The sequence below is a fragment of the Vibrio sp. 2130-1 genome, assembly GCF_033339515.1.
Genome location: NZ_JAWOUT010000001.1, coordinates 418,146 through 475,816, shown reverse-complemented (window position 1 = coordinate 475,816; position 57,671 = coordinate 418,146). Strand labels below are relative to the sequence as shown.

Below are 57,671 nucleotides of genomic sequence, written 5' to 3'. Positions count from 1 at the left end.
GACTCTCTTGGATTTTTAGACCAAAGCGCACTTGTCCAACTTCTAAGTTCGCATTCTTATCATCCTGAACCTTGTAGCCAGCCGCCTGAAGCTTTTTAACGTCTTTCATCATGGCGTTTTCAGTCTCATACATTTGGAATACACGCTCACCGCTTGGGTCAACGGCATCGATCCAGTAGTTACCAAAACGCGCCAACGGAACATAGAAACCAAGGCGTGATTTTTCCATCATGTAACGATGGTAAGTGTTCTCACCTGCTCGTTTGTTACCAGCCATGGCAAGATCAGTAATGCGCTCTTCTAGCGCCTTATCCATTTCCTCGCGTTGGCTAATGTAGTGATCGCGCACATCGGTAAAGACTTTTTGAGCATCTGGCGAAAGCTGTAGGAACTTCTTGCGTAATGCCTTGTGTTTAAGTCTTAGTTTCGGCTCGTTCTTAATCTCACGCTCTAGCGCTTGGCGTTCTTGCCAAATTTCAGAACCGCGCTTAGTTTGCGAACCGCCGTACTCTTGGTAAAGCTTCGCTAGTGTTTTGAGTAGCGCTTTCTTCTCATCAGTTTGGTCAACATACTCTTTTGACGGGTCAACATCGGCCAACGTCGCATCGTGCAACAAACTAAAGGTAGCTTCGGCGTCTTGTGGCTTATCCTTACGGAACTTATTCAAGGCATCAGCTTGTTTGTGAACTTTCTCAATCAAGTCTGTTTTGCGTGTAGTAAACAAATCTTTGTTGTTTACATACGACTCAAGAATGTTGCCAACCTCACGGCTTACTCGTTTTCTACCTACTTCAGCCATTTGGCGTAGGTTTAACAACGCCCAACCACCATTTTTAAGCGCATCAAACTGCTTGCTAATAAATGGAACGTTGATCTTGCCAAGCATTTGCTTGTAGAAACTCTCATTCTTCGCTGCCAACGCATCAGCAATGCTCACAATTGGATCGCCTTGCTGCGCCAAATCCTCATCCATGCTTGAGATTGTTTGGCTAAAGCGCACAACGTTAGAAAGCGTGGTCATTCCGTTAGGTTTTCGAAGGTCGCTATCCACGTTGTTGATCATGTTGCGCACTTCTGAAAGCGTGATTTTCTCTGCACTCAAAATGCCAGAACGACGCAATGCACCAAGCACCCAAGACAACACTTTGTCTAAGATTCGTTGAGAAACGCTAGACTCTGTTTCTGCAATCTTAGCGATCACCTCTTCCGCTTTTACGTCTTCCGGTGCGGTTCGATATGATTTATCAACCTCGGCAAAGATGCCTTTCAAAGAGTTAACGTTTCGTAGGCTGTTGACCTTCTTGGTTAACTGCGCTTGTTGAGCAACGTCTAGGTTTGCGTATAGGCCATTGTGAGCAATAAACTCATGGCGCAAAGTGCGGCGAACGTCAGCAACGTTTTCCAAGTTTTCTGCCACCAGCACAACACGGTTATCACCGGACAACCATGCGCCTTTAACAATCGCATTGGATTCAGTTTCAACCAGTTCATGCAGATCGGCCATAGTTGGCACAACCATTACATTCGCACCTTTCAAACCGTCGTATTGGTTAATCCAATCTTGAGCGGCTTGAGTAACCTTTTCAGGCGATAGGCTGGTGGAAGGCTTTTTGTTGACTTCGCTGGCCTTGCTGAAACGAATATCGTCGTACTGATCGTTCGCTGGTTTTTCAATGACAATAATCTTTGTTGCTACGTTAGTAGGGTTCAAGCTGTTCTTGAATGCGCCAGCGTCTAGGTTGATCTCTTCTGCACCAACTTCATCTAGGTGACGACGGAAGTTTTTATTTGTTGTGTTGCCACGATTACCAGCCATTGAGCTAGTGATAGCAACCAACTTACCGCCATCTTTTAGCATCGTTAGCGCATGGTTGATGTGGTGAATATCTGCATCGTTACTAAATGGAGGATTCATAACAATGCGGTCATAGATTTCACCAGCGTTATATTCCAAGAAATCACCAGCAACAACGTTGTGCCCCTTCTCTTCAAGTAATTCGCTTAGAGTGAAAGCAAGTTCACCAACATCAAGATCTACGCCATTTAGAGCTGCAATTTGATCGGCAATGTGACCCATACCAGCACTTGGCTCTAGCACTTTCATACCTGGTTTAATATCGGCTAAATCAATGAGCTTTTTCACTTCTGCTTCAGGAGTTGGGAAGAAGTCATTAAACGCATTACGGTTACCGCGTACAGTTTCCTCAATCTTCTCTGTGAGTTTTTGTAAGCGTGTTTTTTCTTTCTGCGTTGACATTTTTCCGTTGTTCGCTTGCTCATATTCACGCAAGGCTTGGCGCAACGTGATATCGCCTTTAATACCCATGCGAATTAAGCGATCTTGCGACTTGAATAACTCGTTGATGTGCTCGACACGGTAAACAGTGTTTGATTTGCTACGCGCTAGCTGGCGCAATTTAGGAATAACTTTATCCCAACGCGCACCATTCAAGTTAACGCTCTCGTGCTCCTTCAAGCCTTTAATGTTTGCTCGAATAGATTTAGCCGTCATCTTGTAACCGTCTAGGTTTTCGATTTCTCGCGCAATGTATTCAAGTGACGCTGGCGTACTCTTCGGCGCTGGAAAACGAACGTAACGAGCAACCTGATTAAACTTAGTTTCTGGTTTTAAATGCCAGTTGCCTTGCTGATCTCGATACGCTAGTTTTTCTCGAACATCTTCAGGCATATCCCATTTAACACGGTTCATAACGCTTGTTAGTTCTTCAAGCTGGCTGATATCAGTCAAGTTGCCTAGCAGTAGGAACTCGCCAGATTCAACGCCATCGGCAATCTTACGCAAGATATTAGCTTGCGCCTCTTGCTTATCTGCTCGTGCCGCTGCGCTTGCTGCCATGGCTGCGCGACGAGAAGTATTAGTCAAACGCTGTGCGTTGTTTGACTCATCAGCTTTCGCCTGTAGTGATGCCGCTTTTTCGCGTAGAGCTTCAACTTGCTTCTCTTTTTTCGACTTCGTTTTCTCTTGATCGCGTTGTTTAACTCGTTCGCTTTGATCAACGTTCAAGCCGCCCATTACAGATAGGAAATCATCACGCGCTTGTTCAGATTTAAAGTCAAAACGAGCTGGCAAGTTTTTAGGTTTGTAAGCTCGTGCGTACCAACCGCCTAGCTGTTTCGCCTTGGCTCTCATATCGTTGAAAGTATCGCTATCAACTTCGCTAAACGCAGCGCCATAGCGTTGTTCACCTTTAGCTTCGTTGAGAACATCGACCTTGCTCAACTCGATAGTCCCGTCAGTTTCAACGGCCTTAACTTCAGCTTTTCGCTCTAGTTCGCGCTTTTCTTGCTCTGCTAGTTTGCTTAACTGATTTTCAGTGTATAGACGGTCAAACTCGGCTAGCTGCTGGTCATTGAAAGCATCAATAGTGCCGCCGTTAGCTCGTGCGTAGGCTTGGAAATCATCAAGTGTTTGAGGATTATCAAGAGCCTTTTTCTTGCGCTCGGCTTCCTGCTCACGCTCGATTGCTTGTTGTTTTCGTTTCTCAGCAAGCTTGTTGTAGTCAGCATCACTCATTTCAGAAAGAATGTTGCGCATAGCTGAAGGTGATTTAACTACAAACATTCCACCATCAGACTGAATAGCAGCAAACTGGTTGCCGATATCTTTAACCGCTCGCTTAACTAGATCGTCTTTACGCAAGCTTGTATCAATCCATTGGCCCATTTGAGCAAAGAAATTGCCGATAGCTGGCTTCGTGAATTGGCTAAATTCTTCCTCTAAAGCCGGAACATCATCAATGTAGTTATCGATCAGCTCAATAGCCTCTTCCTTGGTGTACTCGCCACTTTGAAGCGCGTTGATAGCTTTTAGATATTCACGCGCTCCACTTGGGCGAGAACGGCCTTTTTTAGCTTTAGACGCATCAGTTTCGTTGCTGGTGGCCTTGCTAGATTTTAGTTTGCTTCCTTTTGGTGGCGTTGGCTCTGGCTTCTCGTCACTCAGATAGCTTTTTGCCAAGTCGATTGCTTTTTGGCGATCTGATTGATATTGGCTAGTGATCCAATTGCTGAATGAATACAAGTCGTGCGTATCCGCGCCAGCTTCTTCCATTGCTTTAGATACTGCTTTCCAAGCTGGTTCTAACTCGTAGCTCTTGACGCGATAAGTTGGGTTTTCTGCGTACTTATCTGATACAGCTTGAAGAGTATCAATGAGCGAAGGCTCTTGCTTATCTGCTTTTGTATTGGTTTTGCGCTCTTCTAATTTGGCAATATCACCTTCTAGTCTATTGATTAGTAGGCGCATGGCTTCGCCGTTCTCACCATTAGCAATACGAGCTTTGTAGTGAGCGATCTCAGCTTGTTTGTAGTTGATTAGCGCATCCAGCTCTTCAACGGTTGGATTAGACAAATCTTTAAATGGAGGAACCTTGGCCGGAATCTCTGGAATTTCCACATCGGAATCCGCATCTTCACCAAAATCTAGGTTCAAATCTTCCCAAGAGTTGGCGTCTAGGTGGCCTTGGTTTTCGTTGATAAACTTATCCCAAACCGCTTCGTTACCGCCTTTCGCTCGGTACTCTTTCCAGACTTCACCAAGCTCGTTGTAAGCATCTTGTTCGGCTTTTTCTGCTGTTCTTAGTCGGCTTTGTGCTGCTTTAACTCGTGGATGTGCCATATCAACACCACTACGATCCGTAGAATGTTGCATTTCAACTTCATCTAAGTTCTCTTGAGCTGCTTCAACTTTCTTTTGAGCTGTCGAGATTTTAGAGAGTTTGCCCTTAGCTTTACGGCTGATTGTGGCCGGAATCGCTTTTAATTGTGTAGGTTTGTTCTCAGCTTTTTTCGCCGTAGAGTCGCGCTCTGACTTCACTCGTTCAGATAAGTGGCGATCAGCATAATCACGCAGATACTTATCAAACTCTTTATGCTGTGAAGAAGTTAGATCGGCACCCTTTTTAATTCCGTTTTCGTCTCGGAACTCCGCAATACGATGAGTGATCCAAGACATATAGCCAGCATTGCTATTGATAGCTTCAAGCTCTTCCGCTTCCAAAGTATCTAAGTACGCTTGATAACGTGGGTTATCTGCCTTACCTGTTTTTGCTTTAGCAAAGCGTTCTTTTGCAATTGTCTGATTTACGTCTTTAGCTTTCTCTGGAGTGGTAATGCCTCGACGCTCAGACTCAAGCTCTGAACGTAACCATTTAAGATCCTCAGTAGTGCCTTTGCCGTCTTTGATTTTGTTTAGACGACCTAAACGAGCGGTAGCGCGTTGGCGAGAAAGGTCACTGTCACTTGCTTGGTATGCCTTCTTAGCGTCGGAAATCTCGCGATCCAAACCTTCCAGCTCTTCATCACTAAGTAGTGCGTCATATTTTGATAAGCGAGTTTTCAGAACGTCACCAAAGCGGAGCAAATCACCTAGCTTGCCAGTAAAGTAAATCTTGCCTGCTGAATTGATATATTCCGCAGCATCTTGCAAAACATTCATTTGTTCAGGCGTAGGCATTTGACCGCGATCAAGGCGTTGCTCAACACTAGGCCAAATATCAACGGCTTTCGCTGTCTTTTCGCGTTCTTCGACTAAAAGTGATTGGTCAACAACACCTTTGCTTTGGGCTTTTTCTGCTTCGCTCTGAAGGTAAGATTCATTGCTTTTTACAATAAGGCTTACATATTTATCCGCTGCTTGATTAGCTTTTCCAATAGCATCCATCAAGCGCATATCGCTACCTTTGCCATAGTCAAAAGTAGTAACCGGTTCCTCTTGTTCCGCTAGTCGGATTTGTACCTGTTTAAGCTCTTTATCTTGAGTGACGTAAACCGATCTCTCGCCAATAGTTGCGTTCCACTTTTCGACTTTAGGCGTCAACGTTGTGGTATTACCGCTGCGCTTAACGTCCACTCCATCAATACCTTGACCTATTTTAAGGGTAGGTTTCTTGGCTTTTTTGCTATCAGCTTGAGCGTTTACTTCTTTGTCCAACCAGTTCAGATCATCTTTTGTACCCTTGCCTTCCAAGATGTTCTTGATGCGTTGTTCACGGTTAACTTTCTGACGGCCTTTGATTGCGATTTCAGCTTGAGCTTTACCAAGTTGACGGCCAAGCTCTGAACGTTTTGCAGCTTCACCAGATTGGTAAACATACTCGTCGCCAGTCTGTGGCAACTCTTCACTGTATGACTCAACCTCTTGAGACTCGTGCTTATCAAATTTCTTTTGAATACGAGCATTGCGATTAGGTTGGCGCTGTTCGACCTCTTGGATTGATGCGGAAATAGGCTCTTGAGCAACTATATAAGGCGCACGATAACGCTCCTGCTCTGTTTCTACAGGATTTAGGTCATATTCATTCGCTAGCTTGGTGAATCGCTCATCACGATTAACGTCTTTAGGATTAACGTCAGACCATCGATCAAACTCAACTTGTGGCGCGTCATAAACTCGTTGATTCTCGATACCCGTTGCTAACGGAGTAACGTCACGCTCACCGTTTGGTTGATGTCCACCAGCAAACGAGTTGGTTTGAGCTTGTTGTCTTATACCTTGAAGAACACGCGCCTGATTACGTTGAAACTCTGGCGTTTCCTCAACGTTTGGTTGATAGCCATTGGTTCGAATGCCGCGATTCTCAAGTTGCTGTTGAGCATTGCGCTCTTGAGCTTGCTGATCACGCAGAAAACTCTCTTCATCAGTTGGGCGTAACTGATCGACTTGTTTTAGCTCTTCGGAGTTAATGACACGCTGCAAAGCGCTGATCGCTTGCTCTTGGCTCATGCTTCCGTCACGACGCGCTTTTGCAATCTGAAGCACTGCTGCTGGCGAGATTTCCATGGCGCGTTGCAAGCCTTGTTTAAAGTTTTCGTCTTGCGCTGCAATTTCATCGACAAAACCAAGCTCACCACGTTGAATTGATTGGCTCAATTCAAACTTATCTCGTTGAGCATCTTGAGAATGGTATAGCTCTGAATCTGCCATTACTTCGCCAGTTTCAGGATCAAACATTTCTGCTTGAGCAACTTCATTATCAACTGGTGATTTTTGTTTCTGTCCAATAGCACTCAAGAACTCATTGTAAATTGAATTCATTGAACGCTGCGCCGCTTGACGTTCTTCAATGGATAGATCTGTATTAAGAGTTGCCAAGTAACGGCTCATGTCTTGACGCAATTGCTTCGCGTAATCATTGCCTCGGTCTTGTTTTTCCCAAGTTTTGATTGCGCTGACAGCTTGCTGGCCGTCACGGATTAGATCGGCATGATTGTCTGAAGAGAACAGATTAACAGGCGCTTGCTCTTGCTGTTTTGCAGCTTCAGAAATTGGTTGTTGTGGTTGCGCTTGCTGTGGCTGTACTGGTTCCGGCTGTTGTGGCTCAACACTTTGTTGTGCTTCCGCTTGATCTTCCGTTGCGTGACGCTCTGCTGCTGGTGGCACTTTACCCATTGCAGCACCTAACGCTTGATGTGCTAAAGCCGTAGATTCGTTAGCATCAAAGCCCATAGAAAGAGCGCGGTTCTCAATCTTCGGTCTTAGAAGAGCCTCAATCTCTTGATCTGTTTTACCAACCGAGCGCAATTGCGAAATCACTTCTGGATTGATCGCTTGTTCAATCTTGGTTTCAAAGTTACGACGACGGTAACGACTAGCCACACCACTAGGCGCACCAAAACCACCACCGATCAAACCACCGACTAAACCAGACTCAAGCGCAGCCGCGCCAACGCCTTCGGAGTTGTCGCCTTCAACGTCCATCTTTTCGTTGGTATGAACGTTAGAGCGGTATTGTTCAACGCCACCTTGTACGGCCTCAGTGCCACCTTCAGCAAGTACACCTTTACCAATAGCACCTTTGATTGTTTTGCCTAAACTACCTTTTAGCAGTTTAACCATTGCCTGATCACCTACCGTTTCACCGATCAGGTTGACCATGCCTAGAGTAAGGTCGGTTTTAATCGAATCTCCAACCTCTTGGGCCAATCGAGTACGAGCGTTGTTTAGCGCCTCTTCATCAGAGATATTCTTATCCGCTTCTTCGGCCACATAACGCTTGAACTGTGGAGAATCCATTAATTCGTGATAAGGAATGTTCTCTATTTCTCGTTGAACATTTAAGGCTTGACCACCGTTACCAGCCGCCAAGTTTAGAAGTGCGTTAGTACCAACGTTGGCACCTTGGGACACCGCAGCGCTTCGACCAGCCATTGACGCAGCTTTACCTGCTGCACCTGCTGGCAACATGGTTACAGCCATGCCACCAAGCACATTAGACGCTGTGCCTAACCATGTACGCCAATCTTTAGCACCTTCGCCAAAGCTCATATCATCATTGATGATATCTTTCGCCATGGCTTCGCGCATTTCAGGCGATAAAGTTTCGTATTGCTCATTAGCCCAATTCTCTAATGAGCTTGCTGCCTTTTCTGCACCAACGAAATTCGCAGCACCAGCCAAAGTTTGCAAAGCGCCTTGTTGAGCCATATCAACAACGTCACCAAACGTTGATGTGTTTTGATTGCGTTCCCTTTCCTCAACTAGACGCATCGCCTCTCTGAAATCCATCGGTATCCCCTCTTATTCTGCATAGGAAATAGACAGGGGAAGTATAACCCCAACCGCACCGATTGGGGATTTTTGTTTACGTTCGATGAATTAACGATTAGCCAAACCTAATGCCATGTAGCGTGCGGCTGGTGGCGCATTTTTACGCTGCTCTTCTACTCGTTGAGCCTGAGTTTTTAAGTTATCTCTGGCGTTACTTGTTAGCTTATCGGCTGCGCTATAAAAGCCACTATAGTTAAGCCAATCCATTGCCTGTTGTTGCTCTTCAGGACTCAAGTTCGCTGCCTTAATTGCTGCAAGCTTTTCTTGATAAGTTCCATCAGAGTTTAGGATTTCCTCTCGTAAAGCCTCTAACTCGCCTTGATTTGACGGTTCACCTTCTGTCTGTCCGGCGGCCTTCTTCTCGCCATTGGTGAACTCTTGAGACTCGCTTATCAGCGTTTCATTAGATGGCTTTTTCTTGATGATATCTTTACTTTTAATCATCTCTTGAATAGCCTTATTTACCTGATCAGGCGTCGCGGCTGGGTTTTCCATTAGATAAGACTGAAGTTGCGCTTTGCTGCCCGCTTGGAACTCATAATCAGGATATGACTCAACAAACGCTTGCGCTCGTTTTCTTGCCATACTTTGCGCTTGTTCCTTGGTTAAGTATTGAGGATCATAACCTGTTAGTGGCAAATACATCATCGTATGACGCTCTAGTGCCTTCTCCCTTTCTCGATTCAAGCGATCAATTTCAGCCTGATAATCTTGTTCCTTATCGAACATATTGCGGTCAAGTTTGACAATCTGTTCGTCATACTTACTATTAATTCCGTTTTGTTCAGATAGTTGTTGCTTCGCCAATTGAGCCATTGAAGAAGATGAACCACTAGAGCCAGATCGACTAGAACGGCCTGAGCGACCACCATATACAACATTGCCATTTTCATCGAAGTTCAGAGATCGACCTGTTTGAAGTTGACGCCAGTTGTTCAACTCTTCACGGTTCAAATGCTGACGAGTATCAATCATGGTTTTCATTCGGTTACTAAACTCCGACAATGGCACAACTAAGATATTGTCATCTGGTTTGCTTGTTCGGTTTTGAGTAACCGGAACTGTGACAGTTTTGCCATTATCAAGAGTTAGATCTTGCTCAATAACTGCCCCACCGCCTTGAGTGATTCGAACTGCCGAAACTTTTCTCTCAACTATTTGATGTTGCTTACCATCCTTATCCGTGTAGATCGTAGGTAAACCTTTTGCCTTGGTGATTTCAGGCATTAATGTTTCCACTGCATTGATCAACATTGGGTCATTTTCTGCTGGCATTTCACCTTGTGCCATTTTGTTGAACAAAGTCGCCGCCTCACCTAAAGCCTTGCCAGCATCACTACCAAGAATGTTGTTCACATCAAATTGAGGGTTTTTAGCTACATAATCTGCAAACTCCGGCGTCTCCATTAAGGAAAAATCGCCGCTGGCAATCGCCTTATCAATCGCTGGAAGGAAGATTGTTTGAAAACCTTCTTGGCGTTCCATAAGTGTTTTCTTATGGTTATATTCTTCCTGTTGCTGCTTAAATGTAAGCTCTGCTTTCGCCCACTGCTTTTCTTGTTGTCTTCGGCTTTTGGCTTGCCAATCTAAATCATCTTTACGCTGTAACTTTTGTTGTTCTCGATCTTCAAGCCCTTGCTGCCAACGAATATCTTCTCGCTGTTGCAAGATTTTCTTTCGTTCTCGGTCTTCGTTGTGTTCTTGTCTCCACAACTCACGATCTTGCTGGCGGTTGTGTAGGTCAATTAATCCTGCACCAACTCGAACGCCTTCATTAAAACTACCAATAACGTTTGCCATGAAAAAAACCTCTAAAAAAACGACGCAGCTAGACCACCAAGAACGGCACCAATTGCACCACCAGCAACAGTACCCACTACAGGCACAACACTACCAATTGTTGCACCTAGAGTTGCACCGGTGCCGATACCTGACGCAATACCTTGCTTGTATTGTTGTTTAAGCTGCTCGTTCACTTGTTTGCGCTGTTGCTCTTGGTTAGATAGATTTCTGTAAGTATCAAGCGAACTTCTCGCGTTGTTTCGACCAATATCAATTAGACCGTATCCCATATTAACCCCCTACACTCCACCAACTGAGTTAATTAAGTTTCTGCTTCCTGACGAAACACCCGTCATCAATCCGACTTGTAAATCGTTTATGGCTTGGCGAGTGTTGTTATTAGTTGAAGCTAGGGCAAGCGCGTTATTCATTTCCAAGTTTCGTTTTTGCTGATCAGTTCGAAGATCACCTAAACCATACTTTCTAGTTGCATTTGCAGCATTGATATTGGCTTGTTCTAAGTTCTTCGTGGCATTTGCGTTATTTCTATCTAACTGCTTATTTAACAAATTATCGGTCATAGCAAGATCGATAAGTTGATTCTCATATTGTTGGAAGCGCTTTAGATAATCTTCGTACTGCTTTCTCGTAAGATTCGCGTATATGTATTCAGGATTACCATAAGCGTTAACCATCATGTTTGAAAGATTATCGCTTTTAACACTGGCGGTTGGAGAGGTTGTGGCTGGCGCGGCTGAACGGCCAGTATTTGGATTGTAATAACCTAATTCACCCTCTTGAGGCATGATTATTTTCTCCTAACGTTTAACTTAAACCGTATGAACTAGCGCCGCCCATTGGCGCAAAGCCATCGTCTGATTTCATACTTTTGTAAGTATCTGGTTTGAAGTAATTACTTAATCCCTGTCCAGCGCTTGATAGCATCTCTTTGCCTGTATCGGTGCCAGTAAGTAAAGAGGCACCAGCGCCAGCAACCGCCGCCGGAATAGATACGGCGTTAGCTTCATCAATTGCAGCTTGGTTGGCCTTGCGCGCTGACGCCGCCGCAATATCGTTAAGCCCTGCCGTAGCTTGAGTCGCCTGACCTCGCCCCATTGCAACTACGTTTTGAAGATTGCCAGTAAAACGCTCGGTTACGTTGTGTTGGCCTTGCGCAGTAGTTTGTACCTCGTTGGCATTGGAGCCTGAGATTATGTCGTTTGAAGCGCTAGACGCCTTACCTGAACTTGGATTAAAGCCAGATGCCGACAATTGTTTTTGAGTCTGATTGACAGCCGAACTCGTTGCACTATTCGACGTTGTATTGGCCGCTCCTGCTATTTTCTCGTAGTTTGCCTCGTCCCCCATTTTTTCGGTGATACGCATATATTCGTTTTCAATTGGAACAAACACCTCTTGATATCTATTCCACTCTTTAGCCGCCACCTCTGCTGCTGCAATCTGATCGGCAGTTGGTTTTGCTTTTTCTGGCCCTTTACCCATTGTTTACCAGCCTTTTCTCAAACCTGATTAAACCTTGCTCATTGTACCCTACTTTTTTAAATCCGTGAGCGCGCCAAAGCCTGTACACACCTGCTCTTCGAGCCAATGAAACAATCTTTTCTGCTCCCACATCTTTAGCAAGTTGATAGTACGCATTGATGTAATCTGATATGCCATGTCCGTTATCAGACCATCCAAAAACCACATACATAACTATCTCGTTATCTTCGTGCGTCACCTCCAAAACTGCGCCACAACGTTCACCAACAAACAAGTGTGCATCACCACTATCCAACTTACTGATCACCTCTTTCGGCAAATCCGGCAAATCATCACGACCAGCCACGTAAACAAGCTTTCTCACAAGCATGTAGATATAATTGTTGTGATCAACTTTAGCGAACCGCACTTTTTACCCCTGAACGATCTAGAGCACCTTAACAAAATGGCGCAATTCCAAAAGCACTAAACCTAAGCTTTGTAGGTGAGCACTAATCCAGATGAGTTCCACACATGCCAAGAATTGTTTTCGTGGTTTCTTGCGCGCAAACTAACCTTATAAGCCTTACCAGCCGGAAGACTATGCCGCCAGATCGGTGAGTTTTGAGCGCTCATACCACCAACATCTTGACTATGAACAACCTCATCATTAATTAAAAAATCAAACCATGCACCGAACGTAGTCACATACACACTCCCCCAAACAACCTCACGATCCCAAGTAGCCATTGGAATATTTACTGAGTAGAGCGTCTGAATTAGTCCTGTAGTACTTTCTGTCTTCATAACCGTGTACGGATAAGGTTTTATTACATCACCAACGATCTGATTAACATTGAGACGACCTTGAATATCGCAAGAATCAGTAATCGTAACGTTCCTTAGCACACCAGAAGTCGCGGTAATTTTCCCCGAAACATCAGCATCAACCATTTTTGCCACACCAGCCGCGCTCACATAGAACTTGCTGTTCGGGTCATTAATCGTTGACGCTCGTAACGTTACGTTTGCGATCACTGTATTTGCTTGCACGCTTGTTGCCACTACATCGCCAGCAACCAGATCTCTAATGTCTGCAACCTTGATTGATGCAGTGTCGATTGCGAGTACATATTTTGGCGGAGCTGTACCAACTTGACCGCCGTTAACCCAATCCTGATAGGCTGGGTTTTTGATAGTGCCAAAAACCGGAACGATGCTGTTGCTACCTGTACCACCAGTATTCTTGTCGTAAGCGACTTTAAACCCTGCGTTCTTAACAACAAATTCTGCGTTTGCTGTGCTCGTATCAGTGGAAGACTTGGCTATAAGAGCAACACTAGCCGTCATTCCACCTATGCTTGTTTTAACGCCCCACAACGCAGAATAGCCATCATCAAGATCGGCCAATGCTTCACTAATCTGTGTGACTGAAGATGAAACGCCGTTAACCGTTGCATTAACTTTTCCAATCTCGGTACTAATCGCCTGATTGGTTTGCGTCTTTGTGTAGTAGTTCTTGGATAGATTCGAGCTAACACCGTCAATTGATGATTGCAGCGTCAAAGCAGATTTAGCAATGGCCTGATCGGTTTGCGCTTCAGTGTAATAGTTGTTGGCTAAGTTACTCTCAACCTCTCCAATTTTTGAAGACAACGAATTGGTTGCAATATTGATCGCCTTTTCAGTATCAACCCACGTTTTATAGTTGGTTGATAGATTGCTCTCAACTCCTTCAATTGACGCTGATAACGACGTATTTAATTGAGAAATTGCTGACGTTAGCTTGGCGTTCGTCGCGTAGTTTTGCTCAATGCTTGAAATCGAATCGCCTAACTGAGTTTCGAGATCTAACTTGGCTGTAGATATAGCCTTATCAAGCTCAACTTGAGTCGCAAACTCTTGGCCTACCTGCGCAAGAATTGACTCCCCATTAGACTGAATTTCTGACTTAACAGACTCTCTTAATGCCGATAACGCGCTATCAACTTCAACCTTCGTTGCGTACTCTCGTTTGATCTGAGCAAGAATTGATGTCTCGTTTTCCTCGATCTGAGAAGTAACCGACTCTCTTAAAACCGCCATTGCCTTATCGGTTTCAACTGCTGTGTAGTAGTTGGTTTCAATCTCGGCCCTTAATGTCCGGTTCTCTTCTCTGCGAAATGCGCTTTCCTTATCAACGGTTACAGCGTTTTGCATAGCTGCTTCCGCTAATAATACGTCGATATTCTCAATAGTTTCTGCGTCTGGAATGGATGAAAAATCAATGCCTTCTAATGCCTCCGGTAAAGGAATTAGTTCGGGATGTTCTTCCATCTCCTTAATGATCAGGTCAAGGTAATATTGAGGGTCAACAACGCTCTTTGCATGAGTACCATTAATTGAGTTAATCGCTGAACGTTCGCCTTTTAGGTTTACGAACTTGATCCAATAGTAATAATCACCCGTAGGCTCAATCGGCAATGACGCAACGCTAGACGGAGTTGTTTGCACCACAATAGCATTTGCAAATACGTTATCTCTTGCTTGATAAATTTCGGTGTAAGCATGGCCTTTATATGGCGCGGTATCCCACGAAAGCAGTGCGATACCAAAGCCAGATTTAACCACTAAGTTTTGTGGTGTAGTTGGCGTCTGAACTTCCTCACCAACAATCGGATCACCACTACCGCCGTCCGAACTTGGGATATTAATTGTGCTCTGTAATTTACCGTTTCTGTAGTCAGCAAAACCGAGCTTTTTCATATCTTCCCAAAGGACGGCTTTTTTGCCGCCCTCGCCACGCATACCGATCAACTGTTCCAAGTTGTCGGCAACTGCATCCATTACAGCGTCACTTCCTTTCTTGTGGGGAATAGATTGGAATTTACCCTTTAGCTTTTTGCCGCCTTGTAATGTACGAACTGCCATTTACCCGTAAACCTCTGCCATACTAGAAGCAATGATCACCTCTTCTAATATTCCAGTGCCATAAACTTCAAATTGCCATGAGTTGCCCCTTGCTGGTGGAATGCGTATAGGTCGATTAGTTAACGTACCTATCTCGTAATCTTTGATGACGACTCCATCAACGATAATTTTCATTCCAACCAATGCCGGATCTTCCGCTCGGATATACAGCGTACTAAGTGTTGGATACATGGCGTAATACTCTTTAGAACGCCAAACATACGCTTTAGGTTGGCCCTTGTTCCATTCAGCCAATTTTGTTCCATCTTCGCTTCGAACATAAAGCGTACCTGTCACTAAGTCAGTAAATCCAAGGTTTGAACCTAGAGAATGGAACGTAATGCCACCCGTTTTAGGGTCGAATATGAACGACTTATCAAGCGCCTTTCCGTAAAAAGCCAAATACTTTCCATCGTAGTAGTAAGCTTCAATGGTTTCTGGCTCCAATGCTTCCCACTGCTTAGAGTCAATAATATCTTTGGTAATTAGCTCAACGTCTTGACCAGTGAACGCACAAAGGCCATGAGGAGACGCATAGATAATTAGGTTGTCGATATTTCTCATAGAGCGCTTGGAAACACACGCTTGCATAGACTCAAGCTTTCGCCCACTGATCGCATCACTGGTGATACCTTGGAACACCCAAGGGTAACCTTTCGTGCCAACCAATAGCATATTGCTCACTGATTCCATTGCTACGATTTCGTGCTCTGTTGTAAGCTGATAATCTACAGGCCATGCGTGAAGCAAATACGGCTCACTAAAACAAACAGTTCGGTCATAGCCACCAGCCATAATTCCGTTAGGCATTAGGGTTAAAAACCGTAGCTTTTTGTTAGGCATTTCGTATTTTTCACTTTCCAGCGGGAACCCAAGATCATCGGCTGACTTATCATCCACAAACGTATTTTGTGAAATCGGAATTTCCCCAACCAGATAGAAGTCAGAAACACCACCCTCTGTTGACGTTCTATAGATTCGACGTTTAGTGATATTGCCGGATAAAACACCTTCACTTTGAAATGTCAGCGTAACCGTACTCTCAGGGAACTTAATTTCAGCTTGATTGCTGATCGGAGATTGCGCCCCTTCCTCTTCTTGTTCGCTAACAAGAGTGTAGATATAAAAACGAGTTTCGTCGTCGGTTGCCTCGTCTTCTTCGGGTAGAGGATCAGGAGCATTTACTTTTGCTGTCACGCCATGCTCTGGCGCTGGCACTCCTAATGGATAAGAGTCAACGGGAAGATCACCAACACCATTAAATATCTGGTTATTGGTAACACGAACTCCGGTATCACTTGTAAAATAAACACGGTTCCAAGGGTCACCAACAATTGGCGACACAACCACATCAACATCAGTTTTCCACTTGAACCACCAATCTAAAAACTTATAAACCGTTCTATGGCTTTCCGTTAAGCTTTCAGAGGTGTCCTTCAAGCCAAGGTAAGGCTGAAGGTTTCCAACCGGAAACTGACAATCTACCGCTTTTGTAGCATATTCATTTGGTAGGAGTCTCGGCGTCTGTTTTGGCCGTTCTCCAAAGAAAGTAGCGACGTTAATTCTAGGCATTATTTACCTGCTCTCTCTTTGTAATCAGCAACGGCTTTCAAGCCAGCAACATCGGCCTGTAGAGCGCTTATATCTTGGCGAATATCTTTTACATCAGTGCCAATGTTTTGTTGAGTCGTCTCGATACTGTTCAAGCGATAATTCATCACATAGCCAGTCCCAACTATCGAAGCACACAACATCACAACGCCTAGTGGATTGTTGTTTAGTAACTTCTCTAACATCTTTCGCCCCTTTCAATTCGGGGCACTTTCGCACCCCGTCATAAACTGCAATGCTTGACCAATAATAACTCGGAATAAAAACACTTTCTCGATTGAAAACAAAAATCACCAATCGATGACTTTAGATTTCTAAAAATTCGAATGGAGTTTGCATATCCCCTTCTGTCCAAGTGGCATATTGATTAAATAGCTTTTCCAATCGAATCGCATAAGCATCTTTAATTTGTTGGATTTGATTGTACGTCAGTCTTACAGGTTCATTATTTGCTGCAATCCAGACCGTCTCTTTATCCAGAAGATTATTTCGCTCTGCATACCATAGCGTTTCATCCATGTTGTTCCGGTCAACTTGGCGAACTTGGAACTCATATCCATGAATAAAGATGTTTGATAGTTTTATTTCATCTCGCAAAGCTTGCGCCTTGTTCCGATGAAACTCCGCGATCACATTGTCAGGCTTTCTCTCGACAACTGGCGTCTTGGTAACAGTAAACTCTTCATCATTGACCAAATAATCGTATTCACCATTATGAGTGTAATAATTAGCGTCGTATGACACTTCAATCACTTCATAAACGGCGCGGCGATTTTGCATATCGATCACTGGCCGCGCTGGTGGCAACGTGGCAACTTCTTCACCATCTTCGCCAATAGTGATTTCAGGAACAAAGTTCTCTACATCCACCAGCCATTGAAGATATTGATCGTGGTTTACTTGAAAATCTTCCCAAGCAATTGCTCGCTCAAGCTCTGGCTTAACAAGTTGCTCCCAAGACTTACCCTCCCAGCGTCTTTGGTTTGCATCCTGATAAGTAATTTCTTCAGGCTTATTAAGAACGATAACCGTGTATTGCTCAGTTATAGGGGAAGTTTCCTCCCCCTCTGCGTAGCCAATCACTCGTTCTCGAACATCTTCAGCATAATAATGCCGGATATTCTCATCAATATCGGTTAGAGCTGTGTAGTCGGTATCAATGATCATAAATCCACCCCACTAACTTGAGAACCAGCACGAGCTTTGTTCTTTGTGTAGCCGTATGGAATTGCCAGCTCATGCGTACCATATAGACATAAATCACCATTGAGATTCTTATATGTCCCAACCTCACTTACGATTCGCAGTTTTCCATCATCACCCCATAAGTCCGACTGTGAACCATATACGACCAAGAAAGGATCTCCCGTTGGAGCAGTGATATACACAAAGCCTTTTCCGTTCTCTAACCACACATCCCCCCAAGACGCAGTAAAAGACTTAACGCAGCGAAGCAACTTATTACCCAAAGCATTTGTAATACTTGGATCGGTTAAATAAAACTGACCAGCAACACCATCAGTCGCAGTGTTAGTGGACGTAATTTTGGTTACGTTCAACGACGAATAGCTACCAACCCAAATCAACTCATTGAATGATAGATTTAAATTGGCCTGTTGGTTATTTGAACTCTGACTCCACAACACTTTGATTGCTGAATCATCATAAGCTGGTTCACCTAGTGCAATACATTCATGCGTTGGCGAGAAATCAGGGTTACTAGCAAAATATCCATCAAGCAACGTACATTTGTTCAGCTTCACTACTTGGCTGTGTGGATGCTTCTGCGAGTAGCCACTAACAACTTTGTTTATAAAACTTTCCCGTAATAATCCACCACGAGTACGATCATTAAACATCGTTGCGTAAACATCACCGACGCCATTAGCGCCATTTAATATAGGCTTGATGTTTGCTGATTTAGTAAGTTTTGCGCTAGCAGTATAAGAATGTAATGCAACGCGAGTTGATGGGATTACAGAACCGTTATCACGCGCATTTAATGATGAAGAGAACGTATAAGTTCCGGTTTGCCAAGCTGCGTCACCGTCGCTCCAATACATTCGCATATCCTTGTCCACCGCAACGTGAGTCATCGGAAATTTATTTGCCACCAATGTATTGTTTGGAACAACCGGAATCCAGCCACCAAGCCAGCCATTTGCTAGATCAGTTTTAGCCAAAATACGCTCTGGTGAACCAAGCACATCAATCATATTAAAATTGCCAGACACTGGTATATTGGTAGGTGAAGTGACGACTAAGTTGTTACTGACAGACTTCCAATAAGATGAAATATCGCCGTACTTAGAATCGAAATACACATACTGCCCGTGTCCATCTGTGGCTGCGGTTACCACTGTGTAACCATTTACCTTGAAATCTCTAGGATTCCGAGAACCAATGAAGTCATCAATTCCCTCAATCCATATAGCAGTTTTACCACCATAAAAATAAGGCTCTGTACTTGTTCGAACGAACAAATCACAACGAGTAGCAAACTCCTTGCCACGATAAGTACCATTCTCTAGCTTTTGGAAAATCTTAGCCGCTTCATCTTTGCTCCCCATATCCCAAGCACTAAATCGGTAGTCGATCACACCGCCCCAACCAGAAGCGTAGATAGCATCATAGAAACGACCATCGGGACGACTTGAACCGTCGCGAGAACCAATAAAACCTGAGAACTCTTCGTTAGCACCAGCTTGAGTTAGGTCACTTGATGCTGTCTTGTAATCAAAACACTGACGAGTAGAACTAATTCCCGTCATTTGCCACCACTGAGCATTCCAACCTTTGCCAGATTGAACCCAACTCTTAGTACCTAATGGGTTAAAGCTTGGATGATAAGCACCTTTGTTTAATCGAGGAACTACACCGCAAACATAGAAATAACACTCACCGTTTACTGCGTAAGAACCATCTGAAGCATGAGAGAAACGAACTTTATACGCGCCCAAACTTTCATCTGGACGAATAGGCTCAACGTTGCCATCAAAAACGCCATACCCAAGAACATTATTAGGTTTACCAAATGAAGTGCCATTACCTCCGAGTACATCTTTAATGCCCTGTGGATTAACCACCGAACAGTTACTAAACACGCCGTAGAAATGTAAATAGTGTTGTGTTGCATCGACAGGGCTAAAGCCTTCCCAATCCCCATTACCTGCACCTGCAATAGTTCTCTGACGCACACGCCATTGAACAAGTCGTCCATCATCAAGTAAATAAATGTTGTGTTCAGGATTAGAAACTAAAGCTCTCTTCTGCTCATCCGTTGCAGCCCAAAAGTCAACGCCTTTACCTTTTGAGCCTGTATCACCATCAAAAGCGGCATAATAAGTTACAGGTCTATTAGAGCCTGTAGTAGCAATGCCTTCCATTGTGGAAGCAAGCGACTGAATACAACCATAAGGGTAAACAAATGGATTGGCCTTGCTGACTTCCTCTAAGAAGAACTCAAAACCAAACATATCAACACGCTCCGTTACTACCTCTTCGGTTACCTTTTGAACTGATAGGTATTTAAACGTACCCTTAAACAAAGCTCGTGCTTGGTAGTGCAACTGAAGCTTTGCGCCCGTCCAAGCGCTATTGAATGTAAAGTTAACCTCAAACGCTTGAAGTCCAGTGCCTGTTGTTGATTCAAATACGATACCGCCACCTGCATGATCACGAGTATATAGCCGCCAACCACTACCTATATTTTCAACATTAACTACACCTTTAATTCTGTATGTAGAGCCAGCCTCAAATGATGTGTAGTTATCGAAGTATGCTGATTCTCCCGTTTGTTGCCCGTTGACATACCCACCAGAACTGCCAAGAGAAAGGGAGTTGTTTACGTTGCTACCGCTAATACCCCAATTAGATGTACCGTTTCTAAAGTCGCCATTTTTACAATCTCCCTCAAATGCACGAGCAACTGCTTCATTACTATTAGCAGCAACATCCCCATACTTAGGATCAACTTCCTTAGACAAATCTAGATTTACTTTACCAGAACCACGACAGTTACCAGTGGAGTCATAAACAACTGCGCCGTTCGGAGCTTCAGGGAACTTAATCGAAGCCCTTGGTTCAAATGCATCGTTAATATTAATCAGTTGCGAAATAAAGCCAGCGATATGCGTAACGGCATGGTTAGTTTTTGACGTTCCTGAAGCATTGGTGACCTTACCTATTCTTAGGCTATTTGGTGAGTCTAACTGCGACCAAAGCCCCTCATTGACAGGAACATAGTTGCCAGAACTATAGTGACGACCAAAATCAACGAACCCACTAGCCGCAAACTGTTCACTAGCTAACATTCGTGCAGCTTTCATGTTTGCTTCGCTTTGGCAATAGATTTGCCAACCAACATAACTACCGGATTTAATCTCTTCTGCTACTTGCTTTGTTTCATTCGCTAAGGCTTCAGTTTGCGTTTTCAGGGTTTGAGCATCGGTTTTACTTTGTGCTGCGCTTGTAGCTGAAGCAGCCGCTTGAGTAGCCTTTTGTGTTGCCGTTGATGCAGCTTGTTCGGCGCTCTGTTTTAGTGAAGTCATTTCACTAATTGCTGCGGTTGATTGCTGCGAAATGGCTGCTTTTTCTGTGGTAGCTAGATCCGTGATTTCGGTTTTGCTTGCACTAACTAAGGTGTTAATTGCACCCTTGCTCGTATCGGTAAGTGACGTAATGCTATTAGTGCCACCAGCCACTAGATCTGAAATTTCACCCTTACTCGTTGTCGTAAGAGTCGTAATATCTTTCTTGCTCTGAGTAGCAAGAGCCGCAATGTCACTTTTGCTTTTGGTAGCTAGCGCCGTTATTTCACTTTGACTCGTAGAAGAAAGTGAAGAAATGCTGTCCGTTCCACCAGTAATAAGCTCGGCAATATCGCTCTTACCAGTAGTTACTTGCGCAGAAATCTGGCTCTTACTTGTCGTAACCAGTGTTGTGATTTCGCCCTTAACGGTAGTCGCTTGCGTATCAATAGCCGTACTAATAGCAGTAGCCTTGGCATCAATTTCAGTTTTTGATGTAGTGACAAACTGTTGAATGTCCGCCTTCGAAGTGCCTACGAACTGCTCAATATCAGTTTTGGTTTGCTGAACTTGAGAGGCTTTTAAATCCACATCGCTTTTTGCTTTGTTCACTAAAGCCAACGTGTCCGCCGCATCAGCCGCATAGCTCTTCGCTGAATACTTACCTGGTTCAACTTCGACACCTTGAGCCGCATTAGAGTATTGACGAACAAGGTCTAGAGCCGCCTGTGTATTATCTAGATCGTTTTTAATACTTTCAGACTGAGCGATCAGGTTTGTGATATCTGACACCAATGTTTGAAGTGGCACAACCTCAATAGTTGAGCCGTCATCAGTGTGAATAAGAACCTTGTCAGCCGTTGATGTGTAATAACCTCGAAGGTCATCAAGCAACACTTGTTTTGAGTTGATAGCCGCCGCGACCATTGCGGCCACACGAGTTGCAATAGTTACTGAAGTATTTCGAATGATCGCATACTCACCATTTGCTGGTGGAACGCCAGTAAATGGTCTGAACAGTGACAAATGTTCGTTATCGGTGATCGATTCGACCTCATAAATACTGCCAGCTATGAACATGATATCGCCAGCTAGCGGTTTATTTCCGGCATCAACCCATAACGTACCAACGCCTACAACCTCTTTTGAGCCGTCGGTTACAGTTACCGTACCTCTTCGATACCAGCTACTACTCATTGTGCTCTACTCCAATTAATTAGCGTGGTTGGTTTTTGATATCAGCGCTCTTTTGTTGAACGATGCTATCTGCTTGGCTCTTGTCGCCTAGCATTGTTCTAAAGGCGTTTAATGCTGTGGTTGCACGAGCGGCGTTAGCGGTAAACTCCGCATCCTCACTAAATGCGCGGTAGACAAGCCACTCAATGATTGCGTTGTCGTACATCGGGTTTAGCTCGCATTTGGTTTCAGAGTCGTAATCGCTTTCAGTTATTGGCGTAGGCACTTTTGCAAATACGCACTCAATGGTTGTTCCAGAAACAACCGGAGGATACATATAGAACGTGGTTGGATTTCGGTCATCGTAAAGCCACGCTTTGGCCGTGCTAGCAAGAGGCTCTGAACGCCATTCAGGGCGATAATCATCAAGCATCTTCAAATCCACATTGCCAGAAATGGCCGCGCCGCCTTTATTTCGCAGAACATCAACAACAAAACGAGCACCTACTGGAATTGTCTGAGTTGAACCCTCAACACAAACAAAGTCCTCATTGGCCGTTAGCGCATCAGATCGAATTGCTAGGATTGCTCGAACTGCCGAGTTGAACGCATCAACCCAAAACGCTTTATCCCAACGGATCATGTTTTTATCGACAACGAGACGAGCTGCCTCATCGATCAAGTGTTTGACCGGAGTGTTATTAGCAGACATACACACCTCTAGTAGAAATTGTGCTTGCGCACTTTGTTTTTGAATGAATTGAAGTTGTCTTTGCTTAGTCGGTAAGCGCAGCGATAACCCTCTATAAATTCACGCTCGTACATCAACGCGAGATCAGGGTTAAACCAATTTGTACCAACCTGTAGTCGGAGGCGGTAAGCAGCGCCAGCCGCTAGAGCTTCGCCGTAATTTTCAACTAGGTATGAATTAAGGTTGTTCTCATCGAAATTTAGCTTTGGTTTTAGTACCGCCGTAACGGTCACCACATCAAAGTGATTCGTGAATGTGAACTCGTTGGTTACAGGATCAAAAACGTAGTCGTCATTGACGTAAAGCGGAGAACCGCAATTACTCACTACGCTGTCAATTTTTAGAATTGCTGAATCGGTAGGAATGCCAGCAACCGGAATTTGCACACCAGACACAACGGCGGTCAATTTGACCTTTGTTTTTAGGAACTCTGATTTCTCGCAAAACTCGCGGTAAGAGTCGCGCAAGGCGTCATCCATCATGATATCGACAACGCCAGCGCAACGCTGGCGCACTAACCGATATAAATCAGATAGTGCGCTCATCATTAAGCCTCTGGAATACCGTGTTTAGCGTGTAGCTTGTCACGCACTGCCATGCGTAGAGCTGACGCATGTGTTTCGCCTTCTGGAACTTCCAACGCTAGCGGATCAATTGGAAGCTCTTCTGCTAGGATAACGGTTTCAAGTTTCGCCTTGGTGTATTTGGAAATGTTGACGACTTCACCATCAACCATAACGAGCCAAGTGTTTGCTTTCTCTTCTTCAGCTTTTAGTTGCGCCGCTCGTTCCGCTAGTTGCTGACGCTTTTGCTCTTCAGCTTGTAGGCTCTCGATTAGAGACTGAGCACTTTCAGGAGTAGCAAAACAAGATTTGATTTGCAGTAATCGGTGCGCCACTTGTTCCGGTACGCTGGTTGGTTCGCCACGGTTAAAGTAGTAGTCACGGCCAAGCGTGTTTACTTTTTTAATTGGCTTTTCACCGATCCAAACAATTTTCTTTTCTGCTGTCATAGTCAATACCCTTATGTGTATTCGATGTGTTGAGCTGCGGCCATTGCCACGGAACATATAAAAAAGGCCAGCCAATTTTCTGACTGGCCTGTTTTTCAACAGAGTGGACTATCTTAGATAGTGCCGACTGAAGTGGTGTAAATCGCTAGACGGATCTTGTCTGCTGGAACTTTGGCACCTGCGAAAGTAAGAACTAGACACTTATCTTTTTCAGCAACATCTTCTGACGGGAAGTAACCAGTCGCATCCGAAGACAATACGCCAGCCGGAACCGCCGTAGCCGTGCCGATCACATCTTCTAACTTGGTGCCAACTTGAGGCTCGTGAATACCATCACCTAACAAGGCTTCGTTCAGAGTAGCCTTAGCAGTTAAGCTTGCTACTGCTTCGCCGTTGGTAAGGATCTTCACTTCCACCAGCTTCACGCCAGCCTCTAGGCTTGCCGCGATAACTGAATCATTGATTTCTGCCGCCGGAACTTCAGCAAACATCACTGAAAGGTTACCGTGAGTACCGTTATAGACGTTTTGCTTAACGGCTGGTGATACTTTAACTGCCATTGCAATTCTCCTTTGATTCCGATGAATAAAGGCTGGCTCGATAGCCAGCCAGTCACTTATTACTTAGATAAACCGCCAACGGCTGTATCTAGCACCATTACGCCGTAGTCATTGATTCGGCCATTCTTCTCTTGGAAGCGAACTTTCTTAACGCCGCTCATCCAAGCGATAGACGTTTCACGACCGTTGCCATGGTCAACCTTCTCGGTGTGCATAGAGAACTGAGCACCGCTTGAAGATTTACCGTAAGCCACTGCTAGCGCTTGGCCGCCAAGTAGGATTGCGCGGTCAATTACGGTAGCGGCTGTAGCTTCAGTTTCAGTGCCGTTGCCGCTTGCTGCGCCAACTTTCACTTTAGAGCCAGCATTGAAACGTACTGGTTTGCGATATTGACGAACCAAGATATTGCGCCACATTAGGCGGTCACCTTGGAATAGTGGATGCTTAAAGCCTTGCGAACGGTTAACCGCATTCGCGATCAGCTCTTGCACTTTGCCAGCACCTTGAACGTCAGCCCATAGGTCGGCCCATTGGCGCGGAGTAACAAATAGAACGTAGAAAGGCGATTCACCGTAAAGCTCATCTGCTTCGAAGCGGATAGGCTTGATTGGATGTGCCATTTCTTCTAGGTAAAGCGCAATTTCATCGATCTTCGCTAGGGTTAGCGTGTCGGCTGCCACGATATCTGCAATACCTGTTGCGTCACCACCGAAGAAGTGGCGATCCGCTGTAGGAGCGGTAACAGGGTTAACCATGATTTCACCAAACATTGGATGATCCGCAGTTGGAACAATCATGTCGGAAGGCATGAAGTCACCACGCGCACCAGCTAGGTGATACGTTGCGATTTCATCTTGTAGATCGTTGAAGTAGTTACCAAGCATTGTACGAGCTACTTGAAGTAGGTTTTGCTTGGTGCGTTGTTGAGCCATCTTACCGCCTGAATCGACGTTATGACGGCCTTGGTTAATGACTAATTCAAACTCAACTTTTGATAGAGACTCGCCACGACCTTCGATTTTTTTATCGCCCATCGTTGGCATACCGCCCAAGTTGTGGAACAAATCCATTTCAACTGTGTCACCAGCCTGTTTTGTAAGGTCGGTGATCATTACAACTGGCGCACCAGCTTCAGTTTGAGTTTTGTTTCGGTTGCGGTCTGCTGGCACTGCCTTTGGAGCTTTACCAGTTAGCATGTTTACAAAAGTGTTTTGGCGGCGCGTATGAGTAAACAGCGCGGCACCAAACGCTTTAGCAGCTTGAGCTTTAGTGATAGTAGTCATTATGAAATCCTCGACTAATCTAGAGCTATCACCGCTTGAGCTAGGAACTCTTCAACCTTCTCTGGCGACATATTGGCAAGTGATTGCTCAAGCGCTAGTGCGTCTTGATTCAACAATGCCTGATTAGCTGCCGCCGTAGTGTCCAGTGAAGAACCACCTAGACTAGACGGTGAATTAGGTACAACGGTTTGTTTTTCTGCCGTTTGTTGAGGTTGCTGCTGGCCTTGCTCGGCTTGTTTCTGTGCCTTTTCAGCATCAATTGACGCTTGAACCGGATCACCGAAAGCGGCCTTCACTCGGCGTTGCACTTCTGCAAAGCGTTCTTTTAGTGGCATGGCTTGGAACGCTGGATCATTCTTGAGCTTGTTGTCGATAACTAGGGCCATATCCCAACGGTCACGGTCACTCGATTCCCAAGTGCGAAGTTCTGTTAGTTCGTCAGCGTTTAGCGCGTTAGTAACTTCGTTAACTCCGTCATTGGCTTCTTGTTGAGTGGTCGCTGCCTTACTTTGAAAACGCTTAACTAGCGCCGTTAGTAAATTTGCTGCCGTTTCTGGCAACTCATCACGCAGCGCATTGAGTGCATTTTCATCGTTCAGCAATTCTTCAGGTAGCTTTTCAGGCGTAATGCCAGCTTCTTCTAATTGCTTGGTGTATAGCTGTAGTTTTTCCTTGGCGGTTGTAGCTTCACTTAACTGTTGCTCTAGCTCCTGCATACGGCTTGACGCTTCGCTCGCCTGATTGCGAGCCTTTTCTAGAACTGCATAAGGAATCGTATGTTTACCGTCCTTACTTGCTACCGCTGCATTGTCTGGATCAACTTCAATGTAGAGCTTGCCGTCAATCTCTCGAACCCCAATGCTATCTTTGGCCGCATTCGTTTTAGGCTCTTGGCCCTGTTCTGATTTATCTAGGTTGGCGTCACCTTTTGGCTGAGTAGTGTCAATAACACTTGGTAGTGCCTCATCTTCCTCGCCTACGCCCATTTCGTTATCAGTCGAATGGTTGTCTTGGTCATTTTCACCGCTGAGAACGCCCAAATCGTCATCTAGGTCAATTTCATCTAGCAGTGCGTCAATGTCTTCGACGTTGCCAGTTAATAGTGCTTGGTCAAGTTCTATAGTCATAATCCCCTCATGTGCGCTTATCGCTGCGCTTACGTTTGGTTTGTGCTTATCGCCGCACTTGCGAACAAGAAAGCCAGCTAACGCAATCGCGCTAACTGGCTTTTTTATGTTCTCGTGTTGCGTTAGTTTTTCGCCGCACACTCAATTTGCTGATAAATGTACCACAAATTTACGAATACAAACTAAAAATTAACGTTCGATGATTATCTAGGCATAGCGAGTCTCACCTGATTTAGTAAACAACAGGATTGCATTCTCTGGTGCATCTTCTGGTAAGTTGAACACATCCAAGTGCAACCAGCTCACACCTTCTTCCATTCTCGTTAGATAAGGGAATCGGTCTTTGTGTTTAATAATCAAATCACGCAACTCTTGAGCCGTGTAATGATTACTAATTAAATCAATAGCTTGCCCTCTGCCATGCGCAGAGAATGGAGTGAAATGTTTGTCACTCGCAAGTCGCAAACCTGAGTAACCACGAGATCCACCAGCTTTCCAGTTGTTACAGATAAGCGCCGCTTTCTTCGGATCGATTTCACTAAGCAGCGTTCGCAGCTCATCAATGGTGATCAGCAATCGAGCATCCATACCAAGCATGGCCTTTTCACCACGCGCCTGATAAGCAGCTTTGCTCACAAGTTCCCAAGTCTTGAACCATTTAGGTCGATAGCTTCTTAGTCGTTTGTCATACATGGCTTTTCTCTCCAAACAATTACGTCTTATGCGCTCATCTTTCTGTAAGCTTCTAGCTTGTAGATCTCTTCGAATGTGTTGTTAAAACTCACTTGTCGGCCAATCTGGTCACGCCAGTTTTCAGGGTCGATACAAGTTGCTGGTTTACCAACAACAAAGCCGCCTTTCATCTTGATGCCGCAATACATGAATTTATTACCTGCAAGCGTGACGGTTTGAAAATCAATCTCTTCAATTCGATCAACAATGTCTTGAGGCTTTACACGTTTGCCAGTGCAACCTAGCTCTTCCATCATTTCTTGAATTTCAGTATTCGGCTTAAACTCGGCTGGTAATTTCATTTACTTACTTCCCCCACTTCATAAACTTCATTGGTTGCTTTGTTCGACCTAAGCCCTGCATCATCGTTGAGCCTAGCCAAAACACGATAGCCGTTGAGAACGCGCCCATTACCTGACCTGCGATCATGATAATTAGTTGCTCGTATGATTTTGGAACCGTCCACCAAAACAATGAGCAAAACATACCTGACACCATGACACACAAGATCAGAGTTAACGCTGAAGGCATCCAGTGATCGCCGTGTGCGTCTCTCGCGTCTTGTGTGTCTGTTAGCTGCATAGATAACTGGTTAAGCGCCATTTCTTGCAACTTAACTGCGTGTTGATTCTGAAAATCAATAATCTTTGTTAGAGCTTCAGGGTTTTCTATCAGCTCTTTGATAACGGCGTCCGGTGTATCTTTGACACCAAGAACGCCAGCGATCAGAGTACCTATTGTTTTACCAGTGGCACCGCCAAGTAATGAACCAACCAAAGGGGCGGATTCGCCCACGATGTTTTTAACTTGTTCCCACACTTCTAGTTACCTCTTACATTTAGATTTGAAGGTTTAGTAATTGCTGGTCGATGTTCGCTAATATTGCATTAACTGTGCTATCTGCTTGTGCTTTGACTTCTGCGACCTCCTGTAAAACTTTCGCAGTTTCGGCCTCAACCTTGTTGTCTTTAACGTCTTGGCTTTCTGCATCACGTTGTAGTTTGGCAATCTTGGCCTGTAGTTCTTCAACCTTGGCCGCGCCTAAAGCAACCTCGTTTTGTAGCTGCTGCATTTGAATTTCAGCCATTTCTTGCTGCTTGCGTTGTTCTTCCTGCATAGCTGCTTGTTCTTCTGGCGTCATATCTTCCGGCGCTTTTGGAATGTTTAGAGTTTGTCTGATACGGTTCAGGATCTCTTGCTTGTTAGGTACATCCATTAACTCGACAACCATATCTAGCGTTGCCATTTGAATTTGTGGTGGCAACTGAGCAACTAGCGCGGTTAGTTGTTGAGCCATTTGAGCGCGGAATGTGGCAGTTTGCTGGATTGGAGCTTGAGCGATATGACCTTTCCAACGCTTAACGTCGTTGGTCACTGTGCCGTCGTCATTGGTCACGTTTAGGTGAATGACTTTTCGCTTATGGGCGTCTTGCTTGTTGATAGTTACAGCGATATTGCTTTGCTTCGCTAGGTCTTCGATTAGATAGGCCATTAACAGATCAGCAACTCGTGTTCTCGAATAGTGATAGTTGTCATTGATCTCTGCTAGCGTAGTCGCGCCTTGTTCCACTAGAGAGTTAATAGCCACTCCGCTGGTGGCTGAAGAGTCTTGGCCCAACATTGCATTGTAGATACCAGCAACGTCTTGGATTTGCTTCATTGAGTCCTGCATAACAGTAAACTGCTGACTCGCAATATTGAAATCTTGCTGAATCTGGATAGCTTCACTGATTGATTTCTTGTTCTTGCGATCAGGGTTTAACTCAATGTAACCATCTGCGCGTTCGACCTCTTCGAGCAAGTCTTCGCGGCTCATATTGGTTGCGTCTTGGTCTGCAATGACACGTTTAGCTTGTAACAGCCATGTAAGCTTCATACGACGATAGTTGATCTCATCTTGAGCACTAATCATTCGGCTTACAACACCATAAGGTTGGCCGGATTTATCCATTCGATAACCGAAGAACGGAACAATTGGAAAGTATCCGCTCGGTGCAACTGATTTACGATCAATGATTCTATGAATACCAACAAACCACGCTTCGCGTACTGCTGACCATGTAGCAATTCGTGGTTTAAATGTACCCATTTTTACGCCAACGGCTTGAGCGATATTATTTGGATTGTATTCAACTGTTCGGCCATTCTTTAGGTCGATGACATAACCGCGTCTAAATGTACGGTAGTAGATAACCTGTAAGCAGATACGGCCACGCGCCTGATCTAACCATTCAGACGTATTTCGATCCCAACTCTCAAATTCATGGTAAGCAGCAAGCAAATCTTGGTCTTGCTCTTCGTAGCTTTCAAGGTTTGCAAAGTCTTCCCAATTATTCATTGCTTGGCGAATGATTTCGGCGTGTTCAGGGAAATGAGCAATAGCCTCGTCAACGTCTACCCAACGTTTACGCAGCAACCATCGAGCATCAGACAAGTCGGCCTCTTGAGCGTTCCAGTCCCACCACATTTCCTGACGGCGAACTGGCTTGATGTTGTAGCCACCACCATAGAAAGGATCGTCATTTCTGGTAACTTCTACCCAACCAATACCAGCTTTAATTTGTGAAGCGTAAGCGTCGGCATTAGCGCGATCAGCTCGTGCAAGTCGCCACGCATCTTTAAACTTCTCCTGAAGTGCATCGCGTAGCTCTTCGCCGTCATCGTCATCGGCTGTAAGTACAAGATCAGTTCGTGTTCTTGCTTCCATACCTAAAACGGCGTCAATAGCTGGCGCTATTAGGTTATTGATAATGATCGGTTGTCCACGTTCTTCGTAGACTTGTTTTACTTCCGGCGCTAGTTGGTTGCCGTCGTAGTAATCACAACACTTTTGCGCTGGGTCGCGCCAGTTTGGTTGTGCTTCCACGTTTGAGACTAATCGGCGTAATTGAGCAAGGTTAAAGCCCTTGCCGTCATGCTCCGCATGGTCTTCATTCCAAGCCATAAATTCTCCCCTCACTTAGTACGCCAATCGCTTGATCGCTTGGTGCGTGGCTGTAACTTGGTCATGGTTCTAGGCATTCGAACAACCATTTCTAGCGCAATCGCATAGCTCATCACTTGGTCATCAAATGCGCCTTCAATTGCGTTCATGCTTCCTTTGGAGTCATAAACGTAGGTATTCAGCTCTGTAACTGTCCCGATCCATCGAATGCCCGACGTATTATTGCGCAATTGCTCATTTAAGTTTGAAATAATTATCGGCTTGGATTTACGAGTGGTAAGCCAGCCTAATCGTCCTGTTTCTTCGTCCTCGTCTTCCTTGTCGTGGTGTTCTTCTTGGTAGATTCTGGATATTGGATAGATATCGCGTAGAACGTTTAAAACGGCGTGGCCGTGGTTGTTTCGTTCTGGCGCAGCGTAGGCCGCTCTACCGTTTTTACCTGCGTACATCTTGCCAATGATTGCGATAATCTTTGCAAACTGATCTGTGTCGATATGACCAAACCAATGAGCAACTTGATTGCCAGTTTCGTCCAGCACATCAATTGAACCTCTGTCCCCATGTTCCAGACCTTCCGCAACGTCAGCGCCAAGGGCGTAATCCTTTTCTGGATCAGGCAATTCCCAAATAAGCAAATAGCCCTGTAGTCCGTTCTGCATGTTCTCGCTTTTACCTTCACGGTTTACGCTATCTCGAACATCAAACATTGCGCCTGTCTCTGGATTAACGTCATAGACAAGCAACGGCTTGGAGCAAGCTGACTCCGCAGCCATACAGGAAGGAGCGCTAAATACACGACGGCCTGACGTTAAGAACGCCTCTTGTGGTGTACTTGGATACTCTTGTTTTGTGTACTCTTCGTAGTGGTTATAGGTTTCGACATACCACTGCTTTTGCTCATCCGATAACGGTCTACCCAAGTGACGGATCACGAATGGCTCAATCGACTTAAAGTATTCAATAAAGTATTTGGATAGCTTCAATCCGCCTAATGGCAATGGTGAGTAATATCTAGGATGAGTGAACCAAGGAATGAATCTAAAGTGAAAGTCTTTAGCACCCAACTTCACTCCGCTATGTGCTCGTTCCTCGGCTTTCTTACACAACTCAAAAAAGAGTCCTGCCGCGCCTTCTGCCGTCGATTCAATAAAGAGTTTGCAACCTTCGTGAACAGTAGGCATCGAACCTGTTTGGATCTCTTTGGCCTTTTGTGGGTAACCTGCACAAATACGGCCCAACTCTGAAATATGTAGAAACTGCAACGTACCGGAACGGAATGACGTTGCAACACGGATTCGTGAACCATTGGAAAAACTGAGTCGGCCACCGTTAGCGCCACCAGCTCGTTGAACTACACGAATGCGAGAACGCAAGTAATTAGGCAAATTGTTATATGGAAAGACAACCTTTGTCTGGAAGATAGCGCCAGCACTTTCCAAATCCTGCGCGATAATACCTGCGGCATAGTTCTTATTGAATAAACACGAGTCCAGCGCGTACAAGTCGATAAAGGTACTAAAGCCCAACTGACGCGCTTTAAGAATCAATTCAAAGGTATGGGCTGTTTCAAAGAGATCTCTCTGAGCGTCACGCATTCGAAACGTGACAACGCGACCTTTATCATTCTCTATCTTGTAAAGGTTGTTTAAGCGCCATTCCTTACAGGTCATATAGTTCCTGAAGTAACGGCGCTTCTCTGGCCGTGAAAGCGCTTTGAATTGCTGATCGGTAAGCGCTGGCATAACTAGGTTTATGCCACGGCCATTAATAGAATCCTTATACGGCTGAATACCATCATTCATCATCGTTCAACACTCCACCTTTATCTTTGAAGCGCTGAATGATTTCATCGTCATCCAAATCTTGAACTTCATCTAGCAACATACCTAGATCATCATCGTCGCCTAGACCTTCACGTTGTTTCTGGTCGAGATCATGACGAGCAAGCGCAGCTTGAGCCTTAGCCTTGTCAGTATTCGCTTCGGCCAACGCAATGCCTTTGCGTTTAAGGTTGGTATCAACTTCGACTTGTGTGGTTTGAGCGATAACCTTGCTTATTGCTCGATTGGTTAATTGACGGTTCGCCATTTGGCCCTCTAAATACTCAAGCTTTCCGGTGTGGTGGCAAACCATGCCAAAACTCGACTCGATTCGTTTCTCAAGTCGGTCAATAAACTCCTGCTCTAGTTCTGTAGGTTTATCGCCACGTTCTTCCAGCTCTTTGAGGAAGTCAGCTAATTCATCTTTGTATTGCGTGTAGCACTCAAGCGCCTGAAGAGCGGCAAGCTTATGCACTTCTAACTTAAATTCGTCATCGACTTGATGAGAGTATTTAACTAGGTTGCCAAATGCTTTAGTCATCAAGCCATGCACGAAAGCGTTGCTATTTCCCTTTGGAGCGCCAGCGCCAGCTCGACGGCCACCGTGTCCATTTTTGGCACTTGATTGATTCGCGGTTTTCTTGCGTTTGATTTTGGTTTTGGGCGGTGTAATCCCTTTGGGTTGTAATTTTTCGCCCTGAACTTCTTCGTTGTTCGCGTTCTGTTCGCTTGGTTTGTTCTCTTTTCTCTGTAACAGTTTGTTATTTAAGTATTTTCTTGCTGTGGAGTAGACTAAACCATTGCGAACACAAAACGTCTTAACGTCAACGCCAGTTTCTTCGTATTCGCTAAGGTATTGTTTTTTAATGCGTTCCCAATTAATTCTCGCCACTTCTCTAACTCCGAGTGTTCAATTGCATCAATATATTATCACTGTTCAGTGTTCATTGTTCTCGTTCGATGATCAAAGGCGCGTTCTAACCAGCCTCTAAGCTGGCCTAAGTTGTCCGATGCAATCTCAATAACAATCCAGCCTAAAAGCTGCGCTTCGTTCATCTTCTCTCTGTCGTTTGCAAAGCCAACACCGCGAGTGTGACGCCCATTTGAATGAGTACCGCCGTGAACCTCCAAGGCAATCTTTAAGTCGGGCCAAGCGTAATCCATTCGCCATTTGCGAGTCGGATGAAATAGAACTTCAGTTTGATATGGTGGCAAGCCGATAAGGTTGCGCTGAACACGCGCATGTAGCTTCTGGTAAGCCTTGCTAATGTCCCTTTGCTGTTTGGTCGGTGTTTTGGCTTGGCTTTCGATAAAAGCCTTTCCTAAGTGTCTGACGGGGATATAAACGGCCATATCCGTTTTCAACTGTGAACCTCATGACACGAATGATAACAAAAAAGCCAGCATTAAAGCTGGCTTGTTTAGTTTAAATATATGTTCGAGGATTATTTTTACCTTTAAATGCACCTCGTTTACGAGCGATGAATACACCCATAAAAAGAATGGCAAAGTATTCCACGGCTATTAAGATGCAATTGAACATTTCTTGAGTCATTGCTTCAGCGTTCATGCTAACAACCTCCCGAACAAATAATTACTCTACATCTACATGGTTCATGTGGAACTCAATCAGATATTCCTCATCTTCTTGGTAGAACTGCAAAGAGTAGTCTGAGCGTTCGATACATTTGAATTTGCTGTTCTCTTCCATATCCGGCGCGTAAAAGTCGTATTTCTTGTTTAGGAATGCTTTCACTCTTTCTTTGCTAGAGAAGTAATTAGTATGCGTTGATAGCGGTTCACCTCGCTTAGTAGAAACGCGCACCACTTCATAGATAGTAATGCCTTGGCGGTATTCTGGACGCTCACACTCAAACACTTCTAGGCGGTTTTGCTTCCAAGCAAGGGCTTTGATTGCGTTACCCTTAACGGCTTCCAATGCTTCACGCGCTTCGTTCTCTGAATACCAAGAACCACACCAGCAGTAAGCAATGTCTAAGCAATCTTGTTGGATTGGTGACGCTTCGTTGTAGAAATTACAAACGGCCTTTGCAGTTGCCTCAACGCCAGATTTAGAAAGATTCATTAGTAGATTGCCTGTTTGCGCCACCAGCTCTTTAAGATCAGCAATAGCAGCAGTAGCCAGTTTGATTTGTTTTTCTTTTAAGTTGGTCATTTTGGTCATCCTCGTGTCGAAAGGTGCAATTTTGTTTGCATGTAAAATATAGCTCCGTCATTTTCGTTTGCAAACAAAAAGACACGAACGAAAACAAACATTTTTTGAGGATGATCAAAAAAGGCCGCTATTGCGACCTTTAGGCATAAAAAAACCGCCTCGAAAGGCGGCTTTTAATCATCAGTTTTATAAGAACCGGATGCAGTAATCCACTAGGGTTTTCTGCAAATCTTGCTTATCACTAATCAAAACCATGGCGTAAACCGTATCTGTCGCATCGTCGTATTGATAGATAAGTTTGAACCCATCAAAACTAAACTGACGAAAGTGATACACCCCAAGCTGAGTTAGCTCATAACAAGCCGGATATATGGCCGGATTGCTCTCAACGTTCTGCTCGAACGTCTCAATCAAATTTTCAATTCTCTCTACTACGCTAGTGGAATCATTCCATTGTGAGTAGTAGTCAATACGTTCTTCTGCTGTGTTAGCGAACGTTTCCGTATAAACAACATTGGCCATCTTATGGTCACCTTATGATTTCTTGGCGGCCAACCTCTCCTTAAACGAACTCGATGACATTGTGCGACCTTGGGCTACGTCCTTGCTACTGATAGTAACAAGCTTCATCAAGGCTACTGCTTGATCGCGCTTTAGTCGTTCTTCGTATGATTCCACCACATAAATCGGCTTACCGTTTTGTGTGATCGTCATCGCTTCATCCAGTGGGAGATCGGCTGCATTTTTCTTTAAGTAGCTTACCGTCTCAGTGCGCATTTTTTTTCCTTCGGTATAAAGTGGGTATAAACAATTACAGACGACTATAAGTGTCATTTCATTTGTTTGCGGTACTAACTATACACCAAAACCGAGATTGGTCCAAATTTAAACTAAATTTAGATTACGCCCAACTCAAATTGATCGATTAAGTGCTCTTTATGCTTATTAACCATAAAACGGCTACTTGAAGGAGCTTTTGCAATAGGCATTGCAAACTCATTTATGCCCTATTGTTGGTTATCACTGAAGCGAATTAACTTCATTTGGATGAAGTCTCCCTTACCGACAGCTACCCAAGGTCGTCGAAGTAAGCTTTTTAAACTATCCGTCATTTTGCAATTTAATATCCATCATCTCTCATTAACCTATTGATTATCAATTGAACTGTAATTGGAAAGGTTGCATGATAGGAGTATGTAAAACGGCTAAAATCCGTATAGAAAGCATTAGCGATATAGGAGTATAGATGGAACAGTTTGCGAATTTAGTATCAATAGTCTCTGGCTTAATGACGATATTTGGTGTTACAGGAATCGTTAGCTGGAGTCTTACAAAGGAAGCGGGGCAGAGTTTATCGCAATCTTCGATGTCTATTTTTGCAAAGTCATTTAAGCTCGCATTGTGTGTAATGTCATTCCTGATATTTCTTGTTTTATTGCGAGAAGTTCACTTTTCGTTAGTTCTCAGCATCGGCAAAGGTTGGATGCCAATTAGCATAGAAAATCAAGAGTTTTGGTGGAGAGAATCAGACTGGTATGCGTACATTATCAGCTATTTCATTAATATGCTCATTGGTGTACCAGTATACTCCCTAATTGTCTCTTCAATCTATACTTGGTCTTTTAAACCATTTCGGGTTTTTTGGAAATATTTGAGAAATCGCTAACAAACGCCTTAAGACAGATTCGCAACGCTCGGCGGTTTTTGTTTGAATTGGCTTAAGTGTTTACGGTGCACAATAATTGAGTGCCGCGTTAGCGTTGTTCAGCCCTTAATGTGGCATTATGCAGCAGAGCAGAAATAATAACAAAGGTAGTAATAGTGAGTTATTTTTATGAAATTGCCTATGCGGCAGAATCAGATCGATTGTGTTTTTTTACAGGAACAGGTTTCTCCAAGGCAGTTACAGGAAATCGAGCACCGAGTTGGCAAGGGTTACTTGAAAGCTTGTGTGAGCTACTTACAACTAAGGATGAAATAAAGGCTTCACTCTTTCCTGAAGGAAAAGAAATGCCTTTAAGTTTAGAAGAAACAGCCCAAGTTATTGCGATTGAACTACAGAAAGCGGGTAAGGACATACACAAAGAAACGGCAGCTTTAATAAGTAAAGTAGCTCCTTCAGCTGATGGCAACGAGAGTATTATTGAGTTTTTTACTGAGCGGTCATTTCGTATAGTAACGACTAACTATGACAAGTTAGCTGAATCATTGTGTGGCGGTGATGTTCAATCTTTTGCACCCGGCCTTCCTATTCCCAGATCGAAATCCAAAGTGAAAGTTTATCATGTGCACGGCTCCGTAGATGCACCTGAAGATATGGTAATTACCTCAGAAGACTACTTCAGGTTTTTCCATGCAGAGTCTTACTTTTCACGCAAGTTGAGTACAGTCCTTCATGAAAATACAGTTGTTATTTTAGGTTACTCACTAGGAGATACGAACTTAAAATCAATCATGAATGACTATAAAAAATTCACGAGTGATCACGCTATTGGCTCCAGTGTTATATTTGTATCTCGCTCGCCAGTTTCCCAGTACTTGAAAGATTACTATTCCTACTGTTTCGGTATTCGTGTTATAGACAGCATGGAAACTAAAACATTTTTTGAACGACTAAATGATGAATTGCCAAAAGTTAAAGGTAAACATGAAGCAAGTCTTGATAACTTAAAAAATGTACTGTTTCGTAGACACTCCTTTACTAAAGAATATATTAGAATCGAAAACTCATTCTTTGAGATAATTGCTTCTATAAATGCATCGGGCTTATCGTTGGTAAATGAAAAGGTAATATCGCTGCTTGCTAACGTTATTAAGGTAAAAAGAGAGCTGACGGGTGAATCAGGAGCATGGGAGCAATACGAGCAACTTGCTAAGTGGCTAGTACATCTAGGCAGCATTCTGGATATCGGTGCAACGCCTTTGAGAGATATTTACTTAGAAACAGTATTGCGATCAATGCATACTATGCGAGAAGAACTTTATGTAGGGTACTCATGGCACGCCTACAAAGTTTGGCAACGTAGTTGGGCATCAATGACATCTCATAATCGAGCATTAGTTCGGGCGTATATTCTTGCAAATTCAAGTTGGCCAGATGCACACAAAGTCGTAAAAACCGCATAAAAAAGCACTTTAGAGTAATTTGCAACGCTTGGCAGTTTCGCTTCGCTCAAGTATAGCCAAGTGCCGCTCACACCTTAATTTGGCGTTATGATTCAGGAGTAAATATGGAAAAATCACCTAAAAATAAAGAATGGAAAGACTACGGGCATGCGGGAGTAAAAGCTACACTGAGTGTTATCCCTTTAGCTGGCGGCGCTTTGGCTACGTTATTTGAAACGGTCTTTTCAGCGCCAATAGATAAACGTAAAGAAGACTGGTTGATCCTATTAGCGAATACCGTTGATGAGATTTGTGAAAAAGTTGAAAATCTGACACCAGAAAAGCTATCTGAACACGATGCGTTTATATCTGCATATCTTCAAGCTTCAAATATCGCAGTCAGAACTCACCAAGAAGAAAAAATCAAAGCGTTAAATAATGCAGTAAAAAATACAGTATTAAATGAAGATATAGATGAAACCTTAAAGTTAATGTTCATTAGGTTTATTGATGAAATGACGCCACTTCATTTTCGAATTCTACACTTCTTGTCAACCCCCGAGCACTACATTCAGAAATTGAATACAAATCCTAATAGCTATACTCATTGGGGAGACTTGCGTAATGTGTGGAAAAAAACCTATACAGATATTGGCTCAAATGATCCTATTATCGATTTGATTATCTCTGATTTAAATAGATTTGGTATGGTACGGGTTAAACAGTTTCATGAAGCAAGCTTAGACTCTGTAGGTACTTCAATGGGTCAGAAGTTCATCGATTTTATCGAGCTTGAATCATAACAAACTGTTTAAGAGTGATTCGCAACGCGTGGCATTTTCGCTATGCGTTGCTCACACCTTAACAGGACGTTATAGCGCATTTAAAAGTTAAGAATAAGAGAAGGTTATGAAAAGTTCACCAACAAAGTTTGTCGACTTTACCGAAATAGGAAATGATTTTCGTTTCGAGAAGTTTTCTGAACATTTTCTAGAAAACTTAGGGTTAAACATTGATAGACCTCCTGCTGTTGGACCTGACCGAAAAAGGGATTTGGTTGCATCTGAACCAACAAGATTTTCGCGCAGAGGCTTTAGATGGCTAGTGAGTTGCAAATATTATGAGTATAGAATTGGTCAAAATGATGATAAGGCTGATGCGAATAAATTAGTCGAGCACGCTTGCGACGGCTTTATGTTTGTCTATTCGAACGAAATCACAAGTGGTTTATTAGATAGTGTGGAAGCGGTATGTAGCCAGAAAAATGGAGCGCCTTATCATTTTTTTTCAGCACTGGATATTGAGCGAGAGTTATTATCGGATCCAATACATACCAACTTATTCAATCAGTACTTTCCTGAATCTTTCAATAAGTATATTGGTTTTAACAATAATGCCAAATGTGAATGTGATTGGCATGACACATACTATCTTGGAGAGCCATTACACTTAATCGCATATCAAAAGAATAGACAATCAAAGATATTTTACAAAATGGTATGTGATAACTGCGTTAGAGATTTCTGTATAGATTTAGATGAGCAAAGATTTAGATATAGTGGGACAGTTTTAATAGATGAGTTTTTTCCTAGCAAATAAGTTTGCACTATAACAAACTGTTTAAGAGTTATTCGGCACGCGTTGCATTTTCACTATGCGTTGAATTTAGTGACTAAGGTAGTTTGCGGCAACATCGGTATCGCGTTGCTCAAACGTTAACACGGCGTGATATTATTGAAAGGCCGCGGTGGAACATCAATTTAAATTTCACATCGAAAGTCGCTTCACTTGATGCTCAGTATTGATGATTTCACGCAGTGAGGCCATCACCTTGAACCTTCAGGGATAAAATAGCGTACACACTAAATACAGTATGTACGCTTTACATGCCCACGTTATCATTCGCTCACACGAAAATAGACATGGTTTTCACTCTATACTTAATCTCGGCCGCTGGTATCACTATCGTTCCAACATGGAAAGTTTGTTTTCGATATCTTTGGCAATGACTTGCAGCTTGCTGGAAAGCCGTGATCGAATGATGCACATAAGAATCTGCTTATCTTTTTTGTACCAAGTGTAAAGCGTATTACGGCCTCGCCCCGACTCGTCCTCAAGGTCGGCAACTGTTAAACCAAACTGCTTTAAATACTCCGCTAGATCGTATCCCATAGGCTCAAACCGTCTTTAGATGCTCATTACACTCTTTAATAACGTCCACCAGCTTCTCTATCGTTAAAGAGCTGGCCGAACGCCCCTCAAATTCAGCAAATAACTCGTGCAATACCATGCACTTTGTTTGCTGCTTTAGAAACTTTGCTTCGTCTAGCATTCGGGTAAGGCGCTTGATTGCCTCTGCCTTGCGAATAACTAACTGAACCGCGCTTAACTTAGGCGCACTCAAATAACCGATCACGGCACCTAAATCGCGCTCTAATTGCTTAATCTCACTCACGCTCATCGGTTTTTGCCTCTTCTTCGATATATTCCGAAACAGTCTCGTTAAAGAACACCGTGAAATCCGCACGAAAATCACTAGGAACGTCGTAACCAAGCTCCATAACGTATTCGCAAGCTTCCGAGAACTTAGGGCAATCTGGATACATCAGAATGATTTTAGCCAGTTCAAAACACGTAATTTCTGCGTTTTTTTGACTGACGGCATGATTAACAAGCGATTGCCAAGCAATGTGATTCGTCACTGAGTAATTGCAAAACTGCGGCTTAGTTTGAATGGCCGCTTTAACTAGAGTCGGCAACGTTCCGGTGCGCTCTGCAATTACGTTCGCCAGAATGGTTTTCATTGAGTCGCAATTTAAGTCAAACCATAGGGCGTCAAGCTCCGCTTGGTCGCTGTAGGCTAGTTGGACGTAAGCGCTTGCAAATTCTGGATTATCAAAACCAAGTACGTCTTGAAAAACAATGGTCGCTGCGTCAATGGTATTCACTACTTTCTCCTTAGCTGTCTTGCTTACTAACTTCGCCTAGTTCGACCTCTTCCGGTGTAACTGCGTCGATAACAGTTATCTGGCCGTACTCTTCAAGCAACTTACTGAGTCGGGCCACTTCTTCTTGTAGTTCTTTGATTTGGCTTTCTTGTTGCTTGGTTCGGAGTAAGTAATAATTCGAGTTAGCGATACCAAAAGAAATGTTTTCCATAACGATGTTCGATACATCCTCATGGTCATGTAGAAGAGCCAAGGCTTTAGCCGCTGCTAAGGAACAAAGCTCACTAACGCTAACAGGTTGCAGCGTGTTGGCTTCCATCTGTTTAAGTAGTGATCTTGATTTCGAAAGAATCCCCTCTGCTAGTAGCTGTTCTTGCGTTGACAGTACAATCTCGCGTGTCATAGCTGGATATTTCCTCGTTGTTCTCGTAGATAGTGACAGACTTGTACGAACCGACTAGCTTGGCTAGCCGGATCATAAACTCATCAAGGTTTAAGCGTTTCGCATCAGTGAATACGATTTGACGAGCTTGAAGTAGTTCGGATCTTTTCTGCTCCGTCGTCTTTTGATTCGTCGCTTTCATTGTGGTGTTCAGAATCCTTGCATTGGCAATCTTCACAATCGCACTCTGTAAGTTTCACGCTGCTCAAATCCACACCTGCCATCTTTGCAAGAGCAATAGCTGTTACCTTTGGAAGAAGTTGAGGCATAAGCTCTTTGATCACCTCGTTCAAAGCACAACCGATGTGATCAGCGAGATTATTGTTAACCGTAGGAAACTGTTCGTGTTTAATGCCTAGACCTACTCTTTCATCATCCTGAATCTCTGGATTAATGGTTAAGGCGATTTTAAAACCGTCCCTTTGCACAAACTCTTCAAGAAAGTTCATTAGTTCTGGTCGTGTTTTGCTGTTTAGCACTTTTTGGTCGGTCATTTGTTCATACCTATTTGTTGAATTAGCCACAAAGGGCTTAGAAGAAAGCCGCTCGTCATAAGCAGCGTTCCAATCAAAAAAATTATGGTCGATGTCTTACTTGTTAACTTTCGATTCATAGAATCATAGAACGACAACACCGAAATCATAAAAAGAGCGTGACCAACAGAGAAGATCACGAATCCAAACAAAACAACAATCAAGCCTATTTTCCCCTGTGTTTTGTCTGGTAATACCTTGCGTCACTTTGTGTTGCGCCATTGTGCCATAGCAATAATTTCTTTTGTTGGCGCTAGCTGGTGGCGGCCAAATGGGATTTTGTTTTGTCGCATTATCTCGATGACTTTAGGAACTAAGTGGATACTTAGCCCTACTACTCGGTAATGCTCAATCTGTGGAATTGCTCGGCCTAGCTCGAACGCTAGGTACTCAACTGCATCTCGCTCTGAGCAATGTCTATGGATAGAAAGGAGACGAATAGCTGCGTTAAATCCTATTGCCGCGATTTCATCTCTCGGTGAAATTTTGTTTTTGGTCATGTCAGTCATACCTTGCAACATTCATTGAACAAAAATAATTGTATCCGTTCGATGATTATGCAAACAAACCTAAATATTGGAATTTATGTTTTCAAAAATGTTGCGTTGCTTCGCGTCCTCTCGCACCAACTCTTCAAAGCTCCATATTCCGGTAAGCTCTCCAATCTGATCGAGCGCTTCTAGTGGCAATTTAGACCACGCATATTCCACCAGCTCTAAATCTGTACCAACCTTGTTGAAGAATAATTGCTTGCGACTACCTAGCGGATCGTGTCGTACTGGTTCGCCTTCTGGTATTGGGTTGCCGCCAGTTGCGCCTCGATGGTGAACGGGACAAAGGCCATAACCAAAAAAGTGAGCTAGTGGCTTAACCGCACCTTTCTCACTCGAATGATGAAACTCAACGTATTCCAACGGTTCAGGCCAATCATTCGGGTGACCAAGCTTATCGCAAGCTATACAACCACAACGTTGAATCACGGCCTGTCCATAGATCTGTTCTGCCTTTGTCGGTTTGCGACCTTTCATTGCTCTTCTCCTGTTTTCTAGGCACAAAAAAAGCGCTGCATTCACTGAATGCAACGCTCTAACTCAAAAGCGATACTCTAAAGCGTCACTGTTAACGCCTCGGCTTGTTCTTTTAGATCTTCAATCATGGCTCTTGGATAGGAACCAAGCTCCTGAATGTTGATAGGCAGTAACGTATCTGCGTCAACTCCTAAGTGATCGGCTATAGCGGCCATTATTTTCTTAGTTGAGTAAGGCTTCATTCTCTGGCTCAAAGCAACTTGCTGATAGCCAGCTTGCGCAAACACGCCTTTTTTGTAGTAGTGATAAGTGATCAGGTAGTAGGTTAATACTTGGTTCGGATTACTCATCTAATGCGTTCCCCTAAATAACTGCTAATGTCTCTTGGTATTTTTTGAATAGTTCTAACACTCGCCCTTTGGCCGCAAATCGCCCTAACTGTCCACCAGCAAACCATAATCCGGTATCTGATAGTGAGATAAGTTGAATTTCTTTCTTGAGCGCGGCTTTAAAGTCCTCAATGAGCACCATCTTAGTGAGAACGGGGAACGTCCCACTATTCACTGTGATTGGTCTAGTTGGAACGTCATAAGCTTCCACTAGCTCTTTAGCCTTTTGATTGGATAGCCCGTAGTGAATACCCAAACCGGAAACAATTGCATATCCAGCCGGAATAAAATTGCGCTCTAACTCGTCAATTCGTCGATGAGCGTCGTTGGCCGTTTCAATGGCCTGTTTGGTCTGCTTCTCCTGTTCAACTAGAGCCTTTGCTTGCTCAAGTAACCATTCCGCGCTTGTTCGCGGCTGTTCGGCCAATGAATAGGAGCCATGCTTTCGAATGTTTGGTAACACTTCGTGAGTGATCCAACGCTGAAACGGCTTACCCTTTGGCGCTTGGCTGGAAAGAATCAAGTCATACATACCAGCCTCGTTTATTACCGTAAGCCGTTGATTTAACTCTAACGTCGAGCAGCTCGACGTTGGAAATTCGGCCATTAATTGCTTTAGCGGCTTCTTATCTTGTTCTGAAACATACCGATTAACCGCATCACGAGCGTTCACAAGGCCAAGCATTGCGCCGACCTCGTTCCCGATAAACCAAGGATCGTTATCCATATCAATGATGACGGTCAGATCCCCAAAAATAGGTTTGTTGAATTTGGTTATGTTCATCAACGTAATTCCTTAAAACATGGTTCTTTTGGTCATACCCTGCTTACACACGAACACGCACTATTGGCTTAACTTCAGTCATGCAATGAATATCAATAGAGTCGCCTTGCGGCGGCTCATAACACACGACTTTGAAATCATTCGGATCTACTGGCTTTTTAGGTCTAATGAATTGGCTATATCTCTTCCCGTTAAGCTTGAAATCGTACTGATAAGGCAAGTCTCGTAATTTCATGCCTACCTCACCAATTTGAGTGATTTCAATCTCGCAACGATTACGCCAGCTAGAAAGTAAATCATCACCGTAAATTCGATGCCGAACTTAGCCAGCATGTAGATCGCTAGTGCGCCGTGTATCGCTACTAGAACGGTTTCACTAAAACGCATAACTCACCTAGAAACGAAAACGATGCTTGATTTGTTGAATGTTGTGGAACACTGGCAAGTGAAGCTTCTTTGCGTAAGCAACTTCAGCGAATGCGCCAACGCTAGTTTTCCAGTTCGGCAAGCAATAAATCGCGTCAACTTCACGAATCATTGCCATTGCTATATCCATGTACCCTTGTTCGCTTAATCCTTCTGGCAACATCAGTGTGTGAACGGGAACGTGACCGATGCACTGAATCTTTAGGGCTGCGCGTTTAAATTGCGCTTCGCTATCAGGCACATCGGTAACGCCACCAGCGATATAAATCTTCATCCCTTAATGCTCTCCATTTCGCGTCTAAGGGCGTTGATTTTTAGCTCAATACGCTCAATTTCTTCGGTACTGGATTCTTTAGTGATTTGATGTTGCAGCTCCGAAATCTCGCGTGGGATCTCTCCTACCCGCCATAGATAAAAATCAAGCTTTTCGATTTTCTTATGTCGGATTGCTTCTAGCTGGTCTTTGTCTACGAGCTGGTAGATCTGCGCTAGCATGATTTCAACGTCAGCAATTTCTTCCATCACTTCAGTGATCGAGCCTTTGCCTTGTCGAAAGTGGTGGTACAGGGCAACGGCCAATTCATTTAGCTCTGAAATGGCTTGTTCAACTTGGCGTCTGCGCCCCATTGTTAACAATACTTGGCAAGCTTTTTGGTCTGGTAATTTGGTCATTGATTGTTACCTTGCGTTTTGTTTCGAAAACAAATATATGATCTAAATTTACGTTTGTAAATTTAACAGGCCGAAAATTTAGATTCTTCTTTTGCGCGGTGAAGAGCCTCTAAAGCAACATCAAACGCTTCAATTTCCATTCGCCCGTATGAGTTACACGTATTGCCGATCATGCTAGCCATGCCAGCTAGTGTTTTTAAGTCCTGTTCTAAGTTCTCACTCAATACTTTGAAGTCTCTTTGCTTCGCTAGCTTGTGAAGGCGAGATACGCTCAAGAATGCGTTGCTGGTGGCTTCTAGGTAATTCACTAGCGCTTTAGCAAACTCCTGATCCATTGCTGGCACATCGTTGTTGATTGCGATTTCTTCAAAGCCGTACTCGTGCATTTTGGCGATCAAAATCTTCATTTGCTGCTTGATATCGTTCATCGTTTCAGGGCCCTTAATTGGTCAATTCGATCAGAAAACTCGTGTCGTTCTCCTGAACGTCGATACTCTTCTCGAACCTTGTCACTTACCGAAACTCGACTGTGTACTGGTAGCGCTTTTAGCTCATCCTCTGCAAGTCTCAAGCGGCCAGCTCGTTCTTTAGCGTCTGCATCCCGTAGATACTTGATGAAAAGTTCTAACTCTCCACCAGCTCTAGCTCGTTTCAAATCCCAATCACAATTTTGTGCTACCCATTTCTCGGCTCTCCCCATTGGCGCACGATTCAAAAATCGGTCATAGGCTTCGCGGTATTCCGCTTCGGTTCGCTGGTTAATCTGAGTCATCAACTCACCAAGCGATGGAGGGAAGCGGTTGCCGTTGGATAGTCGGTCAAAGCAGATCGCTAGTATCCGGTTAAGTTGCAAATCATTCAGGGTCGAAAGGAAGTTTCCCCATGCCGTAGTAATCACTGCGCCATTCATCGTTACCCATGTCTTGCCGTACATTTCCGTTAGCGTGTCCCATAGGGCTGTTAGCTTGGGATTCAATCCATTGGCGCTGTTGTTGTACTCGTGCAAATTTGATTGCTGGCGATTGGTTTGGGTAAATCCGCAACCATTCAGGGAAGATTGACTGATCGGCATTCTCGCCATAACCGATTCCATTGATTTCAAATTTCTGTCCATTGTCGATACCTCTTAGATTCGTGTCGTTAAGCAATTCATCTGTCCAGCGTTCGTACTTGATGTAACGTTCTGGATGTAAGCGATCAAAACCTTGTTGCTGCGCTGCATTGCGTCGCTTTACGTCTTCAGCGAGCATTCGTGCAAACTCGTAAGGCTCGGCCTTTAGGCGCTTGATAGCTCGCTTAAACTCATTGAATGCTTGAATCTTCCCAACCTTTCTCATTCCGGCAGTCCAGAAAATTGCAAACGCATCAGAAAGCAATTGGTCTGAATCGTCAGATTCGGACGAAGTATTTAGATCAGTATTTAGTTTAAGATCAGTATTTAGTAGTGTCGTATTAGCCGGATCTGGCTTTTCCGTAATACGGCTTTCACGGATTAGGCTTTTTGGATAGTCACTCACTTCATACCAAGTTGAACCGTCAGCCTCTTTGTGGCGAAGGCAAAAGCCACGCTCAATAAGCTCTTTTAGTATTACGTAAACACCATCACGCCCCGTTTTCTTCATGGTTCCGGTGGTTACTTTCTCTAAGTGGGACACTTTAACTTCCCAATCATCAGGTTTTGACAACAAGTAACTAAGCAATCCCATCGCTTGAAAACTCAAACAATGGTCTGCATAAACCTCGTTGCAAATCATGGTGAAGTTGCGACTTGCACGTTTACGCTTGATCGTTGCGTTCTTATTTGGTTGTGCCATATAATTACCTCGTCACAGCACTAACATTTGGTGCAAACTTAAAGACCGCCGCCTCACACGGCGGTTTTTTTTACTTAAAATTCACTATTTGTTCGAATGTCTTTGTAGATAGAACTTGCGCGTTCAGCCTGTTCTTCTTCGTTGTATTCGTCTTTAGGTTCAGTCAAACCACACTTTTCAACTAACGCTTGTCTGAGTGATTCAAGTTTCTCGACTGGCACTCCCAATGCGTTGCTGAGTTCATCGACATCTTTCCACCAGTTGAAACTTGTCGCGCTCAAAACGCAGTAAGCTCCTAACTCTTCAAGCGTCAAACCACGCTTAAAAATCATCGTTGGAACGACAGCCATGTTGTTTAGAACGAAAAAGCGATTTTCAGGAATGTTCATGGTTACCTCTCAATGTGCTTTGGTTGAGCGTGGCGACACTGAGCTATTAGCGCCACAAGTGGGTGGCTGATAGGAAATAGCTCCCACGCTCACCAAAACACACTTTTAGGTTATCTACTGTTGAGTGTCGTCAACATTCGATGAATGCAATCATTGATCGTAAACAACAAAGTTGTCAAATAAAAAATTTTCGACCAATAATCGACCAAAAAAAAGAATTGGTTTATACTTGGTGTGTGAATTTCACATACATATACAAGCGTAATATTTAAACATCAAACAGGGGGCATTATGTCTATGTCTGTGCTTGCTCGGAACATTGAGCAGAGGAAACGGGATTTAAACATAACCAAAAGCATCGACTTGGCAAAGAGATCTGGTGTAAGTCGAGCGGTGTTAACCAACATCAAATTGAATCCAGAAAAAAGTATCATGCTTGATTCGGCTATCAGGCTAGCAGATGCCCTCGATTGCCGTCTTGAGTGGTTAGCTACTGGTGAAGGTTCGCCAACGGCTGATGAATACAAAGAGCTTTCTCGCATTGAACTAGGTGCTCCCCTAGTATCATTAAACTCGTTCGTTGACGTTGACCCAGATGAGTTTTTAAAAACGGGCGTTTCAGAGCGCACTCAACGATTCCCTTGCCCTAGTGGAAACTCAAAGAGTCAATTCGTTGTAAAGGTGAATGACCAAATCAAAAACTATCCTGCTGGTGGTTACTTGTACTTTGACATTGATAAATCACCTGTGTCTGGTCAATTGGTTGTAGCAAACACTGGTAACAACGTGGAGATCATGGAATACCAATCCGCACACGGTAGGCAGTTTTTGAAATCCATGAATGAAGAGTTACCTCTTGAATTGCGTCTTGTAGAAATCACTGGTCAGAAATTAATTGGCACTTTCGCTGCGTATGCGATATTCTAATTTTTGGTGATAGATATCACTCACAATCAGCTTTTAAAAGGATTTCCCTCGCTATGCGAGGGTTTTTTTTGTCTAAAATCCCAAATCAATCAAAAGCGAAAACAATAATTTCATTTTTTACCGTTTTCGATCACTTCCAATATTTTCATCGTTAAGTTAATCTTTGCATCGTTCGGAAACAAACAGACAAAAATAAAACCGCCCATTTCTGAGCGGCTTTATTCACAAGGTATGACCAGACCATTTAATGGTATGACCGTGTTGAAGCGGCGACCAAACCGCTGCAACGCCGTCATAGTATCACAAAAGATAAGTGAGTAAACATGACTATTGACGAAGCAAAAATGACTGGCGAAGGAACTGCCAAAAAAGACCCTCAAATGGAACGTGTGACTAACTTCCCTGAGTTTATCGAGCGTGTAGAGGCTGGCTCGATTGCCAACGTTCTTGGTTTAGCCACATCCAACGTGGCGCTAGCCGTATCTAACTCCGGTAAAGCTGGCGAGATCATCTTAAAGCTAAAACTTTCACCAGCATCTAAAACCGACCCGTCGATTATGAATGTAACCACAGCGATCACGGTTAAAGAACCGAAAGTAAATTACGGCTCGAAAGTCGAAGACTTCAAATATGAAACCGTGGCGTTTGCTGGCTTCGGTGGCAAGTTGAGTTATGACCGCCCAGCCGTTGGCGTCCACAACCAGCTAGAAATTCCGGCTGGCATTAGCAAACTAAGCGTTGGTAAATACTAAGGAGTAAAGAAGAATGTCATTTACTAAAGAATCAATTCAAGAACTTGTAAATAAGGGTAGCGTTCCTGAGTTTATTAAAGCTATTGAAGCTAAAAATACGCTTTCCCAACTGATTCTAGTGCCTGACAACTGTTCCCTAAAAGATTTGGAACAGTACCAAGAACACCGCAATAACTTGCGTGGCGAGTTTAACACAATCTCGATCACTGAGTTTGCGAAGTATGCAAAAGACCACCAGCTAGAAGGCTCAAAGACTTTTATTGATGCTGATTCAATGAAAGCTAAAACAATCTTTGACGTTGGTACTAACGACAAAGCTGGTCATCAACTTCACAAGGCTTCAGTATCACTAAAACGCACTGCACCATTTAAAGCGCTGCTAAACATCGACGGCGAACGCATGGAACAACGCGATATGGCTGAGTTCTTGGAAGATTGGAAAGACTACATTTCTGCGTTTGACTCAAACGGCGAACAAATTGAAATGTTCAAAGCGATTGCGGCTGTTCGTGAACTTGATTTTGAACACACTCGCGGCTCAAACCGACAAGTTAGTGATTTCTCTCAATCACAAAGCGAATACGAACGTATTGCGACTAAAACTCGTGAAGATCTTGTGCTACCTGCGGCATTTGTATTCACTTGCGAACCATACTCTGGTTTAGGTGATTTCCGCTTTGAGTTGCGCCTATCAATAATTCGAAATGAGCTTTTAACCCTACGCATTAAACGCATGGAAGAGATTCAAGAGAAAATGGCTGAGAAGTTCCTTGAAGTCGTTAAAGAAGAGTTCGCAAACCAATCGGTAGCAATGCCGACTTACATCGGTACTTACTAATGAGTAATGGTTCCCTCACTCACGAGGGAACCAAATCAGATAAGTTGTATTCACAAGGTAGACCAATGACCAACCAAACCCAACCTGTAGACGTTGCTGTTAATCACCTTCTAAACATGGTTCAAAACCAACTTGGTAACGTCCTTTCTCTTGTTGAAACCCAAGCACAATTAGTTTCTGAATCTCTAAACTACGAAACCGATCAGTACAACGAACTAATTGATCGAATTGAAAAGGCTGAGTCTGAACGCGACACGCTTGAACTGAAAGTTATTGAGCTGACCAAAGAGAACGAAGCAATTGAACTAGACCACCTAGACAAGCTCAACAAACTACGCAGCGAATTTAACTTACTAAAAGCAAGAACGGCTGATCTTCCTGCACTAAGAGAAGAAGTTAAGCGTTACCGTGAAATGAATCCAGACGCTTTAAAGCAACGCCTAGCTAAATCACGCGCAACTGCTGACGAGCGCTTAAACACAATCAACCGTTTAAAGAAAGAATCAAGCGACTACCGCAAAGAAAATATTCGCTTGAAAAAAGAAGTTACTCAACTAAGCGAAGCGGCATTAGAAGCAACGCACCTATGCGAAGAGTACAAAGCTCGATTGCATTTCATTGATGGTGACGTAGAAAAGCCATACGTTGGCAAAGACGGTTTAGAGCTATTTATCTACCGTTATGGCTACCCTCTTGCGTTCAAGCCATTGGTTAAAAATCTAAGCGTAATTCGTGACTTAAACTTCCATATTGAATTGCGTTCAAATTGGGCTGTTTGTTGTGTGGTAAGTGTTTCTGACTGGCTTATCCCATTAATCCCAACAGTTCACGAGTTTGAAGGCCGTATTCCTACAGAGCTATATACAGACCTTCAAGAAATTTACACAAACGCTGCTGAAGTTAGCCACCAGCATCTAATTGCGCGTGTGGAGCACTTTAAAGAAGTAACACTTGAATCTGTTTACGACGGTGTAATCACCGAACGAGAATTAAAGCTTCTGAACGATGCAAATTATTTCTCTGTTTACAGCGTAATGCACCCAACCGATGAACAACTAGCAAAATCAGTTAAGGGCATTAGCGAAGCAAGTGCGTCAAAAATCCGATCAGCAATTGACGAAAAGATCGTTCAACCTTGGGAACGCGAGAACTGGACGAAAGAACAAGTAAACGAGGTTCGTCGCAAGTGAAATACGATGTGATTTATGCCGATCCGCCTTGGCAATTCAGCTCAAAAAGAACTGGCGGTTCAATGAAAAGCGGCGCTTCACAAAAGTATCCAACAATGACGATAGACGACTTAAAGAAAATGCCAGTTGGTGAACTGGCATCTGATAACTGTTATTTGATCATGTGGTACGTGAACGCCATGCCTAAAGAGGCGTGTGAGCTTGCTGAAGCGTGGGGATTTACCGTTAAAAACATCAATGGATTGGTTTGGGGAAAAGAGACTGTTAACGGCTTACCTTTCTTTGGTCTTGGTTACCACACAAGAGCTGGAACAGAATCGGCACTAATCGCGGTTAAAGGTAAACCAAAACCAGCAAGTCGCTCCGTTCGCTCGTTCTTTACGGCACCCGTTGGCGAACATAGTGCCAAGCCACAAGAAGGCCGCGACAAAGTAGAAAAAATCGCAGGACGGTTCGCTAGAAAGCTTGAGCTTTTCCATCGAGGCGAACCAAGAAATGGTTGGGATGTATTCGGCAACCAATCGGCACCAAGTTTAATTTTAGATGAGGTTGGATTCAGAAAACCATACTTAGCGGAAATTCAGCTTCAATATGAGGAATTAGAAAAGTGGAAGAAAAACTAATTAGTATTGAACAATTGCTTGTTAGATATCGCCCTTTTGCAATGCGAGATGGTGAAAACTTCACAAAGCGCGGCTTATACAACTGGCGTAAAACAAAAGGCTTCCCTGAACCTGTTATATCTTCACCAAGACTCATTTGGAAAACTGAAGATGTGCTCAAATGGGAAAGTGATCAGGGTTACGACTTTTTGTAGGATATTGACTGATAGGCAGCATTCAAACCCAAATGCTGCCTTGGGCTTAATATATAACCATAAAATCAAGCATATAATTGATTATTATCCGCCCTTCCCATACCCTATGTTGCAAACTGTTTTGGTTGAATTACTAGGGTATGACGTCATGGACGATAAAGAGATTATAAATTGTATAAGACAAAAAAATCATGCGGAGCTTGCATTTTTAGAAGACCCAAGCTTGGTTTATGACAATGAATACCATCTTGGATATCGCTACTTCCTTTTAGAATCTAAACTAGAAGATACTAGCGAAGCACTAGACGAAATAATTTCAACCTTTAAAAGTGAATCTAATGCATTTGAATACCTTGGCCGTACCGCTGCAAAAATATTTAGTCATTTTGGAGAAGAGCATATCGCATCTTCATTTTTTAGACATTCTATAAATTTAGATAAAGATAATGAGAAAGCTTGGTGGGGACTTTACTCTAAAAATAGAGATGTCAATGCATTTCTAGAATCATTGAAAATTGACCATAAAAGCTATAATCTAAAGAACATAGAAAACAAACTAAATGATAATTATTTTTCATATTTTGAACATATTAATTACTCTCGTAAAGATTGGGAATTCATAGTTAATTTGATAGATAACTTAGGTATCAAGCTAGAAGAGAATGTTATCGATAAGTTGATTTTGGCTCATTACTACTTAGAAGAGTTTGAAAAAGGAGTGGAGATAATAAAATCACAGGATAAAGTACATGCAAATACTATATCCTTATATTTAAAATCTGGATGGATCGATATAGATACAGCATTGTCTAAGGTTTATATCTTTCAAATAGATAAAATTCTTGGTGATGATCATAAAAGGATTTACCAAGAGTATATAAAAGAATCAAAAAAAGGAAAGGAAAACCCTACTAAGCAAGTACTTATAGATAAGGCATTTAAAGCAAAAGCATACTCAGATGTAATCGCTCATTACAATAAAAATGATGACAATGACTCTTTGTTCTCTTTTGATATAAAACCCAAATTACATTATTTGTATTCATTGCTAATGCTAGACATTAATATAGATGATAATGTTTATAATCATATTTTAAAATACCAAGATCATAGAGACCATGAAGAAAAGGCACTACACGCAGCATTAGAACTATTAATAAATATAAAAAGCTTAGAAAAATCATTAGAAAATAAAGAATACATAGAATATCCAATATATGTAATATCAACATATAGAAAAGCAGAAAAAATGCTGGATGATTCTAATTTATTAAACCATCACTTATATGATGAGCTATATAATAATTTACATAAACTAGCTGCAAAATGGGATAAGTTATTTTTTGAAAATAAGTTAAATTCTATTTTAACTAATGAGTCAGAAGAAATTTTATATGATAAGTTTATTGAGCTATGCAATCTAGAAATTCGTAATGAAGATTATGACTCTGTGATAGAAAAGGTAAATAGTTATCATATTGACAATCCACCCAATCGGACAACTCTATATATTCTTGGCGTTTGCTTTGAGCGAAAAAAAATGTATGAAGATGCATGTAACCAATACAAGCTCGCAGTTCAGGAAATGGAAAAGCATAAAGAACTTAATCACATTATATTGGGTGATTACTTGGCATGCTTAAAATTATCAGGAACTAAAATTTCATCCGAAAGACATATTGAATTAAGAGATAAATTCAACATATCTTTGGTAGAGACACTGGAATGGAAGACTCCAAGGCATAGAAATACATTGTATAAATATTATCCATTTAACCTTAACACTTTAGATTCATTAATAAATGGTTACTTTTATCTACCTTGTAAATCTAAGTTAAATGACCCAATTGAAATGCCAGAAATAGATGGAATTGGAGACAAGGATTTAATAGACTCAAATTACAAAATTTGTTCATTCTCTAAAAATAAGAATTCAATGTTAATGTGGTCTCACTATACACAGAACCATTCAGGAATAATGGTAGAATATCAGTTTGGAGGAGAGCTACCTAGAGGGATTGGTATCGATTCCGTGAAATATACTGACTCAAGCAAAAGAAACAAAGAAAAAAACAAATATATTTTCAATCAGTTCCTATTAACAAAAAACAATGAATGGTCTTACGAGGAAGAAGTAAGGTTACTATCTTACGAAAAAGAAAAAGTTTATTACGAAAACTATGAAAGACCATTCATAGATCGAAACAAAATAAATGCACAGATTATAAGCATAACGTTAGGTTGCAAATTCCCAGAATCAAAGATGAACTTAATCGTTAATTTAGTGAAAAATATGAACGAAAAGCGTAAAGACCATGAACCCTTAGTAAAAATTAGAAAAGCTAAGATTTCTGACAACAGTATCTTTGGTTTAGAGTACGTAGACATAGCCAGTTAAGCGCCAAGACGTTGCTTCTTGGCGCATTTGAAGCGGTTTAATGACTTTCTTTGTAGCCAATAACGGCGTCATGATAAATTTTCATGGCGTCTAGTTGCTGACTCAAATACTGACCTTTATTGTAGGTTTTCATTTCACCAGCCATTTCATGGCCTAACATCTTTTCAGCGATATAAGGCTCAATTTTCAAATCTCCGAAGTGAGTTGCTAGCGTGTGTCTAAATACGTGTGGCGACCAGCTTGGCAACGCTAATGCCGCTTGCAGCGGTCTAAAACGACTTTGAAAGCCTTGCACTCCTAACTCCCTACCCCTGTTCGAGATTATCAAGTTCTCAGAGCTTGGATGAAGGTTGTATAAAAACTCAAAGTAACCAAACAAGAAATCTGGAATTGGACGAACAATTAAACGTCCGTTCTTGCTGTTTTCTGGTGGCACTTTCCAAGTTCTACCTTTCAGGTCGATGTTAACTTTCTTGGCCGTTCTCAGTTCTCCGCTACGCGCTCCGGTAAACATGAGAATCAAACAAGCTGCCGCAAACTCAAGAGGATATTCACCAGAACGGCAATAGTCGTAAATCTGCTTGAGTTCTTTGAATGATAAAACCCTATCCCTTGGCTTCGACGGTGCGCCAACAAAACGGCTTTGAATATTGATCAGTTTGTTCTCTTCAATAATGTCTACAGCCATTAGGTATTTGGCACACTGCTTTAATTCTGTCAGCAAGCGAACTGGAACAGTTTTACCTTCAATAGTCTTAATCACGTTGATCCAATCAACGGTTTTCATCTGCTCCCATTCATTAGAGCCAATCTTGCGAATTATGTGTGTATATAGCGCGTTGATAATTAGCTTTGGATATTTGCGTCTTGGGATCAATTCTTCATTAATCCAAAACTCAATACACTCTTGAACGGTTGAGATTTTCTTTTTGGCTTTGTTGTTTCGCGGATCTAAACCTTGCTCAAGCATCTTTTTAGCTTCTCGGTGAATATCCCTAGCCTCTTTTAAAGAAACTTGAGGATAAGTGCCGATTGTTAAGATTGCTTGTTTCCCCTGCCAGCGGAAGCGATAGCAAAAGCTAATTTTTCCGCTCTTATAGAAGCGCGCAAGTAGGCCGCCGCCGTCGGCTAAATCTTGGTGTGGTTTGTCTGTTGGAAAGTTATTTTTGGACTTTAAAGCCCGTTCGGTGATGGTCATAGTCTACCCTGTCATATACACAATATATACACACATTACGTTTCTTCAGACATTTTTCCCATGTCACACGAGGAAACACCATGAAGCTCGCAAGCCCCGTATTTATTGGCCTTACATGATAAACGATGTAGATTTTGGAAGCTATTAGAAAGCCGATGAAACTAAAACATATTCCCTTTGTATAATTCTGTTTTCATCTTGATTCTCAGGCTTTAAAAAGACAGGCAATACTAAGGAATTCGCTGCCAAGAGACAAGCGTTACCCCATACAAGCGTAGCAAAAACTTCCGCTGGTTCCCGGCCTCTTTGCTATCACTCACACCAAAGCGCCGTATTTCTGTCACGCGCCAAACATTTGATTACACAGCACTCACATCACAATTACATATCCCCAACATGTGTGGGGTCACAATCATTCATTTCGTTGTTCGCAGTGCGCATTTGTGCACATTAATATTGTGCAGTTCGTTCCAATTACACTTATAAATTTATGCGCTCAACTATCACTTTTAAGCTCTTACTGGCGTTAATTGCTGTCTTCAGCTGCGTTCTAGCTGCCTCTACGGCTTACCAATACCATCAACAAAAAACCTTAATCAATGATGTTCTTAGTGAACAACTCCATGATAAGGCTAGTAATTATTTCGATAGCCTAAATATGATGATGCTTACGGGCACCATGTCGCAAAAAGAAACCTTACGTCAAAAAGCCCTGGCCCAAGAAGGCATTGAAGCAGTTCGCGTGTTGCGAGCTGATACTGTGACCAAACTTTACGGACCTGGGCAACAAAACCAGCAGCCTGTCGATGATATTGATCAACGAGCGTTGAATGGTGAACTGGTGATTGAACCAATCTCAGCCGATTGGGGCAAAGGGTTAGTAGTCGCACTACCAATGAAATCGAGCGAAAATTACCGTGGCACCAACTGCGTTTCTTGCCACGTTGCACCAGCAGGAGAAGTGTTGGGCGCGATTCGCTTGGAATACAACATGAATCATGTCAATTCAATGATCAGTAAACAGGCAATGTTTGCGATGGGAATAATGGCCGTAATCGCATTTGTGGGCTTCATCATAACGATGAGTTTGATTCAGAAAATCATTGTACGACCAATTCAAAGAACGTCGAAATTCATGTCGAATGTGAGCCATAGCAAAGATCTATCTCAACGACTTATGCATCACCAACAGGATGAAGTGGGCCAACTTTCTACTGCAATCAATTCATTCATGGATACGGTCTCCGAAAGCTTAGAACGTGTGCAAGACACCTCTCACTCACTTGCCGACTCCGCGAGTAAACTAACTGCTGTCGCGCAGTCCACAGATAAAGCGGCCAATAACCAACAGCTAGAGACCAACGAAGTACAAAGTAATATCACCGATATGTTGCAGCAACAAACTGCGGTTGAGGACTCGACTAACAACGCTACTGTTTTGGTCAATCACACCGTTGATGTCGCCACTCATAGTGCAAGTCAAGCACACAACGTCAGTGAAGACATCAAACAACTAGTAAGTAACATTGATACTGTACGGGAAAAAATCAGCTCTCTAAATCAAAGAACCGAAGAAGTGTCGTCCATTCTTGTGGTTATTAAGGGTATTGCAGAACAAACCAATCTGCTCGCGTTGAATGCTGCTATTGAAGCCGCCCGAGCCGGAGAGCAAGGGCGCGGTTTTGCGGTCGTCGCGGAAGAAGTGCGTAACCTGGCTTCTAGGACGGCTGAAGCCACTGGTAATATTGAACATATCATTTCTCAATTCCAGCAAGGAAGTGAAGAGTCATTAACTTCTGTTGATACCGTCTGCCAGTTTGCTCATCAACGCTCTGTCGATGTCGAGGCACTATCAGCCACAATGCATAACGTTGTTGACGAAATGCGCCAAGTGCTCAGACATGCAGAAGATATCCAAAACCAGACGCAAACCACATCTGATGTAAGTCAGCATATTCAATCTAAAATAGATGTGATCACACTGCATGCTAACGACACATCGCAATCAGCATCGCACACGCGTGATATTAGTGTTGATTTAGAGCATCTATCCGAACGTTTAGAGCAATTACTAAACCAATTCACACTTTCAGAGCACAAAAGAGTGAATAAATAGAGAGATTCTCCCCATCAAAACGAATATAAAGGTTGATGCGAGCGAATTGACAGGTAATATGTCTCGTTGAATCTGTAAAATGCTACCCAACTCAGCGCTTAGCTTGTTTTTTGAACAAAAATGTTATTAGACAAGTACTTTAAGTAAGCGTTGAGTTGAATTTTTACCTCAATGGAGAATATTGAAAACATGACTTACGCGCCTGTATCAGACGTATTGAAAGGTCAGCTAGCAGTAGACAGCGAAGTGACTGTTCGTGGCTGGATCCGTTCACGTCGTGATTCCAAAGCTGGAATCTCTTTCCTTGCCATATATGACGGCTCTTGTTTCGACCCGATTCAGGCCGTGGTCCCAAATAATCTTAATAATTACGAAGACGAAGTATTAAAGCTAACGACTGGC

At 43.2% G+C, this 57,671-nt stretch carries 59 protein-coding genes (2 of these 59 cut by a window edge); 13 read left to right on the top strand and 46 right to left on the bottom strand.

The window, feature by feature from the left end; genetic code table 11:
• From R7Q09_RS02245 to R7Q09_RS02110, 28 genes are all read right to left on the bottom strand, one after another.
• A protein-coding gene (locus R7Q09_RS02245) for a PLxRFG domain-containing protein (RefSeq protein ID WP_318071021.1) crosses the window boundary here: on the bottom strand, window positions 1-8,527 show its 5' portion. Its footprint begins 1,931 nt before the window's first position; only the first 8,527 of its 10,458 coding nucleotides appear in the window; the start codon lies at window positions 8,525-8,527; its stop codon lies beyond the left edge, outside the window.
• A gap of 90 nt (window positions 8,528-8,617) precedes the next feature.
• Entirely contained in the window at window positions 8,618-10,369 is a 1,752-nt protein-coding gene (locus R7Q09_RS02240) for a hypothetical protein (protein WP_318071022.1), read from the bottom strand.
• 11 nt (window positions 10,370-10,380) lie between these two features.
• Entirely contained in the window at window positions 10,381-10,641 is a 261-nt protein-coding gene (locus R7Q09_RS02235) for a hypothetical protein (protein ID WP_021454663.1), read from the bottom strand.
• Window positions 10,642-10,650: 9 nt separating this feature from the next.
• Window positions 10,651-11,157 carry a hypothetical protein gene (locus R7Q09_RS02230; protein WP_021454673.1) on the bottom strand — a complete coding sequence of 169 codons (507 nt, stop codon included), beginning with the start codon at window positions 11,155-11,157 and terminating at the stop codon, window positions 10,651-10,653.
• 19 nt (window positions 11,158-11,176) lie between these two features.
• Window positions 11,177-11,854 carry a hypothetical protein gene (locus R7Q09_RS02225; RefSeq protein ID WP_021454682.1) on the bottom strand — a complete coding sequence of 226 codons (678 nt, stop codon included), beginning with the start codon at window positions 11,852-11,854 and terminating at the stop codon, window positions 11,177-11,179.
• The gene (locus R7Q09_RS02220) at window positions 11,847-12,263 is read right to left on the bottom strand and encodes a hypothetical protein (protein WP_025507223.1); all 417 of its coding nucleotides are present in this window, start codon (window positions 12,261-12,263) and stop codon (window positions 11,847-11,849) included. Before R7Q09_RS02220 ends, R7Q09_RS02225 begins: the two co-directional genes overlap by 8 nt.
• Before the next feature lie 62 nt (window positions 12,264-12,325).
• The gene (locus R7Q09_RS02215) at window positions 12,326-14,743 is read right to left on the bottom strand and encodes a phage tail tip protein (protein WP_079879343.1); all 2,418 of its coding nucleotides are present in this window, start codon (window positions 14,741-14,743) and stop codon (window positions 12,326-12,328) included.
• Window positions 14,744-16,354 carry a hypothetical protein gene (locus tag R7Q09_RS02210; RefSeq protein WP_140328583.1) on the bottom strand — a complete coding sequence of 537 codons (1,611 nt, stop codon included), beginning with the start codon at window positions 16,352-16,354 and terminating at the stop codon, window positions 14,744-14,746.
• Window positions 16,354-16,578: a hypothetical protein gene (locus tag R7Q09_RS02205; RefSeq protein ID WP_020840883.1), complete on the bottom strand. Its 225-nt coding sequence runs from the start codon at window positions 16,576-16,578 to the stop codon at window positions 16,354-16,356. The genes R7Q09_RS02210 and R7Q09_RS02205 overlap by 1 nt, the downstream gene beginning before the upstream one ends.
• A gap of 121 nt (window positions 16,579-16,699) precedes the next feature.
• A complete protein-coding gene (locus R7Q09_RS02200; protein WP_318071023.1) occupies window positions 16,700-17,560 on the bottom strand; it encodes a hypothetical protein in 861 nt (286 codons plus the stop codon).
• Complete coding sequence (locus R7Q09_RS02195) at window positions 17,557-22,119, bottom strand: hypothetical protein (protein WP_140306016.1); 4,563 nt, start codon at window positions 22,117-22,119, stop codon at window positions 17,557-17,559. The genes R7Q09_RS02200 and R7Q09_RS02195 overlap by 4 nt, the downstream gene beginning before the upstream one ends.
• A gap of 19 nt (window positions 22,120-22,138) precedes the next feature.
• Window positions 22,139-22,810, bottom strand: coding sequence for a DUF6682 family protein (locus tag R7Q09_RS02190; protein WP_031856814.1), 672 nt, complete (start codon window positions 22,808-22,810; stop codon window positions 22,139-22,141).
• Window positions 22,811-22,818: 8 nt separating this feature from the next.
• Window positions 22,819-23,397 (bottom strand): hypothetical protein, encoded by a 579-nt coding sequence (locus R7Q09_RS02185; RefSeq protein ID WP_064490279.1) that lies wholly within the window; start codon window positions 23,395-23,397, stop codon window positions 22,819-22,821.
• Complete coding sequence (locus R7Q09_RS02180; RefSeq protein WP_020840888.1) at window positions 23,397-23,861, bottom strand: hypothetical protein; 465 nt, start codon at window positions 23,859-23,861, stop codon at window positions 23,397-23,399. Before R7Q09_RS02180 ends, R7Q09_RS02185 begins: the two co-directional genes overlap by 1 nt.
• 113 nt (window positions 23,862-23,974) lie before the next feature.
• Window positions 23,975-24,421 (bottom strand): hypothetical protein, encoded by a 447-nt coding sequence (locus tag R7Q09_RS02175; RefSeq protein WP_318071025.1) that lies wholly within the window; start codon window positions 24,419-24,421, stop codon window positions 23,975-23,977.
• 59 nt (window positions 24,422-24,480) lie between these two features.
• A complete protein-coding gene (locus tag R7Q09_RS02170) occupies window positions 24,481-25,704 on the bottom strand; it encodes a N4-gp56 family major capsid protein (RefSeq protein WP_021453721.1) in 1,224 nt (407 codons plus the stop codon).
• 14 nt (window positions 25,705-25,718) lie between these two features.
• Window positions 25,719-26,831 carry a hypothetical protein gene (locus tag R7Q09_RS02165; RefSeq protein ID WP_127891399.1) on the bottom strand — a complete coding sequence of 371 codons (1,113 nt, stop codon included), beginning with the start codon at window positions 26,829-26,831 and terminating at the stop codon, window positions 25,719-25,721.
• Between the two features lie 207 nt (window positions 26,832-27,038).
• A complete protein-coding gene (locus R7Q09_RS02160) occupies window positions 27,039-27,524 on the bottom strand; it encodes a hypothetical protein (protein WP_203511910.1) in 486 nt (161 codons plus the stop codon).
• A 26-nt stretch (window positions 27,525-27,550) separates the two neighbouring features.
• The gene (locus R7Q09_RS02155; protein WP_318071026.1) at window positions 27,551-27,865 is read right to left on the bottom strand and encodes a Gp49 family protein; all 315 of its coding nucleotides are present in this window, start codon (window positions 27,863-27,865) and stop codon (window positions 27,551-27,553) included.
• A 4-nt stretch (window positions 27,866-27,869) separates the two neighbouring features.
• Complete coding sequence (locus R7Q09_RS02150) at window positions 27,870-28,382, bottom strand: hypothetical protein (RefSeq protein ID WP_318071027.1); 513 nt, start codon at window positions 28,380-28,382, stop codon at window positions 27,870-27,872.
• Between the two features lie 19 nt (window positions 28,383-28,401).
• Complete coding sequence (locus tag R7Q09_RS02145) at window positions 28,402-30,507, bottom strand: phage portal protein (RefSeq protein ID WP_021822480.1); 2,106 nt, start codon at window positions 30,505-30,507, stop codon at window positions 28,402-28,404.
• Window positions 30,508-30,518: 11 nt separating this feature from the next.
• A complete protein-coding gene (locus R7Q09_RS02140; protein ID WP_025562160.1) occupies window positions 30,519-32,312 on the bottom strand; it encodes a terminase in 1,794 nt (597 codons plus the stop codon).
• Entirely contained in the window at window positions 32,302-33,219 is a 918-nt protein-coding gene (locus R7Q09_RS02135) for a hypothetical protein (RefSeq protein WP_318071028.1), read from the bottom strand. The genes R7Q09_RS02140 and R7Q09_RS02135 overlap by 11 nt, the downstream gene beginning before the upstream one ends.
• A 38-nt stretch (window positions 33,220-33,257) precedes the next feature.
• Window positions 33,258-33,680 carry a hypothetical protein gene (locus R7Q09_RS02130; RefSeq protein WP_318071029.1) on the bottom strand — a complete coding sequence of 141 codons (423 nt, stop codon included), beginning with the start codon at window positions 33,678-33,680 and terminating at the stop codon, window positions 33,258-33,260.
• A gap of 73 nt (window positions 33,681-33,753) precedes the next feature.
• Entirely contained in the window at window positions 33,754-33,897 is a 144-nt protein-coding gene (locus tag R7Q09_RS02125) for a hypothetical protein (protein ID WP_318071030.1), read from the bottom strand.
• Between the two features lie 24 nt (window positions 33,898-33,921).
• The gene (locus R7Q09_RS02120; protein ID WP_318071031.1) at window positions 33,922-34,503 is read right to left on the bottom strand and encodes a hypothetical protein; all 582 of its coding nucleotides are present in this window, start codon (window positions 34,501-34,503) and stop codon (window positions 33,922-33,924) included.
• A gap of 186 nt (window positions 34,504-34,689) precedes the next feature.
• On the bottom strand, window positions 34,690-35,025 hold the full coding sequence (locus tag R7Q09_RS02115; protein ID WP_029792604.1) for a type II toxin-antitoxin system RelE/ParE family toxin: 336 nt from the start codon (window positions 35,023-35,025) through the stop codon (window positions 34,690-34,692).
• Window positions 35,026-35,037: 12 nt separating this feature from the next.
• Window positions 35,038-35,280: a type II toxin-antitoxin system Phd/YefM family antitoxin gene (locus R7Q09_RS02110; protein WP_020840902.1), complete on the bottom strand. Its 243-nt coding sequence runs from the start codon at window positions 35,278-35,280 to the stop codon at window positions 35,038-35,040.
• A 469-nt stretch (window positions 35,281-35,749) separates the two neighbouring features.
• Here R7Q09_RS02110 and R7Q09_RS02105 point away from each other — a divergent pair, with 469 nt between their 5' ends.
• The 4 genes from R7Q09_RS02105 (at window position 35,750) to R7Q09_RS02090 (ending at window position 39,207) form a co-directional block, all read left to right on the top strand.
• On the top strand, window positions 35,750-36,169 hold the full coding sequence (locus R7Q09_RS02105) for a hypothetical protein (protein WP_140327675.1): 420 nt from the start codon (window positions 35,750-35,752) through the stop codon (window positions 36,167-36,169).
• A gap of 155 nt (window positions 36,170-36,324) precedes the next feature.
• On the top strand, window positions 36,325-37,629 hold the full coding sequence (locus tag R7Q09_RS02100; RefSeq protein WP_140326826.1) for an SIR2 family NAD-dependent protein deacylase: 1,305 nt from the start codon (window positions 36,325-36,327) through the stop codon (window positions 37,627-37,629).
• Between the two features lie 104 nt (window positions 37,630-37,733).
• On the top strand, window positions 37,734-38,411 hold the full coding sequence (locus R7Q09_RS02095) for a hypothetical protein (protein WP_140326827.1): 678 nt from the start codon (window positions 37,734-37,736) through the stop codon (window positions 38,409-38,411).
• Window positions 38,412-38,517: 106 nt separating this feature from the next.
• Window positions 38,518-39,207, top strand: coding sequence for a hypothetical protein (locus tag R7Q09_RS02090; protein WP_318071032.1), 690 nt, complete (start codon window positions 38,518-38,520; stop codon window positions 39,205-39,207).
• A gap of 363 nt (window positions 39,208-39,570) precedes the next feature.
• Here R7Q09_RS02090 and R7Q09_RS02085 read toward each other — a convergent pair whose 3' ends face one another.
• The 17 genes from R7Q09_RS02085 to R7Q09_RS02005 form a co-directional block, all read right to left on the bottom strand.
• On the bottom strand, window positions 39,571-39,780 hold the full coding sequence (locus R7Q09_RS02085; protein WP_020840915.1) for a hypothetical protein: 210 nt from the start codon (window positions 39,778-39,780) through the stop codon (window positions 39,571-39,573).
• A 4-nt stretch (window positions 39,781-39,784) separates the two neighbouring features.
• Entirely contained in the window at window positions 39,785-40,069 is a 285-nt protein-coding gene (locus tag R7Q09_RS02080) for a hypothetical protein (protein WP_021453067.1), read from the bottom strand.
• Window positions 40,056-40,556 (bottom strand): hypothetical protein, encoded by a 501-nt coding sequence (locus R7Q09_RS02075; protein ID WP_140326829.1) that lies wholly within the window; start codon window positions 40,554-40,556, stop codon window positions 40,056-40,058. Before R7Q09_RS02075 ends, R7Q09_RS02080 begins: the two co-directional genes overlap by 14 nt.
• 10 nt (window positions 40,557-40,566) lie before the next feature.
• Window positions 40,567-40,959: a hypothetical protein gene (locus R7Q09_RS02070; protein WP_042771391.1), complete on the bottom strand. Its 393-nt coding sequence runs from the start codon at window positions 40,957-40,959 to the stop codon at window positions 40,567-40,569.
• A gap of 104 nt (window positions 40,960-41,063) precedes the next feature.
• A complete protein-coding gene (locus R7Q09_RS02065) occupies window positions 41,064-41,492 on the bottom strand; it encodes a hypothetical protein (protein WP_029860343.1) in 429 nt (142 codons plus the stop codon).
• 242 nt (window positions 41,493-41,734) lie between these two features.
• Window positions 41,735-42,031 carry a hypothetical protein gene (locus R7Q09_RS02060; protein WP_140073647.1) on the bottom strand — a complete coding sequence of 99 codons (297 nt, stop codon included), beginning with the start codon at window positions 42,029-42,031 and terminating at the stop codon, window positions 41,735-41,737.
• Between the two features lie 69 nt (window positions 42,032-42,100).
• Window positions 42,101-42,559, bottom strand: a complete 459-nt coding sequence (locus R7Q09_RS02055) for a Ref family recombination enhancement nuclease (protein ID WP_020840922.1) — start codon at window positions 42,557-42,559, stop codon at window positions 42,101-42,103.
• Between the two features lie 77 nt (window positions 42,560-42,636).
• Entirely contained in the window at window positions 42,637-42,909 is a 273-nt protein-coding gene (locus tag R7Q09_RS02050) for a hypothetical protein (protein WP_020840923.1), read from the bottom strand.
• 13 nt (window positions 42,910-42,922) lie between these two features.
• Window positions 42,923-43,732: a Bro-N domain-containing protein gene (locus R7Q09_RS02045; protein ID WP_140073648.1), complete on the bottom strand. Its 810-nt coding sequence runs from the start codon at window positions 43,730-43,732 to the stop codon at window positions 42,923-42,925.
• Window positions 43,733-43,775: 43 nt separating this feature from the next.
• Window positions 43,776-43,967 carry a hypothetical protein gene (locus R7Q09_RS02040; RefSeq protein WP_020840925.1) on the bottom strand — a complete coding sequence of 64 codons (192 nt, stop codon included), beginning with the start codon at window positions 43,965-43,967 and terminating at the stop codon, window positions 43,776-43,778.
• 2 nt (window positions 43,968-43,969) lie between these two features.
• Window positions 43,970-44,119 (bottom strand): hypothetical protein, encoded by a 150-nt coding sequence (locus tag R7Q09_RS02035; protein ID WP_021454738.1) that lies wholly within the window; start codon window positions 44,117-44,119, stop codon window positions 43,970-43,972.
• 7 nt (window positions 44,120-44,126) lie between these two features.
• Window positions 44,127-44,432, bottom strand: coding sequence for a DUF4406 domain-containing protein (locus R7Q09_RS02030; protein WP_020840927.1), 306 nt, complete (start codon window positions 44,430-44,432; stop codon window positions 44,127-44,129).
• Window positions 44,429-44,830 (bottom strand): hypothetical protein, encoded by a 402-nt coding sequence (locus tag R7Q09_RS02025; protein WP_021453894.1) that lies wholly within the window; start codon window positions 44,828-44,830, stop codon window positions 44,429-44,431. Before R7Q09_RS02025 ends, R7Q09_RS02030 begins: the two co-directional genes overlap by 4 nt.
• 62 nt (window positions 44,831-44,892) lie before the next feature.
• Complete coding sequence (locus R7Q09_RS02020) at window positions 44,893-45,258, bottom strand: hypothetical protein (RefSeq protein WP_021454725.1); 366 nt, start codon at window positions 45,256-45,258, stop codon at window positions 44,893-44,895.
• Entirely contained in the window at window positions 45,255-45,740 is a 486-nt protein-coding gene (locus R7Q09_RS02015) for a hypothetical protein (RefSeq protein ID WP_318071340.1), read from the bottom strand. The genes R7Q09_RS02020 and R7Q09_RS02015 overlap by 4 nt, the downstream gene beginning before the upstream one ends.
• A complete protein-coding gene (locus R7Q09_RS02010; RefSeq protein WP_021453565.1) occupies window positions 45,685-46,644 on the bottom strand; it encodes a hypothetical protein in 960 nt (319 codons plus the stop codon). The genes R7Q09_RS02015 and R7Q09_RS02010 overlap by 56 nt, the downstream gene beginning before the upstream one ends.
• Window positions 46,645-46,718: 74 nt before the next feature.
• Window positions 46,719-47,033 (bottom strand): hypothetical protein, encoded by a 315-nt coding sequence (locus tag R7Q09_RS02005; RefSeq protein ID WP_020840932.1) that lies wholly within the window; start codon window positions 47,031-47,033, stop codon window positions 46,719-46,721.
• A 291-nt stretch (window positions 47,034-47,324) separates the two neighbouring features.
• On the opposite strand from R7Q09_RS02005, the gene R7Q09_RS02000 reads away from it, so the two are divergent.
• The 7 genes from R7Q09_RS02000 (at window position 47,325) to R7Q09_RS01970 (ending at window position 53,955) form a co-directional block, all read left to right on the top strand.
• Window positions 47,325-47,960, top strand: coding sequence for a helix-turn-helix domain-containing protein (locus tag R7Q09_RS02000; protein ID WP_025510299.1), 636 nt, complete (start codon window positions 47,325-47,327; stop codon window positions 47,958-47,960).
• 323 nt (window positions 47,961-48,283) lie between these two features.
• The gene (locus R7Q09_RS01995; protein ID WP_020840934.1) at window positions 48,284-48,712 is read left to right on the top strand and encodes a hypothetical protein; all 429 of its coding nucleotides are present in this window, start codon (window positions 48,284-48,286) and stop codon (window positions 48,710-48,712) included.
• 13 nt (window positions 48,713-48,725) lie between these two features.
• Window positions 48,726-49,550 (top strand): DUF2303 family protein, encoded by an 825-nt coding sequence (locus tag R7Q09_RS01990; protein ID WP_021454124.1) that lies wholly within the window; start codon window positions 48,726-48,728, stop codon window positions 49,548-49,550.
• Between the two features lie 65 nt (window positions 49,551-49,615).
• A complete protein-coding gene (locus R7Q09_RS01985; RefSeq protein ID WP_318071035.1) occupies window positions 49,616-50,740 on the top strand; it encodes a hypothetical protein in 1,125 nt (374 codons plus the stop codon).
• Window positions 50,737-51,363: an MT-A70 family methyltransferase gene (locus R7Q09_RS01980; RefSeq protein WP_206972383.1), complete on the top strand. Its 627-nt coding sequence runs from the start codon at window positions 50,737-50,739 to the stop codon at window positions 51,361-51,363. The genes R7Q09_RS01985 and R7Q09_RS01980 overlap by 4 nt, the downstream gene beginning before the upstream one ends.
• Complete coding sequence (locus tag R7Q09_RS01975) at window positions 51,348-51,557, top strand: hypothetical protein (protein ID WP_020840938.1); 210 nt, start codon at window positions 51,348-51,350, stop codon at window positions 51,555-51,557. The genes R7Q09_RS01980 and R7Q09_RS01975 overlap by 16 nt, the downstream gene beginning before the upstream one ends.
• 148 nt (window positions 51,558-51,705) lie before the next feature.
• Window positions 51,706-53,955: a DUF2971 domain-containing protein gene (locus R7Q09_RS01970; protein WP_318071036.1), complete on the top strand. Its 2,250-nt coding sequence runs from the start codon at window positions 51,706-51,708 to the stop codon at window positions 53,953-53,955.
• Window positions 53,956-53,992: 37 nt separating this feature from the next.
• Here R7Q09_RS01970 and R7Q09_RS01965 read toward each other — a convergent pair whose 3' ends face one another.
• Complete coding sequence (locus R7Q09_RS01965) at window positions 53,993-55,153, bottom strand: site-specific integrase (RefSeq protein WP_318071037.1); 1,161 nt, start codon at window positions 55,151-55,153, stop codon at window positions 53,993-53,995.
• 490 nt (window positions 55,154-55,643) lie between these two features.
• Between R7Q09_RS01965 and R7Q09_RS01960 the strand changes: the two genes are divergently transcribed.
• On the top strand, window positions 55,644-57,269 hold the full coding sequence (locus tag R7Q09_RS01960) for a methyl-accepting chemotaxis protein (RefSeq protein ID WP_025767294.1): 1,626 nt from the start codon (window positions 55,644-55,646) through the stop codon (window positions 57,267-57,269).
• Between the two features lie 189 nt (window positions 57,270-57,458).
• Window positions 57,459-57,671, top strand: the beginning of a protein-coding gene (gene asnS, locus R7Q09_RS01955; protein WP_017636101.1) for an asparagine--tRNA ligase. It continues 1,188 nt past the right edge of the window; 213 of the gene's 1,401 nt are visible here — the first part of the coding sequence; the start codon lies at window positions 57,459-57,461; its stop codon lies beyond the right edge, outside the window.

Coding starts and splice junctions, on each gene's coding strand:
- R7Q09_RS02240 (WP_318071022.1), bottom strand. CDS start 10,369: ATGGCAAACGTTATTGGTAGTTTTAATGAAGGCGTTCGAGTTGGTGCA.
- R7Q09_RS02235 (WP_021454663.1), bottom strand. CDS start 10,641: ATGGGATACGGTCTAATTGATATTGGTCGAAACAACGCGAGAAGTTCG.
- R7Q09_RS02230 (WP_021454673.1), bottom strand. CDS start 11,157: ATGCCTCAAGAGGGTGAATTAGGTTATTACAATCCAAATACTGGCCGT.
- R7Q09_RS02225 (WP_021454682.1), bottom strand. CDS start 11,854: ATGGGTAAAGGGCCAGAAAAAGCAAAACCAACTGCCGATCAGATTGCA.
- R7Q09_RS02215 (WP_079879343.1), bottom strand. CDS start 14,743: ATGGCAGTTCGTACATTACAAGGCGGCAAAAAGCTAAAGGGTAAATTC.
- R7Q09_RS02210 (WP_140328583.1), bottom strand. CDS start 16,354: ATGCCTAGAATTAACGTCGCTACTTTCTTTGGAGAACGGCCAAAACAG.
- R7Q09_RS02205 (WP_020840883.1), bottom strand. CDS start 16,578: ATGTTAGAGAAGTTACTAAACAACAATCCACTAGGCGTTGTGATGTTG.
- R7Q09_RS02200 (WP_318071023.1), bottom strand. CDS start 17,560: ATGATCATTGATACCGACTACACAGCTCTAACCGATATTGATGAGAAT.
- R7Q09_RS02195 (WP_140306016.1), bottom strand. CDS start 22,119: ATGAGTAGTAGCTGGTATCGAAGAGGTACGGTAACTGTAACCGACGGC.
- R7Q09_RS02190 (WP_031856814.1), bottom strand. CDS start 22,810: ATGTCTGCTAATAACACTCCGGTCAAACACTTGATCGATGAGGCAGCT.
- R7Q09_RS02185 (WP_064490279.1), bottom strand. CDS start 23,397: ATGATGAGCGCACTATCTGATTTATATCGGTTAGTGCGCCAGCGTTGC.
- R7Q09_RS02180 (WP_020840888.1), bottom strand. CDS start 23,861: ATGACAGCAGAAAAGAAAATTGTTTGGATCGGTGAAAAGCCAATTAAA.
- R7Q09_RS02175 (WP_318071025.1), bottom strand. CDS start 24,421: ATGGCAGTTAAAGTATCACCAGCCGTTAAGCAAAACGTCTATAACGGT.
- R7Q09_RS02170 (WP_021453721.1), bottom strand. CDS start 25,704: ATGACTACTATCACTAAAGCTCAAGCTGCTAAAGCGTTTGGTGCCGCG.
- R7Q09_RS02165 (WP_127891399.1), bottom strand. CDS start 26,831: ATGACTATAGAACTTGACCAAGCACTATTAACTGGCAACGTCGAAGAC.
- R7Q09_RS02160 (WP_203511910.1), bottom strand. CDS start 27,524: ATGTATGACAAACGACTAAGAAGCTATCGACCTAAATGGTTCAAGACT.
- R7Q09_RS02155 (WP_318071026.1), bottom strand. CDS start 27,865: ATGAAATTACCAGCCGAGTTTAAGCCGAATACTGAAATTCAAGAAATG.
- R7Q09_RS02145 (WP_021822480.1), bottom strand. CDS start 30,507: ATGGCTTGGAATGAAGACCATGCGGAGCATGACGGCAAGGGCTTTAAC.
- R7Q09_RS02140 (WP_025562160.1), bottom strand. CDS start 32,312: ATGATGAATGATGGTATTCAGCCGTATAAGGATTCTATTAATGGCCGT.
- R7Q09_RS02130 (WP_318071029.1), bottom strand. CDS start 33,680: ATGGCCGTTTATATCCCCGTCAGACACTTAGGAAAGGCTTTTATCGAA.
- R7Q09_RS02125 (WP_318071030.1), bottom strand. CDS start 33,897: ATGAACGCTGAAGCAATGACTCAAGAAATGTTCAATTGCATCTTAATA.
- R7Q09_RS02120 (WP_318071031.1), bottom strand. CDS start 34,503: ATGACCAACTTAAAAGAAAAACAAATCAAACTGGCTACTGCTGCTATT.
- R7Q09_RS02115 (WP_029792604.1), bottom strand. CDS start 35,025: ATGGCCAATGTTGTTTATACGGAAACGTTCGCTAACACAGCAGAAGAA.
- R7Q09_RS02110 (WP_020840902.1), bottom strand. CDS start 35,280: ATGCGCACTGAGACGGTAAGCTACTTAAAGAAAAATGCAGCCGATCTC.
- R7Q09_RS02105 (WP_140327675.1), top strand. CDS start 35,750: ATGGAACAGTTTGCGAATTTAGTATCAATAGTCTCTGGCTTAATGACG.
- R7Q09_RS02095 (WP_140326827.1), top strand. CDS start 37,734: ATGGAAAAATCACCTAAAAATAAAGAATGGAAAGACTACGGGCATGCG.
- R7Q09_RS02090 (WP_318071032.1), top strand. CDS start 38,518: ATGAAAAGTTCACCAACAAAGTTTGTCGACTTTACCGAAATAGGAAAT.
- R7Q09_RS02085 (WP_020840915.1), bottom strand. CDS start 39,780: ATGGGATACGATCTAGCGGAGTATTTAAAGCAGTTTGGTTTAACAGTT.
- R7Q09_RS02080 (WP_021453067.1), bottom strand. CDS start 40,069: ATGAGCGTGAGTGAGATTAAGCAATTAGAGCGCGATTTAGGTGCCGTG.
- R7Q09_RS02070 (WP_042771391.1), bottom strand. CDS start 40,959: ATGACACGCGAGATTGTACTGTCAACGCAAGAACAGCTACTAGCAGAG.
- R7Q09_RS02065 (WP_029860343.1), bottom strand. CDS start 41,492: ATGACCGACCAAAAAGTGCTAAACAGCAAAACACGACCAGAACTAATG.
- R7Q09_RS02060 (WP_140073647.1), bottom strand. CDS start 42,031: ATGACCAAAAACAAAATTTCACCGAGAGATGAAATCGCGGCAATAGGA.
- R7Q09_RS02055 (WP_020840922.1), bottom strand. CDS start 42,559: ATGAAAGGTCGCAAACCGACAAAGGCAGAACAGATCTATGGACAGGCC.
- R7Q09_RS02050 (WP_020840923.1), bottom strand. CDS start 42,909: ATGAGTAATCCGAACCAAGTATTAACCTACTACCTGATCACTTATCAC.
- R7Q09_RS02045 (WP_140073648.1), bottom strand. CDS start 43,732: ATGAACATAACCAAATTCAACAAACCTATTTTTGGGGATCTGACCGTC.
- R7Q09_RS02040 (WP_020840925.1), bottom strand. CDS start 43,967: ATGAAATTACGAGACTTGCCTTATCAGTACGATTTCAAGCTTAACGGG.
- R7Q09_RS02035 (WP_021454738.1), bottom strand. CDS start 44,119: ATGCGTTTTAGTGAAACCGTTCTAGTAGCGATACACGGCGCACTAGCG.
- R7Q09_RS02030 (WP_020840927.1), bottom strand. CDS start 44,432: ATGAAGATTTATATCGCTGGTGGCGTTACCGATGTGCCTGATAGCGAA.
- R7Q09_RS02025 (WP_021453894.1), bottom strand. CDS start 44,830: ATGACCAAATTACCAGACCAAAAAGCTTGCCAAGTATTGTTAACAATG.
- R7Q09_RS02020 (WP_021454725.1), bottom strand. CDS start 45,258: ATGAACGATATCAAGCAGCAAATGAAGATTTTGATCGCCAAAATGCAC.
- R7Q09_RS02015 (WP_318071340.1), bottom strand. CDS start 45,740: ATGAATGGCGCAGTGATTACTACGGCATGGGGAAACTTCCTTTCGACC.
- R7Q09_RS02010 (WP_021453565.1), bottom strand. CDS start 46,644: ATGGCACAACCAAATAAGAACGCAACGATCAAGCGTAAACGTGCAAGT.
- R7Q09_RS02005 (WP_020840932.1), bottom strand. CDS start 47,033: ATGAACATTCCTGAAAATCGCTTTTTCGTTCTAAACAACATGGCTGTC.
- R7Q09_RS02000 (WP_025510299.1), top strand. CDS start 47,325: ATGTCTATGTCTGTGCTTGCTCGGAACATTGAGCAGAGGAAACGGGAT.
- R7Q09_RS01995 (WP_020840934.1), top strand. CDS start 48,284: ATGACTATTGACGAAGCAAAAATGACTGGCGAAGGAACTGCCAAAAAA.
- R7Q09_RS01990 (WP_021454124.1), top strand. CDS start 48,726: ATGTCATTTACTAAAGAATCAATTCAAGAACTTGTAAATAAGGGTAGC.
- R7Q09_RS01985 (WP_318071035.1), top strand. CDS start 49,616: ATGACCAACCAAACCCAACCTGTAGACGTTGCTGTTAATCACCTTCTA.
- R7Q09_RS01970 (WP_318071036.1), top strand. CDS start 51,706: ATGGACGATAAAGAGATTATAAATTGTATAAGACAAAAAAATCATGCG.
- R7Q09_RS01965 (WP_318071037.1), bottom strand. CDS start 55,153: ATGACCATCACCGAACGGGCTTTAAAGTCCAAAAATAACTTTCCAACA.
- R7Q09_RS01960 (WP_025767294.1), top strand. CDS start 55,644: ATGCGCTCAACTATCACTTTTAAGCTCTTACTGGCGTTAATTGCTGTC.